At 55.3% G+C, this 49,677-nt stretch carries 78 protein-coding genes and 1 riboswitch (2 of these 79 running past the window's edge); of the genes, 43 read left to right on the top strand and 35 right to left on the bottom strand.

All coding sequences use genetic code 11. The annotated features are described in order from the left end of the window. The 3 genes in view from FZX13_RS04185 to FZX13_RS04175 are tightly spaced (at most 42 nt apart) and all read left to right on the top strand, a layout consistent with a single transcriptional unit that may run on beyond the window. Positions 1–6 carry the 3' portion of a mitochondrial inner membrane protease ATP23 gene (locus tag FZX13_RS04185; protein ID WP_226407573.1) on the top strand. The gene continues 447 nt to the left of window position 1, outside the view, so 6 of the gene's 453 nt are visible here — the last part of the coding sequence; its start codon lies off the left edge, out of view; its stop codon occupies positions 4–6. 42 nt (positions 7–48) lie between these two features. Next, a complete protein-coding gene (locus FZX13_RS04180) occupies positions 49–3,693 on the top strand; it encodes a hydantoinase B/oxoprolinase family protein (RefSeq protein WP_226407572.1) in 3,645 nt (1,214 codons plus the stop codon). Between the two features lie 29 nt (positions 3,694–3,722). Continuing rightward, the gene (locus FZX13_RS04175) at positions 3,723–4,001 is read left to right on the top strand and encodes a hypothetical protein (protein ID WP_226408244.1); all 279 of its coding nucleotides are present in this window, start codon (positions 3,723–3,725) and stop codon (positions 3,999–4,001) included. A 219-nt stretch (positions 4,002–4,220) separates the two neighbouring features. Here the strand turns inward: FZX13_RS04175 and FZX13_RS04170 are convergent, their stop codons facing one another. Next, entirely contained in the window at positions 4,221–4,724 is a 504-nt protein-coding gene (locus FZX13_RS04170; protein ID WP_226407570.1) for an HdeD family acid-resistance protein, read from the bottom strand. 109 nt (positions 4,725–4,833) lie between these two features. On the opposite strand from FZX13_RS04170, the gene FZX13_RS04165 reads away from it, so the two are divergent. From FZX13_RS04165 to FZX13_RS04150, 4 genes are all read left to right on the top strand, one after another. Next, on the top strand, positions 4,834–5,139 hold the full coding sequence (locus tag FZX13_RS04165) for a hypothetical protein (protein ID WP_226407568.1): 306 nt from the start codon (positions 4,834–4,836) through the stop codon (positions 5,137–5,139). Positions 5,140–5,455: 316 nt separating this feature from the next. Then, positions 5,456–6,160: a 16S rRNA (uracil(1498)-N(3))-methyltransferase gene (locus FZX13_RS04160; protein WP_226407566.1), complete on the top strand. Its 705-nt coding sequence runs from the start codon at positions 5,456–5,458 to the stop codon at positions 6,158–6,160. 34 nt (positions 6,161–6,194) lie between these two features. Next, positions 6,195–6,503, top strand: a complete 309-nt coding sequence (locus FZX13_RS04155) for a hypothetical protein (RefSeq protein WP_166017076.1) — start codon at positions 6,195–6,197, stop codon at positions 6,501–6,503. Continuing rightward, the gene (locus tag FZX13_RS04150) at positions 6,500–6,730 is read left to right on the top strand and encodes a hypothetical protein (protein WP_226407564.1); all 231 of its coding nucleotides are present in this window, start codon (positions 6,500–6,502) and stop codon (positions 6,728–6,730) included. The genes FZX13_RS04155 and FZX13_RS04150 overlap by 4 nt, the downstream gene beginning before the upstream one ends. A gap of 8 nt (positions 6,731–6,738) precedes the next feature. Here FZX13_RS04150 and FZX13_RS04145 read toward each other — a convergent pair whose 3' ends face one another. Continuing rightward, a complete protein-coding gene (locus FZX13_RS04145; RefSeq protein WP_226407562.1) occupies positions 6,739–7,212 on the bottom strand; it encodes a hypothetical protein in 474 nt (157 codons plus the stop codon). Between the two features lie 140 nt (positions 7,213–7,352). Here FZX13_RS04145 and FZX13_RS04140 point away from each other — a divergent pair, with 140 nt between their 5' ends. From FZX13_RS04140 to fldA, 5 genes are all read left to right on the top strand, one after another. Continuing rightward, complete coding sequence (locus FZX13_RS04140) at positions 7,353–7,694, top strand: c-type cytochrome (RefSeq protein ID WP_226407560.1); 342 nt, start codon at positions 7,353–7,355, stop codon at positions 7,692–7,694. Between the two features lie 104 nt (positions 7,695–7,798). Then, positions 7,799–7,946, top strand: a riboswitch (cobalamin riboswitch). A gap of 115 nt (positions 7,947–8,061) precedes the next feature. Then, positions 8,062–8,586, top strand: coding sequence for a HupE/UreJ family protein (locus FZX13_RS04135; protein WP_370630791.1), 525 nt, complete (start codon positions 8,062–8,064; stop codon positions 8,584–8,586). Between the two features lie 70 nt (positions 8,587–8,656). Further along, positions 8,657–10,243, top strand: coding sequence for an iron uptake porin (locus FZX13_RS04130; protein ID WP_226407556.1), 1,587 nt, complete (start codon positions 8,657–8,659; stop codon positions 10,241–10,243). 346 nt (positions 10,244–10,589) lie between these two features. After that, entirely contained in the window at positions 10,590–11,138 is a 549-nt protein-coding gene (locus FZX13_RS04125; RefSeq protein WP_115025453.1) for a Crp/Fnr family transcriptional regulator, read from the top strand. A 976-nt stretch (positions 11,139–12,114) separates the two neighbouring features. Then, entirely contained in the window at positions 12,115–12,624 is a 510-nt protein-coding gene (gene fldA, locus FZX13_RS04120) for a flavodoxin FldA (protein ID WP_115025444.1), read from the top strand. 47 nt (positions 12,625–12,671) lie between these two features. On the opposite strand, the gene FZX13_RS04115 is transcribed toward fldA, so the two are convergent. From FZX13_RS04115 to FZX13_RS04090, 6 genes are all read right to left on the bottom strand, one after another. Further along, complete coding sequence (locus FZX13_RS04115; RefSeq protein ID WP_226407554.1) at positions 12,672–13,631, bottom strand: NAD(P)/FAD-dependent oxidoreductase; 960 nt, start codon at positions 13,629–13,631, stop codon at positions 12,672–12,674. Next, complete coding sequence (locus FZX13_RS04110; protein WP_226407552.1) at positions 13,628–14,395, bottom strand: alpha/beta fold hydrolase; 768 nt, start codon at positions 14,393–14,395, stop codon at positions 13,628–13,630. The genes FZX13_RS04115 and FZX13_RS04110 overlap by 4 nt, the downstream gene beginning before the upstream one ends. A gap of 91 nt (positions 14,396–14,486) precedes the next feature. Continuing rightward, a complete protein-coding gene (locus tag FZX13_RS04105; RefSeq protein ID WP_115025447.1) occupies positions 14,487–14,696 on the bottom strand; it encodes a hypothetical protein in 210 nt (69 codons plus the stop codon). 32 nt (positions 14,697–14,728) lie between these two features. Beyond that, positions 14,729–15,022, bottom strand: coding sequence for a 2Fe-2S iron-sulfur cluster-binding protein (locus FZX13_RS04100; protein ID WP_115092970.1), 294 nt, complete (start codon positions 15,020–15,022; stop codon positions 14,729–14,731). Between the two features lie 463 nt (positions 15,023–15,485). Further along, positions 15,486–16,070, bottom strand: coding sequence for a ferritin (locus FZX13_RS04095; RefSeq protein WP_226407550.1), 585 nt, complete (start codon positions 16,068–16,070; stop codon positions 15,486–15,488). A gap of 141 nt (positions 16,071–16,211) precedes the next feature. Further along, complete coding sequence (locus tag FZX13_RS04090) at positions 16,212–17,216, bottom strand: extracellular solute-binding protein (protein WP_226407548.1); 1,005 nt, start codon at positions 17,214–17,216, stop codon at positions 16,212–16,214. Between the two features lie 115 nt (positions 17,217–17,331). Between FZX13_RS04090 and FZX13_RS04085 the strand changes: the two genes are divergently transcribed. Beyond that, complete coding sequence (locus FZX13_RS04085) at positions 17,332–18,000, top strand: Fe2+-dependent dioxygenase (protein ID WP_226407546.1); 669 nt, start codon at positions 17,332–17,334, stop codon at positions 17,998–18,000. 83 nt (positions 18,001–18,083) lie between these two features. Beyond that, positions 18,084–18,314, top strand: coding sequence for a hypothetical protein (locus FZX13_RS04080; protein WP_115092966.1), 231 nt, complete (start codon positions 18,084–18,086; stop codon positions 18,312–18,314). A 97-nt stretch (positions 18,315–18,411) separates the two neighbouring features. Here the strand turns inward: FZX13_RS04080 and FZX13_RS04075 are convergent, their stop codons facing one another. From FZX13_RS04075 to FZX13_RS04065, 3 genes are all read right to left on the bottom strand, one after another. After that, positions 18,412–19,992, bottom strand: a complete 1,581-nt coding sequence (locus FZX13_RS04075) for an iron uptake porin (RefSeq protein ID WP_226407544.1) — start codon at positions 19,990–19,992, stop codon at positions 18,412–18,414. Positions 19,993–20,351: 359 nt separating this feature from the next. Further along, a complete protein-coding gene (locus FZX13_RS04070; protein ID WP_226407534.1) occupies positions 20,352–20,966 on the bottom strand; it encodes a helix-turn-helix domain-containing protein in 615 nt (204 codons plus the stop codon). Positions 20,967–21,179: 213 nt separating this feature from the next. Then, entirely contained in the window at positions 21,180–21,371 is a 192-nt protein-coding gene (locus FZX13_RS04065) for a hypothetical protein (RefSeq protein ID WP_226407532.1), read from the bottom strand. 329 nt (positions 21,372–21,700) lie between these two features. On the opposite strand from FZX13_RS04065, the gene FZX13_RS04060 reads away from it, so the two are divergent. After that, positions 21,701–21,874, top strand: coding sequence for a metallothionein (locus tag FZX13_RS04060; RefSeq protein WP_226407530.1), 174 nt, complete (start codon positions 21,701–21,703; stop codon positions 21,872–21,874). Between the two features lie 16 nt (positions 21,875–21,890). On the opposite strand, the gene FZX13_RS04055 is transcribed toward FZX13_RS04060, so the two are convergent. From FZX13_RS04055 to FZX13_RS04030, 6 genes are all read right to left on the bottom strand, one after another. Beyond that, a complete protein-coding gene (locus FZX13_RS04055; protein ID WP_226407529.1) occupies positions 21,891–22,175 on the bottom strand; it encodes a hypothetical protein in 285 nt (94 codons plus the stop codon). After that, positions 22,172–22,393, bottom strand: coding sequence for a DUF3721 domain-containing protein (locus FZX13_RS04050; RefSeq protein WP_115021799.1), 222 nt, complete (start codon positions 22,391–22,393; stop codon positions 22,172–22,174). The genes FZX13_RS04055 and FZX13_RS04050 overlap by 4 nt, the downstream gene beginning before the upstream one ends. A gap of 4 nt (positions 22,394–22,397) precedes the next feature. Beyond that, entirely contained in the window at positions 22,398–22,655 is a 258-nt protein-coding gene (locus tag FZX13_RS04045) for a hypothetical protein (RefSeq protein WP_226407527.1), read from the bottom strand. A gap of 68 nt (positions 22,656–22,723) precedes the next feature. Next, positions 22,724–23,434 (bottom strand): phosphoesterase, encoded by a 711-nt coding sequence (locus tag FZX13_RS04040; RefSeq protein WP_226407525.1) that lies wholly within the window; start codon positions 23,432–23,434, stop codon positions 22,724–22,726. Next, positions 23,434–24,249, bottom strand: coding sequence for a metallophosphoesterase (locus FZX13_RS04035; RefSeq protein WP_226407523.1), 816 nt, complete (start codon positions 24,247–24,249; stop codon positions 23,434–23,436). Before FZX13_RS04035 ends, FZX13_RS04040 begins: the two co-directional genes overlap by 1 nt. A 5-nt stretch (positions 24,250–24,254) precedes the next feature. Beyond that, complete coding sequence (locus tag FZX13_RS04030; RefSeq protein ID WP_226407521.1) at positions 24,255–25,037, bottom strand: GTP-binding protein; 783 nt, start codon at positions 25,035–25,037, stop codon at positions 24,255–24,257. Positions 25,038–25,188: 151 nt separating this feature from the next. Between FZX13_RS04030 and FZX13_RS04025 the strand changes: the two genes are divergently transcribed. Both FZX13_RS04025 and FZX13_RS12900 read left to right on the top strand, forming a co-directional pair. Continuing rightward, positions 25,189–25,458: a hypothetical protein gene (locus FZX13_RS04025; RefSeq protein ID WP_115021808.1), complete on the top strand. Its 270-nt coding sequence runs from the start codon at positions 25,189–25,191 to the stop codon at positions 25,456–25,458. Positions 25,459–25,547: 89 nt separating this feature from the next. Next, on the top strand, positions 25,548–25,670 hold the full coding sequence (locus tag FZX13_RS12900) for a hypothetical protein (RefSeq protein WP_255617429.1): 123 nt from the start codon (positions 25,548–25,550) through the stop codon (positions 25,668–25,670). 386 nt (positions 25,671–26,056) lie between these two features. Here FZX13_RS12900 and FZX13_RS04020 read toward each other — a convergent pair whose 3' ends face one another. Both FZX13_RS04020 and FZX13_RS04015 read right to left on the bottom strand, forming a co-directional pair. Next, complete coding sequence (locus tag FZX13_RS04020; RefSeq protein ID WP_226407519.1) at positions 26,057–26,248, bottom strand: hypothetical protein; 192 nt, start codon at positions 26,246–26,248, stop codon at positions 26,057–26,059. 130 nt (positions 26,249–26,378) lie between these two features. Next, positions 26,379–26,555: a hypothetical protein gene (locus tag FZX13_RS04015; RefSeq protein ID WP_166017056.1), complete on the bottom strand. Its 177-nt coding sequence runs from the start codon at positions 26,553–26,555 to the stop codon at positions 26,379–26,381. A 173-nt stretch (positions 26,556–26,728) separates the two neighbouring features. Here FZX13_RS04015 and FZX13_RS04010 point away from each other — a divergent pair, with 173 nt between their 5' ends. Then, positions 26,729–27,148, top strand: coding sequence for a hypothetical protein (locus FZX13_RS04010; protein WP_115094143.1), 420 nt, complete (start codon positions 26,729–26,731; stop codon positions 27,146–27,148). Positions 27,149–27,696: 548 nt separating this feature from the next. Next, positions 27,697–27,861 carry a hypothetical protein gene (locus FZX13_RS04005; protein ID WP_226398580.1) on the top strand — a complete coding sequence of 55 codons (165 nt, stop codon included), beginning with the start codon at positions 27,697–27,699 and terminating at the stop codon, positions 27,859–27,861. 29 nt (positions 27,862–27,890) lie between these two features. Here the strand turns inward: FZX13_RS04005 and FZX13_RS04000 are convergent, their stop codons facing one another. Then, complete coding sequence (locus FZX13_RS04000; RefSeq protein WP_226407517.1) at positions 27,891–28,772, bottom strand: GNAT family N-acetyltransferase; 882 nt, start codon at positions 28,770–28,772, stop codon at positions 27,891–27,893. 55 nt (positions 28,773–28,827) lie between these two features. Further along, complete coding sequence (locus FZX13_RS03995; RefSeq protein ID WP_166017053.1) at positions 28,828–29,001, bottom strand: hypothetical protein; 174 nt, start codon at positions 28,999–29,001, stop codon at positions 28,828–28,830. A 466-nt stretch (positions 29,002–29,467) separates the two neighbouring features. On the opposite strand from FZX13_RS03995, the gene FZX13_RS03990 reads away from it, so the two are divergent. Continuing rightward, a complete protein-coding gene (locus FZX13_RS03990; RefSeq protein WP_226407515.1) occupies positions 29,468–29,860 on the top strand; it encodes a DoxX family protein in 393 nt (130 codons plus the stop codon). Between the two features lie 16 nt (positions 29,861–29,876). On the opposite strand, the gene FZX13_RS03985 is transcribed toward FZX13_RS03990, so the two are convergent. The 3 genes from FZX13_RS03985 to FZX13_RS03975 form a co-directional block, all read right to left on the bottom strand. Beyond that, a complete protein-coding gene (locus FZX13_RS03985; protein WP_370630790.1) occupies positions 29,877–31,628 on the bottom strand; it encodes a gamma-glutamyltransferase family protein in 1,752 nt (583 codons plus the stop codon). A gap of 419 nt (positions 31,629–32,047) precedes the next feature. Further along, a complete protein-coding gene (locus FZX13_RS03980; RefSeq protein ID WP_226407511.1) occupies positions 32,048–32,230 on the bottom strand; it encodes a hypothetical protein in 183 nt (60 codons plus the stop codon). 67 nt (positions 32,231–32,297) lie between these two features. Further along, on the bottom strand, positions 32,298–32,567 hold the full coding sequence (locus FZX13_RS03975; protein WP_226407509.1) for a DUF1651 domain-containing protein: 270 nt from the start codon (positions 32,565–32,567) through the stop codon (positions 32,298–32,300). A 475-nt stretch (positions 32,568–33,042) separates the two neighbouring features. Here FZX13_RS03975 and FZX13_RS03970 point away from each other — a divergent pair, with 475 nt between their 5' ends. Beyond that, entirely contained in the window at positions 33,043–33,330 is a 288-nt protein-coding gene (locus FZX13_RS03970; protein WP_226407507.1) for a hypothetical protein, read from the top strand. Beyond that, entirely contained in the window at positions 33,323–33,577 is a 255-nt protein-coding gene (locus FZX13_RS03965; RefSeq protein ID WP_226407505.1) for a hypothetical protein, read from the top strand. Before FZX13_RS03970 ends, FZX13_RS03965 begins: the two co-directional genes overlap by 8 nt. A gap of 281 nt (positions 33,578–33,858) precedes the next feature. Here the strand turns inward: FZX13_RS03965 and FZX13_RS03960 are convergent, their stop codons facing one another. The 5 genes from FZX13_RS03960 to FZX13_RS03940 all read right to left on the bottom strand — a co-directional run bounded on the left by FZX13_RS03960 (position 33,859) and on the right by FZX13_RS03940 (position 36,354). Continuing rightward, on the bottom strand, positions 33,859–34,026 hold the full coding sequence (locus tag FZX13_RS03960) for a hypothetical protein (protein WP_226407504.1): 168 nt from the start codon (positions 34,024–34,026) through the stop codon (positions 33,859–33,861). A gap of 141 nt (positions 34,027–34,167) precedes the next feature. After that, positions 34,168–34,344: a hypothetical protein gene (locus tag FZX13_RS03955; protein WP_166017046.1), complete on the bottom strand. Its 177-nt coding sequence runs from the start codon at positions 34,342–34,344 to the stop codon at positions 34,168–34,170. A 40-nt stretch (positions 34,345–34,384) separates the two neighbouring features. Next, positions 34,385–34,561, bottom strand: coding sequence for a hypothetical protein (locus tag FZX13_RS03950; RefSeq protein WP_166017045.1), 177 nt, complete (start codon positions 34,559–34,561; stop codon positions 34,385–34,387). 686 nt (positions 34,562–35,247) lie between these two features. Further along, positions 35,248–35,475, bottom strand: coding sequence for a hypothetical protein (locus FZX13_RS03945; protein ID WP_226407502.1), 228 nt, complete (start codon positions 35,473–35,475; stop codon positions 35,248–35,250). Positions 35,476–35,625: 150 nt separating this feature from the next. Next, positions 35,626–36,354, bottom strand: coding sequence for a class I SAM-dependent methyltransferase (locus FZX13_RS03940; RefSeq protein ID WP_226407500.1), 729 nt, complete (start codon positions 36,352–36,354; stop codon positions 35,626–35,628). A 65-nt stretch (positions 36,355–36,419) separates the two neighbouring features. On the opposite strand from FZX13_RS03940, the gene FZX13_RS03935 reads away from it, so the two are divergent. From FZX13_RS03935 to FZX13_RS03900, 8 genes are all read left to right on the top strand, one after another. After that, positions 36,420–36,557, top strand: a complete 138-nt coding sequence (locus FZX13_RS03935; RefSeq protein ID WP_226407498.1) for a hypothetical protein — start codon at positions 36,420–36,422, stop codon at positions 36,555–36,557. Between the two features lie 55 nt (positions 36,558–36,612). Then, a complete protein-coding gene (locus FZX13_RS03930) occupies positions 36,613–36,798 on the top strand; it encodes a hypothetical protein (RefSeq protein ID WP_226407496.1) in 186 nt (61 codons plus the stop codon). Positions 36,799–36,823: 25 nt separating this feature from the next. Further along, a complete protein-coding gene (locus tag FZX13_RS03925; RefSeq protein WP_226407494.1) occupies positions 36,824–37,534 on the top strand; it encodes a response regulator transcription factor in 711 nt (236 codons plus the stop codon). A 106-nt stretch (positions 37,535–37,640) separates the two neighbouring features. Beyond that, positions 37,641–37,874 (top strand): hypothetical protein, encoded by a 234-nt coding sequence (locus FZX13_RS03920; protein ID WP_226407492.1) that lies wholly within the window; start codon positions 37,641–37,643, stop codon positions 37,872–37,874. A gap of 197 nt (positions 37,875–38,071) precedes the next feature. Further along, positions 38,072–38,944, top strand: coding sequence for a phycobilisome rod-core linker polypeptide (locus FZX13_RS03915; protein WP_226407490.1), 873 nt, complete (start codon positions 38,072–38,074; stop codon positions 38,942–38,944). A gap of 610 nt (positions 38,945–39,554) precedes the next feature. Further along, the gene (locus tag FZX13_RS03910; protein ID WP_226407487.1) at positions 39,555–40,163 is read left to right on the top strand and encodes a hypothetical protein; all 609 of its coding nucleotides are present in this window, start codon (positions 39,555–39,557) and stop codon (positions 40,161–40,163) included. 12 nt (positions 40,164–40,175) lie between these two features. Continuing rightward, a complete protein-coding gene (locus FZX13_RS03905) occupies positions 40,176–40,400 on the top strand; it encodes a hypothetical protein (RefSeq protein WP_226407485.1) in 225 nt (74 codons plus the stop codon). Between the two features lie 65 nt (positions 40,401–40,465). After that, on the top strand, positions 40,466–40,720 hold the full coding sequence (locus FZX13_RS03900) for a hypothetical protein (RefSeq protein WP_226407473.1): 255 nt from the start codon (positions 40,466–40,468) through the stop codon (positions 40,718–40,720). On the opposite strand, the gene FZX13_RS03895 is transcribed toward FZX13_RS03900, so the two are convergent. Further along, on the bottom strand, positions 40,702–41,940 hold the full coding sequence (locus FZX13_RS03895; protein WP_226407471.1) for a cytochrome P450: 1,239 nt from the start codon (positions 41,938–41,940) through the stop codon (positions 40,702–40,704). The two genes, FZX13_RS03900 and FZX13_RS03895, sit on opposite strands and share 19 nt — an antisense overlap. A gap of 64 nt (positions 41,941–42,004) precedes the next feature. Between FZX13_RS03895 and FZX13_RS03890 the strand changes: the two genes are divergently transcribed. Next, positions 42,005–42,280, top strand: coding sequence for a hypothetical protein (locus FZX13_RS03890; RefSeq protein ID WP_226407469.1), 276 nt, complete (start codon positions 42,005–42,007; stop codon positions 42,278–42,280). Positions 42,281–42,299: 19 nt separating this feature from the next. On the opposite strand, the gene FZX13_RS03885 is transcribed toward FZX13_RS03890, so the two are convergent. Continuing rightward, positions 42,300–42,755 (bottom strand): lipocalin-like domain-containing protein, encoded by a 456-nt coding sequence (locus FZX13_RS03885; RefSeq protein ID WP_226407467.1) that lies wholly within the window; start codon positions 42,753–42,755, stop codon positions 42,300–42,302. A gap of 510 nt (positions 42,756–43,265) precedes the next feature. Between FZX13_RS03885 and FZX13_RS03880 the strand changes: the two genes are divergently transcribed. The 6 genes from FZX13_RS03880 to FZX13_RS03855 all read left to right on the top strand — a co-directional run bounded on the left by FZX13_RS03880 (position 43,266) and on the right by FZX13_RS03855 (position 44,960). Beyond that, a complete protein-coding gene (locus FZX13_RS03880; RefSeq protein ID WP_115021855.1) occupies positions 43,266–43,631 on the top strand; it encodes an AbrB family transcriptional regulator in 366 nt (121 codons plus the stop codon). Positions 43,632–43,708: 77 nt separating this feature from the next. Continuing rightward, complete coding sequence (locus FZX13_RS03875; protein ID WP_115021857.1) at positions 43,709–43,900, top strand: hypothetical protein; 192 nt, start codon at positions 43,709–43,711, stop codon at positions 43,898–43,900. A gap of 79 nt (positions 43,901–43,979) precedes the next feature. Continuing rightward, on the top strand, positions 43,980–44,147 hold the full coding sequence (locus tag FZX13_RS03870; RefSeq protein WP_170951187.1) for a hypothetical protein: 168 nt from the start codon (positions 43,980–43,982) through the stop codon (positions 44,145–44,147). An 81-nt stretch (positions 44,148–44,228) separates the two neighbouring features. Beyond that, positions 44,229–44,417 carry a hypothetical protein gene (locus FZX13_RS03865; protein WP_226407465.1) on the top strand — a complete coding sequence of 63 codons (189 nt, stop codon included), beginning with the start codon at positions 44,229–44,231 and terminating at the stop codon, positions 44,415–44,417. Positions 44,418–44,495: 78 nt separating this feature from the next. Further along, entirely contained in the window at positions 44,496–44,645 is a 150-nt protein-coding gene (locus FZX13_RS03860; protein WP_166017022.1) for a hypothetical protein, read from the top strand. A 3-nt stretch (positions 44,646–44,648) separates the two neighbouring features. Next, positions 44,649–44,960 (top strand): DUF805 domain-containing protein, encoded by a 312-nt coding sequence (locus FZX13_RS03855; RefSeq protein WP_226407455.1) that lies wholly within the window; start codon positions 44,649–44,651, stop codon positions 44,958–44,960. Here the strand turns inward: FZX13_RS03855 and FZX13_RS03850 are convergent. Together FZX13_RS03850 and FZX13_RS03845 are read right to left on the bottom strand one after the other, a co-directional pair. Continuing rightward, the gene (locus FZX13_RS03850) at positions 44,946–45,374 is read right to left on the bottom strand and encodes a tellurite resistance TerB family protein (protein WP_226407443.1); all 429 of its coding nucleotides are present in this window, start codon (positions 45,372–45,374) and stop codon (positions 44,946–44,948) included. The two genes, FZX13_RS03855 and FZX13_RS03850, sit on opposite strands and share 15 nt — an antisense overlap. 110 nt (positions 45,375–45,484) lie before the next feature. After that, positions 45,485–45,646 (bottom strand): hypothetical protein, encoded by a 162-nt coding sequence (locus tag FZX13_RS03845; RefSeq protein ID WP_170951186.1) that lies wholly within the window; start codon positions 45,644–45,646, stop codon positions 45,485–45,487. 106 nt (positions 45,647–45,752) lie between these two features. On the opposite strand from FZX13_RS03845, the gene FZX13_RS03840 reads away from it, so the two are divergent. The 3 genes from FZX13_RS03840 to FZX13_RS03830 all read left to right on the top strand — a co-directional run bounded on the left by FZX13_RS03840 (position 45,753) and on the right by FZX13_RS03830 (position 46,328). After that, positions 45,753–45,905: a hypothetical protein gene (locus FZX13_RS03840; protein WP_226407441.1), complete on the top strand. Its 153-nt coding sequence runs from the start codon at positions 45,753–45,755 to the stop codon at positions 45,903–45,905. A gap of 81 nt (positions 45,906–45,986) precedes the next feature. Then, positions 45,987–46,148 (top strand): hypothetical protein, encoded by a 162-nt coding sequence (locus FZX13_RS03835; RefSeq protein ID WP_166017019.1) that lies wholly within the window; start codon positions 45,987–45,989, stop codon positions 46,146–46,148. A gap of 3 nt (positions 46,149–46,151) precedes the next feature. Continuing rightward, positions 46,152–46,328 carry a hypothetical protein gene (locus FZX13_RS03830; protein WP_170951184.1) on the top strand — a complete coding sequence of 59 codons (177 nt, stop codon included), beginning with the start codon at positions 46,152–46,154 and terminating at the stop codon, positions 46,326–46,328. Positions 46,329–46,355: 27 nt separating this feature from the next. Here the strand turns inward: FZX13_RS03830 and FZX13_RS03825 are convergent, their stop codons facing one another. Then, complete coding sequence (locus tag FZX13_RS03825) at positions 46,356–46,502, bottom strand: hypothetical protein (protein WP_226407439.1); 147 nt, start codon at positions 46,500–46,502, stop codon at positions 46,356–46,358. 106 nt (positions 46,503–46,608) lie between these two features. On the opposite strand from FZX13_RS03825, the gene FZX13_RS03820 reads away from it, so the two are divergent. Both FZX13_RS03820 and FZX13_RS03815 read left to right on the top strand, forming a co-directional pair. Then, a complete protein-coding gene (locus FZX13_RS03820) occupies positions 46,609–48,282 on the top strand; it encodes a protein adenylyltransferase SelO family protein (RefSeq protein WP_226407437.1) in 1,674 nt (557 codons plus the stop codon). Continuing rightward, positions 48,279–48,806 carry a DUF924 family protein gene (locus FZX13_RS03815; RefSeq protein ID WP_226407407.1) on the top strand — a complete coding sequence of 176 codons (528 nt, stop codon included), beginning with the start codon at positions 48,279–48,281 and terminating at the stop codon, positions 48,804–48,806. Before FZX13_RS03820 ends, FZX13_RS03815 begins: the two co-directional genes overlap by 4 nt. 247 nt (positions 48,807–49,053) lie before the next feature. Here the strand turns inward: FZX13_RS03815 and FZX13_RS03810 are convergent, their stop codons facing one another. Beyond that, a complete protein-coding gene (locus FZX13_RS03810; protein ID WP_166017014.1) occupies positions 49,054–49,224 on the bottom strand; it encodes a hypothetical protein in 171 nt (56 codons plus the stop codon). A gap of 141 nt (positions 49,225–49,365) precedes the next feature. Here FZX13_RS03810 and FZX13_RS03805 point away from each other — a divergent pair, with 141 nt between their 5' ends. After that, positions 49,366–49,677: the 5' portion of a DUF3303 domain-containing protein gene (locus tag FZX13_RS03805; protein ID WP_115022096.1), read on the top strand. 6 nt of this gene lie beyond the right edge of the window; 312 of the gene's 318 nt are visible here — the first part of the coding sequence; its start codon is at positions 49,366–49,368; the stop codon falls past the right edge of the window.

Below are 49,677 nucleotides of genomic sequence, written 5' to 3'. Positions count from 1 at the left end.
CGTTGAGCTGCCGCGTCAAGGTGGTGCCCAGTCATCAGTGGCAGCGGGATGGGTTGGTGCTTCTGGGTTGATCGGGGGGGCACCTTCACCGATCTGATCGGTCGCGATCCAGAGGGGCGTCTGCATGTGCGCAAGGTGCTGTCTGAGCAGGCGGTTTCTGGAGACCCTGCGGTGTCGGCCATGGTCGCGATGCTGGATTCGGCCTCGTCTGGTGTGGATCTGGGGGACGTCGATGAGGTGCGCCTCGGCACCACTGTCGCCACCAATGCGTTGTTGGAGGGCTGTGGTTCGCCATTGCTTTTGCTCACCAATGCAGGCCTGAGGGATCAGCTGTGGATCGGCGATCAACATCGCGACGATCTGTTCGCTCTTGAGCAGCCCAAGCGTCCCTTTTTGGCGGAAACGGTGCTGGAGGTGGCCGGTCGGCTCGATGCCCGGGGTGATGAGGTGGAGCCTTTGGTGCTGGATCAACCGCTGCGGCGGCGTTTGGAGGAGCTGCGCCGGTCCGGTCTCGACGTCGCCGTGGTGGCGTTCCTGCATGCCCAGCGCAATCCAGTCCATGAGCAGCGTTGTGGGGCAATGCTGCGCGAGGTTGGCTTTCGCACCGTGGTCTGCTCCCATCAGGTGAGCGTGATGCCCCGCCTGGTGCCGCGGGGACAGACGGCGTTGGTGGAGGGGGCCGTGCATCCGGTGCTGGATGGCTACCTGCAGCAAGTGCGAGGGGCGCTGGGATCTGCCACGCCACTGCGGGTGATGACTTCCAGCGGAGCGTTGCAGGCTCCGGTCACCTTGCAGGCCAAAGACACCATCCTTTCGGGGCCGGCGGCCGGGATGGTGGGCGCGATCGCGGCGGCGCGGCTGGCCGGTTTTGAAGGGGTGCCGGTGCTGGGCTTCGACATGGGGGGGACGTCGACGGATGTGTTTTGCGTGGCTTCCGCTGATGCGCAGGCGCTGCGGCAGGTCAAGGAGCAGACCGAGATCGCCGGCTTGCAGTTGCTGGCCCCCCGCTTGCCGATTGAAACGGTGGCTGCCGGAGGCGGATCGGTGCTGGAGCTGCAGGGGGAGCGCCTGCGGGTGGGTCCCCGCTCCGCGGGGGCGCGACCGGGTCCCGCTTGCTACCGCGCTGGGGGACCGCTCACCATCACTGACGCGAACCTGCTGCTGGGGCGTCTGCAGGTGGCGTGCTTCCCGGCGGTGTTCGGCGCTTGCGCTGATTCGCCCCCGGATGTTGAGGTGGTGCGGCGTGCGTTCGCAGATCTTGCTGCAACGCTGGGGCAGACCTCGGAGCGGCTAGCGGCGGGCGCATTGCAACTGGCGGTGGAAACCATGGCCGCAGCCATTCGCCGCGTTTCGCTGCATCGGGGTGAGGACATCCGTGGCGGGGTGTTGGTGGCCTACGGCGGTGCCGGTGGTCAGCATGCCTGTCGTCTGGCGGATGAACTCGGACTCAACACGGTGCTGTTGCACCCCATGGCCGGTGTTCTCTCCGCCTTTGGCATGGGGCAAGCCCGCCAGCGCTGCCGGCGACAAGTGCATCTCGGCGCTCCGCTGTCCTCCGCCCTGCTGGCTGAGATGCCTCATCAGGTCGAGATGCTGACCCATGAGGCGCAGGAGGAGTTACGTCGCCAGGGCGATGGTGCTGCCCCCGACTCTGAGGCGCCGGAGGTCTGGGTCAACCTTGCCTTGCGTTATCCCACTGCCGACCAGACGTTGGTGCTCACCTGGTCTCCGGATCAAGTTGTTGACGACATGGTCTCGGCCTTTCAGACGAGCCATCAATTGCGCTTCGGCTACTGCATCGATGCCGATCAGGCTCTGATCGTCGAACAGCTCAATGTTGAGGTCACAGCGCCGCAACAGTTCGATGCGACAGCACCGAATGGGCCGAATGGGATTGCGGAACGAACGTCAGAACTGGCGGGTTTCCAGCTGGTGCCGATGCACCTCGAGCAGAGCGGTTGGACCCAGGTTCCCCTGTACGAGCGCAGCGCCTTGGTACTGGATCAAATGATCTCAGGCCCAGCTCTGATCGCCGAATCCACCGGATGCACGGTTCTGGAAGAGGGCTGGCAGGCAAGGGTGGCGCAGGGGGACACGTTGTTATTGGAGCGCCGGCAGCCTCAGGCTGGTTCGCCATCGCTGGCGGAGGCTGATGCGGACGACCCGCTTCAGGCGGAACTGTTTCGCCACCGCTTCATGGCGATCGCCGAACAGATGGGGGAACAACTGCGGCAGAGCAGCCGATCCGTGAACATTCGCGAGCGCCTGGATTTCTCCTGTGCGTTGTTTGATGCCTCGGGTGCCCTGGTGGCCAATGCCCCCCACATCCCGGTGCATCTAGGATCGATGGGCGACAGCGTGCGTGACCTGCTGGCTCAGGTATTCGCTGGCGATGTTGCACCGCTGCAGCCGGGCGACACGCTGCTCAGCAACGACCCCTTCCATGGCGGCACCCACTTGCCCGATATCACCGCGATATCGCCGGTGTTCTGCAACGGGGATCAGCCCAGCTTCTTTGTGGCCAGTCGTGGCCATCACGCCGATGTGGGCGGAATTGCCCCCGGCTCGATGCCGTCCTTCAGCCGCACGATGGCTGATGAGGGCCTGCTGCTGCGCAACCTGCTGTTTGTTCGCGAGGGCCGGGTCCTCGCCGCTGATTTGAAAACGGCGTGGAGCGGAATGGCAACGCCGCCACGCAACCCATCAGAACTGCTGGCCGACCTGCAGGCGCAGGTGGCGGCCAATCAGGCCGGAATTGCGGCGCTGCAACATCTCGTGGAGCGGGAGGGGGAGGTCGTGGTGCAACGGCAGATGACTCTTCTGCAGAGGGATGCAGCAAGCAGTGTTCAGCACCTGTTGTCGCGGCTGACGGACGCCCGTCAACGGCTTGTGATGGATGACGGCTCATGCCTGGTGGTGGAGGTCAGCCTTGATCGGCAACGCCAACGGCTGCGGTTGGATTTCACCGGAACATCGCCCCAACGGCCGGGCAACTTCAATGCCCCCTTGGCGGTGACGCGCGCGGCCGTGCTGTACGTGATCCGTTGCCTCCTCGACAGCGACATCCCCTTGAACGAGGGCTGTTTCGCACCACTCGATCTGGTGGTGCCACCGGGCTGTCTGTTGAATCCGCGTTACCCAGCGGCTGTGGTGGCCGGCAATGTGGAGGTGTCTCAGGCCCTTTGCAATCTGTTATTCGGTGCCTTTGGTGTCCAGGCGGCCGGCCAGGGAACGATGAACAATTTCAGCTTCGGCAATGGGCGCTGTCAGTACTACGAAACGGTGGCCGGTGGCGGTGGAGCTGGGGATGGCTTTGCCGGCTCCGTGGGCCTGCAATCGCAAATGACCAACTCAAGGCTGACGGATCCCGAAGTGCTGGAAAGCCGTTATCCCGTGCGGCTGGAATCCTTCGCTGTGCGCTGCGGCAGTGGTGGGAACGGCCGTTGGTCTGGGGGCGACGGCCTGGAGCGCACGATCCGTTTCCTTGAACCGATGTGTGTGTCGTTGATCAGTGGATCCCGGCAGGTGCCTCCGTTCGGGCTCAACGGTGGGTCAAGCGGAGCTTGTGGTGTGAATCTGCGGCTGGACTGTCACGGGGCGGAGCATCCCCTACCCGGTTCTGTTCAGCTGGAGCTCGAGGCTGGCGAGGCCATCCGCATGCTCACTCCAGGGGGAGGTGGCATGGGAGGTTGAGGGGGAATGCCTGGTGGGGTTGGGTGCCGATGCGATCACAGGGCTGGTTGTTGGCACTGCTGCTGAGCTGCAGCCTGACGGGGGTTGCCAAAGCCAACAGCCTGGATCAGCAGGTGTTCCAGCTGCAGCTGGTGATTGATCAGATCCGCCTCGCCCGTTCCGTTGGAGATCGCGTCGGCGTGTGCACTGAATCACGCCGCGCTAACAATCTGTTATTGGAGATTCTTCCCGCCCTGCAACTGCAACGCCCGAGCCTCAATCATGCCGGATTGCAAGACACGATTCTGTTGGGATTTGATGTCTGCTGATCACACGTTCTTGCGGTATTTTTATTTGCGATAATGGGAAAACTTCAGGCTTGATTTGTGGTCAATAAGTGACGAGAAGCTTGTTTGTTGCTCACAAGTTATCGCTGTTTATCCCATTGAAAGACATAGACCCACGGAGCAAGATCCATGGGTTGTGGTTTTTTCTGCTTTCTACAACGTTCCCTGATTGCCCCAGGGTCTGGTTGGGGATTTGCCTGGTTAAGCGACTTCCCCGCCGGGCTGTTGAAGGAGCTTGAATGCTGAGGACAGCAGGGTGATGCCGAACAGTGTTCCCAGGGCCCAGACACTGTCACTGGGCCACTCGAGGACCAATAGAAGTCCGATGCCTGCAGTGAGCAAACCATCCAGCAGCACCAGTCCCGCTATCGGACCTTCCGAGCTTGCCCCCGCAGCGAGCTCCATGATCCCCTCCACCAACACCACCACGCCGGCAAAAAGGGTCAGGCTGATCTCTCCTTCGATCGGGTCGATCAAAATGAAGATCGCTCCACCGATATAAAGAAGGGCCGAGAGCGCGCGGAAGAGCTTCCCTGGAGTCTTGCCTTGCCCCAGCCGTAGGAGCTGACTCACCCCTGCCGAGAAGGCGATGCCTCCTAAGGCCAGTGTCAGCAGTGTCGCTGAAATGAAGGGGAGAAGGATTGCCGCTACGGCCCCAAGAATCAGCAGCGCTGCTGCGAGTTGCCTCTGGCGTTTGGATGACATTGCAGCAAGGCGTCTGAAATGACCCTAGGTCTGCTATCGAAAATCAGCATGACAACCCATTGTCGAAGGGCAGCTGCGGATTCAAATTGAGTGCAGTCAGGTTTGTGGCATGGGTTTGCTTCAGACAATTCAAGGTCGCCTGCTCCAGTACGACTCCCCGTCACGTCAGCTTCAGCAGGCTCATTTCGACGCAGCCCGACGTCTGGCTCAGGCCCAATTTCAGTTCGCTGATTTTGAGTTAAGCCAGCGCCTCTGGCAGGACGTGGCTGATCGAGAACTGGATGTCGATCGGATCCTGAACATGCTTTATGGCTGTTGGTTCCAGGAGGATGCGGCAGCGTTGCGCGCTGCCGATGCCGACTATCAGGCGCGTCGCCAGCAGGAGTTGATCCCCGGGGTGTTTGAACACTGCTGAAGTGCTAGTGCTTTGTGGATCTCATCGCTGATTTGCCGGATCTGTTGTTCCAGAGATAACGCCCGATGGAATGCTCCATCCCGTTGTGCGGCATCTTGTTGATCCCAAAGATCTAGTCTTTGGCTGAGAAGTTGTGTGAGATTGTTGTTGCTGAAGTTTGATGTTGGTTGTTGCATAACAGCATTGTTCTGCAGTTCCTGACTGATTCCAACTGTTGCCTTGGTGTAAACACCGTCAGCATCAGTTCGGTTGCCCCTCTGCTTGGCATAGCGTCCTAAACAGGAGCTGCCTGTGGCTCATATGACTTGCCTCAGATATGAACATCGTTGTCTTAGATCGTTCTGATTGGCGGGATGAACAGCATGTTCGTCTTGTTGATCGCCGGGCTGATCACATTCGTGCGGTGCTGCGGGCTGCGGTAGGCGACAGCGTTCGGGTTGGTGAGCTCAATGGTCATTTGGGTCACGGACGCATCTGCGCGATTGATGCGGATTCAGTGGTGTTACGCGTTGAATTGAGTCAGCCACCGCCGCCGCGACACCGGTTCGACGTTGTTCTGTCGTTGCCGAGGCCCAAGGTTCTGCGCCGTCTGTTCCGCACCGTGGCGGAGTACGGGGTGGCCAATCTTCATCTGATCCACAGCGCCCGAGTGGAAAAGAGCTATTGGCAGTCCCCCTTACTCGCACCGGACAAGGTTCATGACGCGTTGCTGGCCGGGATGGAACGCGCGAGCGACACCGTGGTTCCACAGGTGCATCAGCACAGGCGCTTTCGCCCTTTTGTGGAAGACCAGCTGAAGCACCTTTGTGCAGGGCGGCCTTGCTGGATCGCACAGATGGGGGCCTCCCTGGCTCTACGCGACACGCCTGCTGGGGATGCCGTTGTGATGGTGGGTCCCGAGGGTGGTTTTGTTCCCTTCGAATTTGAGTTGGCTCAAGCCGTGATTGCGCAGCCGGTGCATTTGGGATCGCGAACATTGAGTGTGGACACGGCCCTCACCAGCGCTTTGGCCCAGGGATGATGGTGGGCGATGTGTTGGTTCAACGGCGGCTGCAATGAACGACCTGGCTGGATTGCGAGCTCTTGTTGAGGATGTCGGTTCTGGCAACGTGATCGATGCCGAGCTGCTCGACGGGTGTCCGGTGGAGGCCCATGAACTCGATGAGATGGATGCGTCCCAGGCCGCCCAGGTCGCAGCCCATTGCTTCGGCCTCCTCTTCGATCACAAGGTGGAGCAGCTGCAGGGGCTCGAGGCTGATCTTGATGCAGGCCTGTGGTCAGGAACTGTTGATGGGTTCGGGTTTCAGATCAGTCGCGATGACGTCGGCGATCTGGTGCTCGATTTTTCGAGCCAGCAATCGTGACGATTGATGAGCTGCGGTGCGACTTGACGGCCCGGCTTGGAGAGGCGGTGGAGGAGGTGTTCACTCGGGATGGTCATCCTGTCGATGACATCACCGAGTTGTATCAGCCTTCCCCGGCTGGCTTTGGTGGTCAGCTTCGCCTGAAACGTGGCCGACGATTGGCTTGGGAGTTATGGCTCGAGGACGGTGACTCCTGGAATTTTCATGCGGCAGAGGTGGTCCAGTAAGGAGTTCTTTAGAGCGTCTGCGGATGCAGGCGACTTGGGCGATAGGAGAGCAGGAATTTCTGCTCTTCATTGGCCTTCCGTTTGACAGCTGTGATCAGGTCTTCCCCTGTGTTCCAGACCCAAATCTGATCGTTGTGGTCCGCTTCTTCAACACTCGTGCTGAGTGGTGAGCCATGGCGGGCCCGCAATCCGGCCAGCACTTCCGTCATGTCATCGATCGCGAATTCGTAGGCGAGCCATTGCAAGCCCTGGGACTGGCTCAACTCAAACGTGACGCGGGAGACAGGCAGCCGATCAAGCATCACATCTTGAACTTCAAATCTTTCCTGGGGACGATCTCCGATGGGTTTCGCCTGACCCAAATGAGCATCCACCTGCTCCAGAGGCATTCCCCAGGCCAAGCCCTCCACACAGGCTGAGGCCGGGTGCCCAGGAAGAATCACCACAAACACTGCCATTAGGCCAATCAGGAGTGCTCTCAATGGCTGAAGAGCCCCATGACACATTCGCCATTCTGTATCGCCTAGCTGTGTATCTCTACGAACAAAACGTGAAGAACGGTGTTTTTCTTGGGCCCTGGTGAGGCCTCTAAATCAAGGTGCTTGAGTCAAAACACTCATCCATGCGTCACTTTTTTTCTTTGGCCCTGGCCGCTTTGATCGCATTGATCGCGCCATCCGTGGTATCCGCTGCAGATGCTGCCCACGGTGAGCAAGTGTTTTCCGCCAATTGCGCGGCTTGCCATATCGGTGGCGGGAACGTTGTGAATGGTCAGCGCACCCTCCAACAAGATGACCTCAAGGCTTATCTCGCCAACTACAACGAGGGTCATGAAGAGGCCATCGCCTATCAGGTGACCAATGGCAAAAACGGTATGCCTGCTTTTGGCCCAAATCTGAGCGCAGCTGAGATTGCTGATGTTGCTGCTTATGTCGAATCCCAGTCGGTAAAAGGCTGGTCCTGAAGGTCTTGACGCTCAGCTCTTCGCAAAGCTGAGCACGATCATCTCCAGTCCATCCCCTGGCTGGGTGACCGGTCAGGGGATTTTTGTATTGAGCATGAATCTCACTCCTATAGTGAAATGCTGGTATCAGCGGGGATCAGCCGCTGATGGAAACGGGGAAAGAGCGGTGTAAATCCGTCGCTGTCCCGCAGCTGTGAAACGCCGGCTCTGCCGACGTCAGTCAGAACGCCCGCCAGGACAACACCGACGAGGATCGACTTTGAATTTTTTGCCCTTGGCCTTTCGTAGGCCATTTCAGATTGCTGCCACGTCACTTACGGCAGTTGTCTTGATCGCCAGTCCGGCGTTTGCACACCATCCTTTCGGCATGGGTGACAGCTCTGCACTGACTGCGTGGCAGGGCTTGATCAGTGGCATCGGGCACCCGCTGCTGGGTCCTGACCATCTGTTGTTCCTGTTGGCGATCGCCTTGATCGGGCTGAAACGCCCTCTGGCCTGGGTGGTACCGCTTCTGGCCCTTGGCCTCGGTGGCAGTGTGCTTTCGCAGTTCATTCCGCTGCCTGATGCGATTGCGCCTTGGGCAGAAGCTCTGGTGTCTCTCAGCCTTGTTGCGGAGGGATTGATTGCCCTCACCGTGCTGTCACCGTTCTGGTTGTGCCCGTTGATCGCCCTCCATGGCTTTCTACTGGGCAGCACGATCGTTGGGGCTGAAGCCACGCCTCTCATGACGTATTTCCTCGGCCTGTTCTTGGGGCAGGGAGCGTTGCTTCTGCTGGTGGCGGCATGGTCCAAAGGGTTGCTGGAGCGTCTTGGCTCCCAAGGCCAGCGGCTGGGTGCCGGAATCTGGATGGGGATCGGCATGGCCTTTGCCTGGGTGGCCCTGATCGACTGATCGGAAGCATTCCTTTTGCAACCTTTGACCCCAGAGATCACATCTGGGGTTTTTTTGTCTCTTCCTATCCATGAAGCTTTTCCAGCAACTGCTGGTGGCTCCTGCTGCCCTTGGCTTTCTGGCCCCTCTGGCTGTTGTCAACAGCCCAGCAGCTAATGCCGCCGAGCTGAACATCAACGGTGTTTCTGATTACGCGGCCACATCCAGTGGCAACAGCCTTGATCAGGTGACCAGCGTCACCCAGTTCTACGACGTCTACCCCACCGACTGGGCTTATCAGGCTCTGGCGAACCTGGTGGAGCAGTACGGCTTTGTGGCCGGCTACCCCAACGGCAGCTTCCGTGGCAACCGGGCCATGACCCGCTACGAAGCGGCTGCCCTGCTGAACGCTTGCCTCGACCGGATCACTGAAGTGACCGACGAGCTGCGTCGCCTGCTCAAGGAATTCGAAACCGAGCTGGCCATCCTCAAGGGTCGCGTTGACGGCCTCGAGGCCCGTGTTGGCGAACTGGAAGCAACCCAGTTCTCCACCACCACCAAACTCACGGGCCAAGCCACCTCGGTGATTGGAGCCAACCGCTTCAAGGGATCCGCCTCACGGCTTCGTTCCGAGAGCACCAAGAAATTCGGCGGAACGACGTTCAATTACGACTTTCAGCTGGGGTTGGCGACCTCTTTCAGCGGAAAGGATTTGTTGACCACGGTTTTGCGTGGCGGCAATTTCGACGGCGACGACAACGTCTTCGGCAGTGGTGGGCCGTCGGGTCTGGCAACGCTGGAAACAGCATTTCAGGAGGGTGATCGCCCCAATCTGGTGGCGATCGACAAACTGTTTTATTCCTTTCCGTTGGGTGATGACATCACCATCACAACGGGCCCGATTGTTGGCCAGGAGGACATGCTCGCGGTCTGGCCGAGCGTCTATCCCAGTGATCCGATTCTCGATGTGCTCACGGTGAATGGAGCTCCGGGGGCCTACAACAAAAACAAAGGTGCGGGTGTGGGCATCAGTTGGGCCCCGGAAAGCGGAGCCCGTGCGTCGGCCAATTACGTGGCTGCCAATGGTGCATCGAGCAACACTCGCACTGGTGGTTTCGCCACCGATCAAGCAGGGGGCACCGGCACTCTGCAGCTGGGTTGGGAGGGTGATAACTGGGGTGTGGCTGCGCTCTATTCCAAGGTTCAGAACGGTCAAGACCTGATCGTTTACGCCACACCCTTCGTCAAGGATCACGTCAGTGCCCGGGGTGTGACCCATGCCTATGCCCTTGGTGGTTTCTGGCAACCGCTGCAGAGCGGTTGGCTTCCTTCGCTGTCGCTGGGCTGGGGCATCAATCAATCCGAGACCCAGCGCAAAGACCAGGTGAGCACGAGTCAGTCCTGGACGGTGGGGCTGGAGTGGAATGACGTCTTGATGGAGGGGAACAACGCCGGCATGGCTGTGGGCCAACCCGTCTTCGCGACGGATCTTCGTGGACGTGACACCCCTGCCGATGGTCAGTTCATCTGGGAGTGGTGGTATCAGTTCCAGGTCACCGACAACATCAGCGTCACCCCTGCGCTGTTCTATCTCTCACGACCCATCGGTGAGCTCACACCCAATGGCTCAACGTTTCAACAACTGGGCGGCTTGATTAAAACCACCTTTGTCTTCTGAGCGGTGATGACAAGGAAATACAGAGGAATCACTCAATAACGACGTCTCACCGTTGAAACCGATTCACCTCTGGTCAAAGATCGCGTTGTAGTTGGTGCACAGACCAGACCTCACGCCAATGCTTCGGATTCAGGGGGATGCGCAGCTGCTCCGCTCATTGCTGCTTCATGCGGATAGGGCCTGCTCAGAGCGTATTGAGAAAAGCTCTCAATCCGAGGCCCTTATTGAGAATGACTTGCAATATCGACAAGGTCTCTGTACTCTTGCGAGTAATTCTCATTCGCGTTAGTTCGTGACGACCTCCGCTTACCGCTTCCTTCCGGACGATCCGGCGGCACCCTTGTCGATGCCAAGGCTGCAGACCGTCTTGTTGGATCCTGCTGGCCGAGATCAGGCCACTGTTCTTGAAGTCTTGGAAGGCGTCTGTCGGGTGTATTGCCCTTGCGAAGAGACCGAGGGGATGACGTTGGCGTTTTTGCAGTCTGGCGACAGGCTCCGCACCGACCGCATGTGCAGCGAAGGTGCCTGCGTCGAAGCCTTAACGGCATTGAAGTTTCGTCGTGATTCAGTCTCCACGGACGAAATGGGTATCGATGCAGTGAATGAATGGACCTTGCAGCTCCTGCGTGTGCGTCATCTCGGTCAAGCAGAGCAGCGTCTTCATGCTCTTTTGGCCCTGTTGGTGAACCGACTCGGACTCCGTTGCAGCGACACCTATCAGCTTCCCTTTCGCCTCACCCACGATCGCTTTGGTGAGCTGATTGGAGCAACACGCGTCACCACTACGCGTCTTCTTTCGAAGTGGCGTCAAGCTGATTTGGTTGCTATGGCACCTGGCGATGTCACGATGCGACTCTCTCCTGAACTCATCAACTCATCACCTCTGCAATTTTGAACGCCGTGAATGTGAATACATTCGGAGTTCTTGGAGACCTCTGCAAAGAAACTGAGTGGATATGGCAGCGCATGCAGTCAGCCAGTCGTTCCATTCAACGCTGTCAGCATCCGCGCCTCAGGGAGCGCCTTATCGCAGAGATATCCCTACATCGCAATCGATGTCTGGCAATACAGGATTCCTTGGCAAAGATCAAAAATTATCTTGATCCTCAATCAGCTCAAAAACATTTACTGGAGGAGTTGCTCTTTCGATGTTTATCTCATAGGCTCTCGGCGAACCAAATCTATTGAATAAAAACTTTTGTCTTGTTTGAGGCCTACATAAAGTGTTGGCCTCAATTTTTTGTCTGCAATTTTCAGAATTCTGATCATGGCAAATAGTGCGCCTCTTGAGCTACATTTGACACCACGACAAGCATGCAATGTTCATAATTAGTTGTCTGGTATGGCCATAATAAATGGGTCTTCCTTGGACGGGATCGACAGCCTCATTTAAATCCAATTTGTCGTTGGTGAATCGGCAAAATTGGGGAGGTTTAATGGATATGCCCAGCCTTGTAGGTTGGGCTTTTCTTTGGGTTTGGATCCGTTTGAGTGGATGTGTATCACCTTTCGATCAATGATCAACGATCATTTGTTTGATCACCATTAGAACGATTTTTTAAATTTAAACAACGAGGCCATTTCCATCATGCTTGTTGGATCTCAGATTTTGGAAGAATTCATTGATCACATTGAGCGAGATGACTTCGTTCGCTTGCGTTGGCTTAAACGCATCCGAGAGTCAGGCTTTGATCAAGCACTTTCAGAGTATAGAGAAAGTTTGATTTGTTCAGAAACGCTTGAGACTAACATTTGCCAGATACATCAAGGTCAATGATTTGCTTGGTTGTATCTGATAGCACTTGGATCTGAAACAAGCTTCAAACTGGCTGGCAAAACTTCTGAGAAAATTGTGGGGTGATTTGAATTGCATGGCTTTCACAATCTTCTTTGCAACGTCAACTGGTAAAACTGAAGACGTCGCTGATCGGCTGAAGGAGCTTCTCCCCGGAACGGAAGCGAAGGATGTCGACAACATTGACTCAATTGATGAGTTGGTCTCTGCCGAGTCGTTGATTTGCTGTGTTCCGACATGGAATACTGGTGCTGACGAGGCACGCTCTGGAACGGCTTGGGACGATTTGGTTCAAGAAATCCCAGACAAAGATTTTGCTGGGAAATCTGTAGCCATTGTCGGCTTGGGAGACTCTTCTGGCTATTCAGATTTCTTCTGTGATGCTATGGAAGAACTGTATACAGCATTTCTTCAATCTGGAGCTAAATTGATTGGTAAAGTACCTACTGAAGGCTATACCTATGATGATTCGAAAAGTGTGATTGATGGTAAGTTTTGTGGTCTCGCAATCGATGAAGACAATGAGTCGGAGTTAACAGACCAACGACTTCAAGCATGGGTTCAGCAAATCAATGCAGAGTCGTAAGTTTCGCATTTGAATTCAATCAAAAGCGCCCATAAGGGCGCTTTTTTTTAACGGTGTACCCAGTCCACCCGAACGTCCTTGCGCTGGTTGAGATACTTATCAATCGCCATCGCTGCAATGCATCCATCGGAACAAGCGACAACAGCCTGCTTGAAGGGAGTGTTGCGAATGTCGCCGATTGCCCAAACTCCTTCTACATCCGTCATCATGTCATTGTTGACACGAACTCCTCCATTGGCATTGATTGGTATTTGCTCTTGGAGATAGTCGGTGATCGGTAATGAGCCAGTGGAGTAAACAAATGCACCTTGAACCAATATTTCTTGCGTATTATCCTGCCCAAAGGATTGCACCTTGACGCTGGAAACTCCATTCTCGTCCCCCTCAATAGAGCTTAATCGTGTTCTTTTCCAATGCTTCACATTGCTGGAATCAAGTAATATCTGAACTTCAACTGAATTTATGTTTGGCTTGTTGTTGGTTACCCAATGTACTGTCGATGCGAACTTTGTTAGAACAAGTGCTTCATCGATTGCTTCTTGGTTTGATCCATAGACCACAACTTCTTGATTTTTGTAGAACGCGCCATCACAGGTTGCGCAGTAACTTACACCTCTGCCAAGAAACTCATTTTCCCCGGGTAGTGTCGATGCTCTTCCCATCGCACCCGTCGCTAGCACTAAGGTCTTGCCGACGAATGTTCCCTCCGGTGTGTAGACGATCTTTTCAGTATCCGACATACTGATTCCATAGACTTGGGCTTGTTTATATTCAGCCCCATAGCTGATTGCCTGATTTCTCATCGTTTTCAGGAGCTCTTCTCCTGATGCATCACCTGCAACGCCAGGGTAGTTGGCAATTTTGTGAGTAATCGCTAGTGCTCCAACAGCTGGATTCTTATCAAGGATGATCGTTGATAAATTTGATCTTGCTGTATACAAAGCACAGGAACAACCAGCAGGTCCCCCACCGATGATTACAACATCTGCATTACTAATATCTGTCATGAGAGTCTTTTGATAATACTCAGATCTTGAATGTTTTCAGAAGCTATATCTGAAGTTTTGTTGGGTACCATGTCGATAAAAGACTCAATCATTTTAGCGGTTTGATTCCATTCAGTGAATGGGAAAAAATGTCGACCACTATTAATTCGTTGATAACAGTCACCTGGTTTTAAATGCTGCTGCCAACGTTTGTAGCTGCATTGATCAATTACGAAATCCTTGCTGCCATTGATGACAAGAATTGGAATTTTGATTTGGTCCAGATTTTCTATCTGTGTATGTCCGACAATTGATCCATTAACGAAATCATTGTCTAGGCATTTTGCCAAGAGTCTTGCGATTATGATTTGTACGTGATCGGCATGGGTGTCTATGAGGAGACGGCTTAAGTGGCTCAATATATGAAATCTTGAGCACGGTAATTGACCTCTCATCGCTTGATAGTGGGATGTCCATTGATTGCTTGATTGGGCATCTACAGATAACAATGAAACTGAGGAAACATTCTTCGGATATTTTTTTGCGTATAGATAGGCTACTGAACCACTTATCCCATGGCCTACAAGGTGAACTGGCTCAGAAGAATTCTCTACCGTTTGCTTTAAAAGGGCATGAATGATATCAACATCACATGATTCATCAGGGTCATGTTCGAATGACCATCGCTTAACACCATATTGTTGGCTTAAAGCCTGCGCCGTACGTTTAAATAGACAATACAATGATGGTTGAAGATCAACCCAGACTATTTTACTTTTTTCCATGCGTTTCTATTTTAGTTATCCTCTTATATATCGACCTGCTCCCCTCCTCAGAATAAACAGATCACTGTATTCTTTATCACAAGTGGAGTTGTCACAGTTTTTTTGAATCGGGATAAGAAAGCAAAACTTTCCCTTGCTCTACTTGATGCCTTATTCTCTTAATTAATTTTTTTTCGATGGGATCGGCTTTAGCTTCGTAGTCAAGCATATCTCTAAAGATACTGTCGCTGATTTTGTTGAAACATGCGATGTGTAGATATTGCTCCACAAGACTTGATTTGTTTTTGTGCACTTCGCCCATTCGTCTGCTCGATTAAATGAATAACTCTATCTTCACCAAAGCTCATCTTCACAATCTGTCTTTACGACTAAATCTGATGTTGCATATGCTACGCAAAGCAGTGTATAACCATTTTCCATTTGGTCGTCGTCGAGAAAACTTTGATCTGATTGGTCAATTGTTCCTTGAATGATTTTTCCCACGCAAGTGCTGCATGCTCCCGCTCTACAGGAATAACTCATATCAATACCAGCTTGCTCTGCTGCCTCAAGTACATATTCATCATCAGGACATTCAAAATGTTTTGTTCCATCAGGGAGTCTCAATTCAATTTTGAACGACGCCATTTTTCAAAATAAAATCAAGTATAACTTTAGTATGCTTATCGCTCGATTAAATTTTACCATGTTTATGTTTCATTGGTTACATGTATAGCTTCTCCTGAGTGGTGTCGTTTTTGTTTAATTGGATGAGCCTTGCAATACTCTTGTTGGTAATTTTATGGAATAATTTAGCAAAGGCTATGACGTATTTTTAAAAAAGCAAATTTTACAAATGGACAACCAACCCCCAGAGAAGGTTTCTCATTATTTAGGACATGCAAGTGGTTGGCGAAAAAAACGCTTGAAGATTGCTATGGCCCTAAGAAATCAAGGATGGACGCACAAGCTAATTGCTGAGTATTTAGAGGTCTCACCCAAATCACTGATGCGCGACATTAAATGTTTTATTATCGATCCACAGGGATTACGGGCATCTTCGTGAAAAAGATGTCCGTAATTGATACTGTCTCTAGGAGTAATTTTTCTCTTATGCCTGAAGAGAGGCTGGTTTGTTATTCCCTTGATCCAGCTCGCTGTCGATAAGCAATAAGGCGGCAGCTTGATTATCAGCGAATTTGACGCGCCCCAGCATGTGAGCGAATTCATATTCAGATTGTGTTTGCATCTCTACCATTGGGTCTAGAAATACTGTTGTTCGTGTATCACTTACTCTCTCTGCCATGGAGTAAAGCTGTTGCAATGAGGCCGTCACATCAACCTCCATTTGAAATGCTGATGCCATGACATCGGCTGGTGATTCCCAGTTCTGCAAAGGAGCTTCAACGGTCTTCAGTTCAACGCTTTGCCCCCGAGCGATGATGTATTCGGCGAATTGTGCTGCATGCTCATGCTCACTGCTTGATTCGTCTCGGAAGAACCGAGAAAACCCCTTCAGTGTTCTTTCAGCAAACCAGATCGCTGCGGCGAAATATGAGGCGTGTGCCTGCCTTTCCATGTTGAGGTGGTCTTGGATGGCATTCAGAAGCTCAGGACTTATTGCTTCCGCGATTGCACGACCTGATGGGCCAGTTTCAATAGAAGCTGAGGCATTTGAATGTGATGTTGAAAGCATTCCTATTAAGCAATTGATCAAATGATACGCGCTGGCGAATCGAATTGCAGACAGCGTGTGTCATATGCACCAAGTTAAATGAGAGTCATTATCAAAAGATAGTCGCTGAGTTGATATTTCTGACTATTTCCTGATTCCAAATCACCGCCAGCCAGCGTTGGCCATCACTTGTATTGCAGTTTTCTGTGTTGAACCAAGAGCACTTATTGAGACATTGTCCGGTGTGAAACGACCGAATTTTTTCAATTCTTTTGAGGTTCCAAACCCTTTTAAAGGATACTCATACGTTGGGCCTGCGATCAATCGAGTTCCTTGCGGAGATGAAAGGAACTCAATAAACTGAATCGCTTCTTTTTTGTTTTGAGCTGATTTTGCTACTCCAGCAGCACTGATATTCACATGCGCTGGATTTGGCATGATTAATTTAATGTTTGAAGTTAATTTCTGATCATTCTTTCCACTAGCTCCTCCTTGCATTCTCGCCAAGTAATAATGATTAACTAGAGCTACTCCACACTTCCCTTGCCCCACTGCGCGGATTAGTGAAACATCACCGGAGAAGTAAGGCTGGCTTACATTCCTCACCATCTGCTTGACCCATGCGCTTGCTTGCGCTTGGCCTTTCAGAACAATTTGGTCGGCCACTAGCGACTGGTTGTATACATTCTTCCGTTTACGTAGGCAAATTTTTCCTTTCAAGCCTGGATTCGATAAATCTGCATAGGTCTTGATTGTATTTGGATTGACGATATTTGGATTAACAATAATTGCTCTGACACGTCTTGTGAAACCAAACCATCGATTGGAAGGATCTCGAAAACGTGCTGGGACGTTTGATATCAGCTTTTGCGTCTTGATTGGTTGCAACAGCCCTGCTTGAGCAGCGTTGTTGATTCTTGCCGAGTCAACCAATAAAATGACATCTGCTTTTGAATTAGCTCCTTCTCTCTTAAGCCTTTCAACAAGTGAAATGCCTGTCGCTTCGATCAGTCTTACTTTGATTCCAGTTTGCTGGCTAAATTGTTTGAAGGCTTTTCTATCGGTATTGTAGTGACGGCCTGAGTAAACTCTTACTTCTTTCGCCTCTGCTGAAGGTATGGCGGCGAACGGGGTGGCTAGAAGCAGGGTGGCAAAGAATCTGAGCATGTCTAGAATCACATACACTTCTATATTAGTTCGGTCCTGTGAGTTGTCAGCTTATATGAACGCAGTGTATGTAGCAAATGCTCTGTGCAACTCAATGTCGTTTTCTCTTTGATCGATGGAATTTATTACCCATCCGTTGTTGCCTGTTGATGAAACACAAGATATCCAACAACGACTCCTGGCCCCTAACCTCCCTTGGCGCGATGGCCGTCTAACAGCGGGCGATCAGGCGTCGTTAGTCAAGCAGAATCATCAACTTGACCCCAATTCGGACCTAACTCTTTCGATTACCAACCGAATATCAACAGCACTTACCAACGATCCATTGATTAAGAGTTTTACACTTGTTCGCAAGGTTCACAGCCTACTGGTTTCTAGATCCGACTCTGGAGATGGTTATGGTTGGCATGTCGATAACCCTTTCTCTCGTTACGGCCGACGTGACCTATCTTTTACAGTCTTTTTAAGTGATGACGACTCCTACCAGGGAGGCTCTTTGTCAATTCAAAGTGGTGGAGATAAGACTACAGAATTTAGATTGTCTCCTGGCCAAGTTGTTGTCTATCCTTCCTCCCTTCTTCATTGTGTTCAACCTGTTGTTGGTGGAACACGATTCGTTTGTGTTGGTTGGATTGAAAGCTATGTGAAGTCTGCGGAAGACCGTTCCTTGCTTTTTAATCTCGATGCTGGTGCTCGCGGATTGCTTGCCCGTCATGGTCGGTCTGATGAACTTGATTTGATTTTTCAAAGTTATACAAATGCCATCCGGCGCCTATCTTCCTGATTTGTATCTTTTGATCTTACTGGCTGCGTCGTTAATGACTATTTCTGATTGAGATTTGGCATAATAGAATTTTGGGTCTGTTTATGGCCAAGCCATCCGCAATTTCTGTTTTTGCAGCTGCCACCTCACTTCTCGTTGCCTCTGCAGCTGTTCCAGTTGTCCATGCTCAGAATGCTGGTGGACTTCAAGAATGGAACACCGACCAAGGTGTTGATGAAGAAAGCGTCATGGATTCTGATGCAGCCGCCTTAAAGAAAAAGGCAGAACAAGAGGATGTCTGTGTTCCTATCGGTGAGGGCGAGAACTGCTGGTGAATCTAATCTTCTGAGATTATTGAGGGGCATTCGCCCCTCTTTTTTTATGTAAAAAAAAAGCGCCCCGTGGGGCGCCAGTCTGTTGATCAAATGTGGATCAGAATTTGAAGGTCGTCTTGACGAGACCGCCAAACTTGTTGGCACCATTCACTTGATGTTTGCCCTTTGCATCATCAACCCAGAACACAGCAGGTGTGATGGTGATGTTGTCGGTCACACGGAAGTCGTAATAACCTTCGATTGCAAAGTTCTGGTCGTCAGCCTTTTGCCCCTGAACTTCGGTGGCGTAGCTGGAGTAGGAACCAAAGCCAAGTCCCAGCTTGTTGCCTTCCATGAAGGCGTCATTCCAGTTCAGGCCAACCATCCAGCCCTTAACGGCTTCGGAGTTGCCGCGGTATTCACTATCAGCCCAACCGAAGTCCAGGCCTGCACTGATGGTGGGAATGAATCCGCTGTCTTCAGGTGACCAGTAGCCACGAAGGCCAACGGCGTGGATGGGGTGAGCCAGATCCTTTGCCGTGGGTGTGGAGTAACCCATAGCCGCCTTGGCTTCTGTGTTGATCGTGCAGGTTTTCACACCCAGCTCGTCAGTGACACAAACCTTGTCCTGCTGAGCATTCTTCAGAGCGTAGAGCGCTGAAACATGCCACTTGCGGTTGCCGTAGCCAACTTGGCTGAGCAGGTAGGCATCGGTGTCTTCACCGAACATGCCTTTTTTCGAATTACTCGTCGCACCGTCACCACCGTCGGCAACGTAGTTCACAGCAAGATTGAAGGCTGCATCACCAGGATCGACATCCTGACGCCACTGCACACCAAATCCTTGGCCAGTGCTGGCACCGAGAACAGCACCGTAACCACCCAGTTTGAATGCCTTGAGGATCGGCTTGTAACGGGTTGGCGTTTCGATCATGTAGTAGTTCTCGATCAACGCACCAACGGTGACCTTGAACTCGTTGCCGATCGGGAAGCTATACCAGAGCTTGTCCACCTTGATGGTGTTGTCGCCGCTCTTGGCATCAGCCAGATAAGAGTCTGATTCGGTCCAGACGTTGTCCATGTTGCCCGTGCGAAGACGGGTGTACAAGCGATCCTTGCCGGTGAAGGAGGTGTCGAGGTTCAGCGTGTAGCGATAGGAGAAGTTGAATCCATCGCTCTCGCAGGAACCAGGCGATTTTTCGTTGCACTCGTCGCGATCGGCATACTTCACTGCGCCAGTGAAGAAGTCAGCCTGACCACGCAGTTTGGTGGTGGTGGAGAACTGGGTTGCTTCCAGTTCGCCAACACGGGCCTCGAGGCCGTCAACGCGACCCTTGAGGATGGCCAGCTCGGTTTCGAATTCCTTGAGCAGGCGACGCAGCTCGTCGGTCACTTCAGTGATCCGGTCGAGGCAGGCGTTCAGCAGGGCAGCCGCTTCGTAGCGGGTCATGGCCCGGTTGCCACGGAAGGTGCCGTTGGGGTAGCCAGCCACGCAGCCGTACTGCTCCACCAGGTTCGCCAGAGCCTGATAAGCCCAGTCGGTGGGATAAACGTCGGAGAACTGGGTGACGCTGGTCACCTGATCAGCGGAAGCCGCGTAATCAGAAACGCCGTTGATGTTGAGCTCGGCGGCATTAGCGCCACTGGCCAGAAGGCCAATGGCAGCAGGAGCCACCAGCAGTTGCTGGAAAAGCTTCATTGAATTCCTCACACAGGAAAGCCCAAATTGGGCACGCCCATACTGCCGTTGCGCTGTATTTGCTGCTACTCGTATAGAGCACTTCCAAGTAGCTTTTTATACGTCTGCCTGTTCATTTCTGTTATCAGCCTCATCGCAGTCCTTTTTGGAGATGTCTGTGGTCTGCTTGGGGCTTCGCTGTGTCTCTTAGGCATCAATAAGAAGACTGACGGCCTTGTGTCATTTGTTACTCTCTTCCGTGTTTTAGGCCTGTTGGAGCGATTAGAGTTAAAAAGTTGATTCCCATCGGATCTTGGCCAATTCATCCGACGATAATTTACGGCAGACCAAGAAAAAGGGCTGTAAAAAGTCAAAGTGTTCTAAATGGAAGGGTGGAACATGTCGGTGTGGCCATTGATTTGATTTGCCGGCAATATCAGTTGATTCTTTAGTTCGTCAATATAAATTTTATTAGATTTCCTGAGAGAGCTTATGCTTCTGGAAACAGTAGATCTTGTGGTTCCAATGATTTCGGCGATTCGTCCATGAGAGAGTGTGTGCTCTAGCAAATAGCCATCGGTCGTACGTATCCCAAGTCTGGTGGTTAATAGCTGGAATAATTTCATGAGACGACTTTCTATGTTTGTTTCGAGTCTGACAATGTGCAGTTGTAACACCCATTCCATGATGCTGTCATTGGATCTTTGTTCTGGATGATGGCCATAGCTTGCTTGGCATTTTGTTTCTGTTATCGCCTCTATCCTGATCGATAACTCTTCAGGATACTTGAATCTGCATGGTTCAGATTTGCATGCAAAAGCTAAAGTCAAATCAATTATCTTGCCTTCTTGGTAGGCGCCAATTCTTACGATTCCATCTTCTACTGTTATTTCTACGTCTTCTCTGCCTTTAGGTCTATCGAGAAGCACTGTTTCCGAAGCATTCAGGCATATTGGCCTGTGCTGCCTGGGATTATTTCCACCCTTCGTATTCATTGATGTGTTGACGTGTGCTTTTTGATACTTCCTGCTGTAGTCGCGTTGCCACCTATTTATTTGCTGTTCTGTATAAACAAGTCATCGCGGTTTTGTATTAGATGGATTTTATAGCACGTTGTGGATTGTTGGCTTTGTTCGTTGTTGTGATATTTGCCCTTTTTGAAGTTCGATATGACACATTGCGTCGTCGCGATAAGGATGCTCTGTCTGTTAATGCTTCAGCCACAGCATTTTTTCCGGCCTGATCACCTCAAGGGCTTCCATGTGCTCGTTTGTTAGTGCCTGGGCGGCCTGATGTTGGCCTGCAAGGGAAAGCTGCGATGCTCGTCCAAAGCACCAGTCTTTGATGTCATTGAGCGTCTTGGTTCGATGGCGATGTTTGTTGATATTTTCTGATGGCATTTTTGACTTGAGAATCCTTTTATTGTCTCGAATTGTATTTTAAATTTCCTTTTTTATGTACGTTTGAGCGTAGTCAATTGTTGTCCCTCATGTAGCTATTGCTTTCTTGCTCTTTTGGGGCTGCCTTTTGAAACTTTTTATCTATAGCCGCCTCTCTTGTCCTTCGTTGGTTTTGTTGATGCCCCCTGCCTGTAAGTGCTCTGTAGCTCTTGGTCGCATTTTGCTGATAATCATTCTCGCTATTTTCTTCGCTCTTTGTGTTGGTTCGTTCTTTTATTTGACGCTCATGTTTTAAGCCTCTATAGATATCCTCATATCATCTGTCCGTTATGCCTTCAGCCCTACTTCTTTGTGCTTGTGAGCGTTGCACCTGCGAGGTTCAGGAGACTAAAGCTGTGATTCTGCATGGCCTGAGCTTCTGTTCAGAGGCCTGTGCCAGCGGCCACCCCAATAACGAGCCATGCCATGGCAGCGGTTCCTGTGGATGCACCTGCGCGGAGTGAGCGAGTTGGGTTGAGCTCAACCCCCTTTCGATCGGGCTGGCCTCAGCAGCATCGTCAGCCCTGACACGGTGACAACAATGGTCACCCCTCCCAGCAGGATTGGATAAATCGGTTGGAGGTTCAGCCAGCCGAATTGTCCCGTGTGCAGCTTGAGCAGCCAGAAGGCATCGATGTTCCGCTCAAGGAGCAAGCTGTAGAGGGAGCCAGTGCCTGCTGTAATCAGCAGTGGTGCTGCGGCGATTGGCACCAGCCAGCGGTGGATGCGTCGTGCCTGACGGCTCGTTGTTCTCGATTTTTTCATTGCTTGCGCAGCTGTTGATGGAGTTTCCGTTCATCAGCGCAAGGCATCCAGCGTCCGTTGTTCTCGTGAACGCTGGTGCAACCGATTTCGGTAGCTCGCTGCTGAGCTTCCGCCTCGGTGGCGTAGAGCCCTTTGCTGTGGGCCAATCCTGGCGTTTGGTTTACCAAGAGGGTCACCACACCGACGGCAAGAGCCGTTAAAGGTTGGATGGCGGTCATTGGTTCAGAAGCCTTCGCAGTGTTCGATGGCTTTCAAGTAATTCATCTTGCCCGGGTGTGTGTTTCCGTCGGTGTTGATCGCGACCCGCATGGCGATCTGGGCATCGACGCAGCGGTTGTAGCGGTCGGTTTTGACGGCTTGCGGAATCAACAGAACAGCAATGCTGAGCAGGCTGAGGCTGCTGACTGCAGCCAGCACCGGGTATGCGTGGGCTCTCACCATTTCACGCACCGTGAGCCGTTGTTGGTTGTGATCGTTCATGTACTGATGGCGATTGCCCCAGCGTATGAACGCCCTTTCGGTTTGTTTGGCCTGAATGAACGAGGCAGTCAGCCAAAGCCCCGCCCCGCGGCGTGGACGGGTTCTCCCGCAATCCGAAACTCGATGTGATCCGTTGCGGGGTCGTACAGGGTGTAGTTTCTCCCTCCGCCAATACCGATCACGCTGCGCTTGGGTACGGCCTGTTCGCTCTGCTCTTCTCCGGAATGGTCCTTGACATGCGATTGGATCGATCCACCGGAGAGTTCAAGCCGGAACTGACGCTGGCAGCGTGCTGTGAAGAGGCGATTGACATCCAGTCGCGTCAGGCGATCCAACAACACCAGGGCAGAAGTGTCTTCTGTCAGCCGGTCACCAACATCAGCTGAACTGCCATGGATAAGGGCGCAGTCGAGTTCGATGAAACCGAACTGCAGCGATGCCAGCCAGTTGAGATGGTCTGCATCCACGGCAGCAAGAAGTGCGTTGACGCCAGCCTCGCCGTGCTCTTGTCTGAGAGCTTCAGCCTTGCGTTCCCCGCGGTAGCCAGACTCAGCAAGCAGCTGCTCTTCCCACCAGCCGTAGATGCACTCGGGCTGAAGATCAGCTCGATGCGGCTGTCTCAGACGCTCGAGCAGTGCATTGCACTTGCGTTGTGATCCGATCAAATCACCGAGAACGAAGAGATTGGCAACACCCCGCTGTTGCTTTAACTCTTTCTGGATCTGCTCGTACAGATCCAGGTCTCCTTGGAGACCACTTACCAGGGCCCAGCGTTCCATCAGCGCTCACACACGTGGCTGGCGTCCTCAGCCCGCTCGGCGTATTCGAATCCGTGGCTGAGCCTCCAGGCAAACACCTCCGGTAAGCCCGCATCAACGATGGCCTGACAGGTTTTGGCGACGTCGTAGTCGACCTCTCGAATGGTGACGTCTCCTGTGTTGTCGTCATGGATCACATAGGTCGCCTTCGTGCTCCCATGACGTGGTTCCCCCACGGAACCAGCGTTGACGATCCGCCGCATTGGTAGTTCCAGCTCATGTTCTGTTGGTGTGCCTTGATCGCTTTGTTGCAGCTTCACCCGAATGGACCCCTGCCGTAGTTCGCGCACATAGGGCTGGTGGGTGTGGCCGCAGAACAAGGTTTCCGCTCCCGCTGTTTCCACCCGCTCAAGGGCTGCAAATGCGTTCATGTCAGGCAACAGATACTCGTGCTGACTGTTGGGACTGCCATGCACGAACAGCAGCTTCTCTCTGCGGAATGTCATGGGCAGTTCGGCCAGAAATGCTTTGTTCGCCTCCGTCAGCGTTGCGGCTGTCCAGTGGTGGGCACGATGGCCTCGCCGTTCCGCCAGCTGGGAGGGATAGCTGCATTCACAGGCATTCAAGCCATCAATGATGTCCTCATCCCAGCAGCCCTGGCACGTGGCAATTTGGCGCTGTCGCACCAACTCCACCACCTCATTGGGCTGTGGTCCGTAACCAACAAGGTCGCCCAGACAGGTGATGGTTTTGATCCCGTGGGAGTCAATGTCGTCGAGGACGGCCTCAGCGGCTGCCAGGTTGGCGTGCAAACAGGAGATGACGGCATGCTTCATGTCAGTCAGCTTTCCAATGTGGGTTGTTGTTGTTGCTGGAGCTGTTGTTGTTGCGCGGTGAGCACGTCATCTGCGAGCAGGCAATCGTTGATGGTTGCCTGCATCCCTTCAGGATTGAGTGCCTTGCCTTGAACGACCAGTTCTGAAGTTCGACTGGGGCGCCCCGTGGGGGGAGCCGTGGCGTCCAAGGGCAGAAACTGTGATCCCTGTTGGCTCACCATCCAATTGCAGAAAAATGCACGCCCGTCGGGGAGATTCATCAATCCTTTGGCGCGGTACACATCGCCGTAGGCACCATTGACGAGTTCAAACCAGAAGCTGCTGAGGCTGTCTGGGTCCCAAACACAACCTGAAAGGGATGTATGCCAAGCCTCAAGCTTGCTGAACTCCAAGGTGTCATTCGAAGGCAACTCTGGGTCTCGCCCAAAGTGCATGACTTGGTCAGGTTGCAGCTGCAAGGCGTCCAGCTTTGAGCGGACGTTGATTCCGAAGCCATCGATGCCCTCCTGGGTGGGAGTACGAAACCTCTGAACTTCGATCAACGTGAGCGCATCGTCCTCCTCCTTCAGGTCTGCTGCATTGGATGGCGTCGCCTCCTCAAGCCTGGGGATCTGGTCCTTGAGCCAGCTCAGGTCGATACCGCTGTCGGCTCCCTGCTCAAGCCCCGCGTCTGGTTCTTCCTCCAGGCGCAGGTAAGCGCAGGGGCCGCCGTGATCTTGGAGCGTTTTGAGTGCCCAGGATGTTTTTCCGCACCCCGGAGGACCTGAAATCAGGCACACCTGACCCATCGCAGCCTCCACAAAGCTCGAGAATCATTCTCATTATGGTCGCTCGTCGCTGCCCTGTCGCGCTTCGGCTCCATTGCGTTGAGGTTGGTATCGCTTGTTATGGGCTCTGCTTGCATCTCTCGCTAGGGTCACCAGAACTCGGTTTTGACCTATGCAGGCCTTGGAGTTCCTCGCCCTCGCGCTGGTGAACTTGGCTCTGATGGTTTATCTGTTTGAAAAAGGCTTCAAATTCTGGAAGGAGAACCGTCGTCTCGATCGCCTGGTCAATCAGCATCCCGAAATGAAGGGGGTGCATCCCGACGAGGATGGCCTTTTTGTTTTTGAAAGTGATGACTCCTTAAAGGTTTTGGTTCTGGAGAACGATGAGCCCGGTGTGGATGAGCCCTTCTATGTGAGAGAAGAAGATCTTGAAGAGGAGTGAATGCAACGCCTGACCTGAAGTTTTGGGGGTAATTCGTGCAGGAATGGAATGATGAATTTGTTACCCAGGCTCAACATGAGCTCACCTCCATGGTGACTGACTGGAAATACGATTACGGCGTCAGTGATCGTGATTGTTCGGCCATGTTGCTCTGGATGCTGATCAAGCTCAATCCCGATTGCAATCTCGATGCCGGTGTTCTGGATCCCTGAGCAGGCGTTGTGTCTTGGGCAGCCAACTTGGCCCGCCAGTGGGGGTGATGCGTTTGTCTGTCCCTAGGTGAAAGCACCGATGTTTATTGGTTCTTGGCGATACACAATGAAAGGGTGACCCCCAGCTCAGAACAGGGGGAATCTGCGTCGAACAAGGGGAGGGACTAGGGAACCCTCCCTTTTTTGTGGCTGGCCTGCAGTTCAGCTCACCTAGGCCTTTCTCTGGGGTCTAATCACAAAAAAGCCCGCCAAAGCAGCGGGCCAGGTGATGGGGAATCCCAACATAACGACCACTGCCAATGGATGCAGTGTTTCTTTCTTATTCATGCTGCGGATCCGGTTGCAACTTATGGCCCTGCTGTGAGTGGTATCGCTTTGCGCAAGATCTAGTTCAGTCGCCTGCGTGAGCCGCTGTTGCGCCCGACTTCCTGAACGTTTCGACTCAGATACAGGGCATTGCTGAGTCCCATCACGACGGTGCATCCTGCCGGGCCGCACACCCGGTAGAAGTGATGTCCAATGGATTCGACTGTTCCGTTGCCTTGAACGGAGTACGGCAGATGCAGGCGCTCGGCCATGGGACGACGCTTGAGGCAAAACCGTCCTACGGATCCCGAGTTGGACTTGACTGCGACATCTGATACAGGTTCGCTTTTCTTTGCTTCCCTCAGTGTTTGTTAAGGATCCAGGCCTGTGCCTTCGTGGGCCTCAGGTGCCTGGGAAGTGACTGGCCTTGAGTCGAACAAGGTGATCCCGCACTTCCAGGTCTGGCATTCGCATCACGCGTTGCATCAGGTCTTGCCGATGGGCGTAAAGCCCCCTGCAACCCTTGATGGGTTCGGTGAGCAGCTCGAGCAGTTGTGCTTTGGCCGTTGTGCTTGTCATGGTCTTTTGCTGCGCCTGGTCTCGTCTTGTCCCCCAAAGCATCGCGAACATGTGATCGCAACACATCACCCATTCGAGTGGTTGTCTGCACTGATCCCAGGCGACGTCTCCCCCATTCGAGGGGTGGCTGCCAGGGTCAGCTTCTTTATCGTGACGTGTCTTTCGAGGTTCGGATGAGGGTTCTGCAATCCGTTCTGGCGTTGCTGTTGGTGTTGGTGCTGGGTTGCGCAACAGCTTCACCGGTGTTTGCTGCCATGAGCGAGGAGTCGGCGAGTAGTGATTTGATTGCGACGCTCGAACAAGCGCGGGATGTGCGGGAGCAGGCGGATCTAAAAATCCGGGAAAATCTCAAATTGATGGCGTCCAGTTGCCTCTATATGAGTGATTCGTTGAAGGAGTTGATGGCTTTGGAGAATCAGTTTGAAGACCGCCAGATCGCAGATTTCACCGTGGGTATGGCCGATGCGGTCGAGTTGGAATTGCTCGATGAGGAATCCCGGAAGATCAAGGCGCTGTACCGGCGATCCCACTGTGACGACCCGATCATCCTGCGGGAACAGTTGCGGCAGGCGGATCAAAAGCGGAAGGCCTGACTCAAGCAAGCTTCGCAACAGCAGACCCCCGACCCCTTTGACGGAGGGGGCCGGGGGTCTGGTTCTGAACGGTGTCGTTCAGGCTTGAAGTGGCCGTCCCGTTCCGATGAACGGGCGGCCTAGATCGCTCGCTTGTGCATGACGCACTCCATCAGGTTTTCGGCTGAAGGAAAGTCGAAGCGTCTGGCTCGTGGCACCTGGGGCCATGTTCCAAGGGGTCGGGTGAAGGGGGCTCCTTAGGGCACCTGACACGGTGCAGATGGAGTGCCGATCGGCCTGGCCTTTCGCACAAGGCCCGTCGAAGGGCGCACCCGACAAGAGGTGTGAAAACTGTTGGAGCAGGGGCCTGAAAGTCAGTTTGCTTCTGACGTCTGCTCGGTTGGACCGTCGTCACGCATGGACGCCTCCGATCTCGATGGACACATTCTTGGGGGTGGGTCGAGTCCCGGCAATCAGCACGAACACGCATTGCCTTTCAGGGCTGAATCGGCTGAAAGTGGGAAGGCCGTGGCCGTGATCTGATTAACCTGAGCCGCCGCCCGCGGTTGATGACCATTCCCTTTGGCACGCCTGAGTTTTCGGATGGCCTGCTGAACAAGTCGGTCTCATCCACACGACTGCGTGCCTGGTTGAACACACGTCTTCGCCAGCTCGCCATGGGGCAACGCATCCAGGATGCGCGGGCGTTGCGAAGCGAATTCCTTGTGGAGTGATCAGTGCCGCTCAGGTCTGTTTAGGCAGGTCAACCCAGCTCGAGGCAGGCCAGGCCATAAACGTTGCGATCGTGGCCTTTCGGCATCACGCCTTTGTACATGCGCACCGTTGATCCCATGGGCTTGAAACCCTTCGCCGTTGTAAGGGTTTTGGCGGAGTGGTTGTGCCCGGGGGTGTCGATCAAAACGACTCCCTTATGGCGGTCCATGGCGTTGTTTAGCAATAGCGATGCCATCCCAGCGTCTTCTGCAAGCCATGGCCCCACCCGCCACCCGTCGCCAATCGGGAGGAGGCAGGGTCGAATGCGCACATAGCCATGGCATTCACCCTTTGTATCCATGGCCACGAACACCTCCCCGGCCTTGTGGCGAAGCCACAGTTCAAGGAAATGGGGGCGCGGGCTGATTTCGTGGCGTTCGTCGTAACGCTGGATGGCCTCGAGTGAGATGTCGCGCAATGACACGACGTTGATGTCGCTGCGATGGAGAAGGGTTGTGTTCGGGTTGTTCGATTGATCGCTCAGGCACAACATCTGCCGGCGAGTGGTGACGCAATCCTTCTGAAAACCGGCTTTTTCATAGAAGCCAACCATCTGCACCGCTGCTTCTAGACCGATGCACTCCACGCTCTTCAGCGTCTGCAGGGCATGTCGCCAGAGGCGATGGCCGATGCCCTGGCCGCGATGGTCCTGCTTCACAACAAACAGGCCGATGAAGGCGTAGCCGGGGTTGTAGGTCACCGCGGCGATGCATCCCAACGGCTGGTTGTTTTGCCAAGCCAACCAGATCCCCTGGCGATCGGTGTTGGCATAGATCTCGATATCGCCCACACCAGGAGCGAAACCCTGTTCACGGGCCAGACCTGTCACAAAGTCAAGGTCGGATGACGTGAATGGTTTGATCTCCAACATCGACAGTCAGGCGAGGGGGCAGCAACCTGAGTGTTCGAACAATTTTCAGGCGCCGTCAGGCGGCCCGGAGAATTGAATCCACACTGGTTGGATAACGGCGCACGTACGCATTGGTTTCCATGGCGACGATGCGCGCCTCTTGGCGATCAGCTGCCTGGAGTTGCAGCGTGTGTTGGCTGCCGTCGTCTGTTTTGTAGCGAACGAGAAAACGTTGAGGATTGGCTGTCATCGGTCTGAGACCTTCCGTCCGATCCGCAGTGTTGCTGGCCGTAGCGCACAGGCAAGAGCGTGAAATGGTCTGTGGTTTCCCTCAACGATGAGATGTCCCATCGGTTGCGCGTGAGCCAGGTCGAGCTTCATGGCTTTGCCGTGAATGCACCCGTCTTACTGCCTCTGCAACCGGATCTCCATCCCCCTGTCAGGGGATACGTCGACCTGTAGGTCGCCGATCCTGGCGTGATGGGCTCTTGCCCCTCTGTTTCGGCTTGGGGAAGGGGAGATCCGAACCGTTGCGGGCGGTTCTCCTCTCCCTGTGTTGCAGCCTCTTGAGCGACGCTTAACCCGGACAGATGTTCATGAGGGGACCAACCCCTGAGGCTCGACCCTCAGGGGTTTTTTTATCGCTGTTCAGAGTGAACAGTTGCTCCCTAGGGTGATTCCCAGGACTCACCTGCCCCTGCGGGCTTTTGCTGACCATGACTCCTTCGAAGCTGTTCGACTTTCTCGGCCGGGTGCTGATGGCGGCCGTGTTTGTGAATGCATTGCCGGGGAAGTTCAGCAACTTCGCTGAAACGGCAGGCTTCATTGCCTCCAAGGGCATTCCTGAGCCGCTGGCATCGGTTCTGCTGGTGGCGGCAATTGTGGTGTTGATCGCTGGATCGATCCTGCTGGTGTTCGGCAGCAATACGGTGCTGGGGGCTTCCCTGCTGCTGCTGTTCCTGGTGCCCACCACGCTGATCTTTCACACCTTCCCGGTGGACAGTGGTTTCGTGATGAACCTGGCCTTGATCGGAGCGTTGATCCTGGCCATCACCCGTGCCTGGGGCAATGGAGTGCCCAGCTTCACGAACATCTGCTCCAAGGGTTGATCGTCCGCTGGCAGGGTCATGGCAGGGCCAGGGCCGTTCCCTCACGGCGCGGGTCTGCCACCCCTTGCCAAGCACCATCGATTTTCTGCACCAGGGCGGTGCCGCTGCCAATGGGCTGACGACGTAGTGGCCCTTTTGTTGTCAGCTGCTCCAGCGGGAACGGCCAGGCGAGCGGGGGATCATTTTCCAGCACCAGCGTCTCGCCCCGCCTGGAGAGATGGGGCAGGGCCACCGCTCGCGTTGGCGGCTCGTTCCAGACCATTGATGCCACCAACACCCGGCTGAGTAGATGCGGAATGCTCCGACCGCCAGGGCTGCCGAGGGCCAGCACCGGTTGACCATGACGGAACACCAGGGTGGGCGCCATCGACGACATCGGCCGCCGTCCTGGCAGGCGACGGTTCGCCACCGGTTTGCCGCCAAGGCTGGGGCTGAAGGCGAAGTCGGTGAGCTGATTGTTCATCACCATGCCGGCCACCAGGTGCCGACTTCCGAAGATTGTCTCCACTGAGGAGGTGTAGGAGGCAATATTGCCTCCGGCATCCACGATCGTGATCTGGGTGGTCCCCTGCTCCTGCCCCTGATCAGGCCGACCGAAGGGGTAGCGATCCGTCCCCGGTGGCAGCCCTGGAGTGGGTTGCGTTGCCTCGGCGATCTGTATGGCCTGGGCTCGCTTTGCGATGTACCCCGGATCGAGCAAGCCAACGGTGGGAACCGCTCCATCGCGCGGGTCACGCACCCAATAAAGGCGGTCGGCATCGGCCCAGGCTTGGGCTCGGCCCAGCTGCCTCCAGATTTCAGGCTCTGCTGCGCTGGACCCTGGAAGATCGCTGCTCTGGCTCAGCAGGGCGAGGGTCTGCAGCAGCGCCAACCCACCACTGCTGGGGGGCGGCATCGTGCAGATCTGATGTTGAAGCTGTTGGCGGCAGAGGGGGGCGCGATCCAGCACGGCATAGCTGCTCAGATCGGCTGGGCTCCAGCCACGGAAATCTGGTTCGCTGGCCTGCAGGGCATTGATCCCGTCGAGGATTCGCTGCGCCAACGGCCCTTGATAGAAGGCCGGCCCACCGTCACTGGCCAGCAGCCTCAGGGTCTGGGATAGGGCGCTGTTGCGGAAAGGTAGATCCGCCGGCGGGGGCTGGCCACCGGGCAGGTAAAGCGCCTGAAAACCGGGGCTGTGGGCCACACCGAAACGCTGGGCAAGACGAATGGAGCGCAGCAGCCGGGGGCTCGGTTGAAAGCCAACGCTGGCCAGGCGGATCGCCGGTTGGAAGGTGTGGGCCCAGGCCAGACGACCGTGGTTTTGGTGCGCCTCCCAAAGCAGGGCAACGGTGCCAGGAATGCCGATGGCGTTGGCTTTGGCGGTGGCCTCTCGCCAGGGGAGGGGACTACCCGAGGGGTTGAGCAGGTCGTCGGGCTGGCTGCGCTCGGGGGCCACTTCACGGCCATCCAACACTTCCAAGCTGCGTTGCTTTGCATCCCAGTGGAGGAGGAATCCGCCGCCTGCGAGGCCGGAGCTCTGTGGTTCCACCACGGCCAGCACCGCTTGCGCGGTGACCAGGGCATCGACGGCGGTGCCGCCCTCCCTGAGAATCCTCAGCGCAGCTTCACTGGCCAGGGGATTGGCGGTGACCACCACGGCTGATCCGCTGGCGCTGGAGATGCCCTTGCTGCCGGGGTCGGCCGATTCCGGATCATCGCGGCTGATTGGTGCTGCTGTTGTGGGGGGGCAGATCAAGAGGATCAGAGCCAGCAGCAAGGCTCTGATCAGCGGCAGCCCGCTCCTGCTTGTGGCAATGAAAACATCGCTGCAAAGGCTCTTGAAGGAAAAAATGATCAAATTCCCTCACTCACCCCTCTCGGATTTCAATCCAAGGGCTGAACTTGTCTAGGAAGAGATGTATCCGCAGGCCCACCTACGGGATACATCGCAGTCCTATGGGACAACCTACCGAAAAAAAGGTTCCCAAAGAGCCCACTCCTCAGGAACAACTCGTGCATGCGGACAGAACTTAATGCTACTCAATCTCCCTTAACAATGAGTAAATTTGCTCAGCGTGAGGGGCCCGGGTCTTTGCGTGGCATTGATGATTGCTATTTCCTCTGTCATCTCGTTTCAACTGGGCAAAAAGAAACCCCCGTCCAAGCGGGGGCTGCATTTCTGTGGCGTTGTCGCGCTGGGATTGGTCAAAGACCAAGGAATTTTGCAGGAATGCCATCCAAGCTGTTGTTTCCCATCATTTGGAAGATGACGTTGATCAGCATCCCTCCAATGTGGATGGCTCCCACCAGTGCCAAGCCTCTCCAGAGCTTCTCAAATGCTGCTGGGGGCTGATTGTTAACCCACGTGCCGGATCCGTTGGTCATCAATTCATCGAGACTTTCGCAACCTTGGCGGAAGCTGTTGTTTTGGTCCAGTATTTGTCATTGACATTCATCAGCGCACGGGGGGAGAGCAGCGCCGCCAGCCTGTCTTGAGCATCGTGTTCCACGCTTCGATGGCGTTGTGGCGGAGCATCCGCCGGCGGGTCTGTGGCATCGGTGGCCGAGGCGGAACCCAGTAGTAGGTGTGCACTGCAACCCACTGGGAATGGACGGTGGCTGAGTCTGGTTTGAACTGCACCACCTTTTGCTGCTCAGGGCTCACCAGCCAGCCTTCACCGCCTGGCTTTTCCGTTGGTTCGTGGGTGGCGCGGTATCGAGGCAAGGGGGTGGGGCGACGGCAAGAGAAGACAGCTCTGCGAAGCGCGTGCTGCCGGAGCGGTGCCCCGACGTGATGATGGCGAGGCTGATCATGACTGGTGGGCCAAATCGAGCGCGAACCGTTGGGATTGCCAGGGAATGAACAGAGTGTCCTGGATGGCGATGGCAATCTCAGTTGAGAAACATCGATTCACACCTTTTTGATGCTCCAAAAAAAGAAGCTCGTCTCAGTCAAAAAGATGCATCAGAAAGCTTCCGGAGGCCTGGATTGCGACCAATGTTCCACTCAGGCAAGAGAGTTTTGAACTGTCCTGTACTTAACGGACAGGCAATGAAGATCTTTTGGGTTCTCAACGAAAAAACATAAAGTTTTGGTATCGACCTATAAGCAAGTGTGAGAAACTTGAATTATTGGCTTGATAAATTAATGCTACTTCATGCTCTGATCGCTTACATTCAAGTAAATCCGTTTGGCAATAATGGAAAGCCGTCAGGTTGAAGATTTTTCCCAAAAAATAGCCTCGGACTTCGCGCAAGCCTGCAGGAATGATGAGAAAAGTGAGGATTGTTTTGGAACTGCGTACAGCTACGGTCGAGATAATGAGACTCGTTTGACCCATGAAATTATTCGCCTCCAGCGAGAAAGTGGCCTGTCGAGAAAAGAAATTATTGACTCGATTAGGGATCTTGCAAGTCGTATGAATGCACTTTCTTATGTTTTTCTAGTGGCGGCTGACGTTGCCGAAAAAGCGCTCGACGATGATTGATCCTGGCGGTTTGCATGATCCAAGCCAGCCCAGTGACGACCCTCCGGGCTATGCCCCGCGAGGAGACTTTCTGATGGGCCTAGCGGAAGAAGCGATCAAGGAGACCAGGAGACGAAAAGTTGAGAAGGAAATTGCCGTACTTGCATTGGCACTGAAGGATTACAAAGATAAAATTACCATTCGACGCTATGAGCAACTTATGAATCGTCTTGCCGAGCTGAAGAGCCAGCTCAACAGCAATCCTTAAATCCAAAACACAGTTTTAGTCGACCTCAGAGGAATGGCTTGAGTGCTGGGTTAATCAGGCTTGAGGCTGACAACGGCTGGGCGATGACGATCTCTTTTTTTGTGCGTCACCATGATTTTCGATCGCCGGATCTCCGTGCTTAGATCGTGATCTGGTGGCAGTTGATTGATGACGCCGTCGAAAAATTAGTGCTGACCTTGATGGCTGACGCTGCCGCCGGAATTATCTCATCAGGATTGGGCCGCCATCGGTGATATCACTGGCTGCTCCATGGCTGCCTGCTATGGCGAGGGTTGATGGTGCTGGCGCAGTTTCTTGAGTTGATCGTCGATCTGAAAGCGCAACTGCCTCAGATTTTCAACATTGATCTCGTTTTCGCCCGCACTCCAGTGCTGCGGGTTGGCGACACGAATCTCGAGTTCACGTAGGCGGGAGCGATCGGTTTGCATGTCGAGCTCCGCGGGCGGCTTCAGTCTGTTGCCATTGCGCTGAGTTCAACATGAGTTTTTTTACCGCTTCGTAGAAAAGAAGTGACTGCAGTCCATGTCGATTCAACATCGACTGGATGAACAGCCTCAGCTGGGCAAGGCTTAATTGGAATCAGACTCGAACAGGTGATCCATTAAGGCTGCATAGAGTTTGGTCTTCATGTCCAACAGGAGGGCTTGTTCGTTGGCATCACCCCCAGGCCAGCTGACGTAGGCCTCAGCAATCGCCTTGTGCAAAAGGCGCAGAGCGTCTCTTTCCACCGCGATCGTTGTGATCATTTGGTTGCCCTCCATTTGCTTTGAACGAAACAGGCTGTCTTCAGAGATCTCTCGGTTGGCGCATGATCCAGTCCGAGGCGGCTTGCTGTTGTTTCCAGGCCACCAAAAGGTCTTTCGCAATACTGCGGAGGGCCTGAAGATCCTTTGAGTTGTCGATCTCGCGTGAAAATTTCTCGATTTCAAATTTCTGGCCCAGAGTCAACGCAATCGGTTCCATTGGCTTGTGGCTTTGCGCCCGGAAAGTAACCCAGAACTTTTGGTGCTGCAAATTCAAACCGTAGTGTTTGCAACCGATTAGAGAGAACTATGATCAGCTCAATACATTGCCACCGTTACAGAACATTTCTGAATGCGGCTAATCAATCGGATCGCAAAGGCTTATGGCCTTAGAAAGCATTTGCAGCTCTCAATCTGATGCATTTTACCTGGGAAAAACATCTTGAATTATCCCGGAATGTAGCTGTTGCTTCAGACGAAAATCAGGGTATAGCTCTGGCACTTATGGGTGTTGCTCTGACAATGCTGGCCAAGGATCTCCTGGCCCATGAACTGAATGGCTCAGCGCTGCCGTCATCCAGGTCTTGAGCCAGAAGGCCACGTCGTTGGCTCAGAGAAAGTCCATCTCATCTTCGTTGTTCTCGTCTTCCTGGGATTGGATCCACAGCGCCGATAGCGGAAAGATGAAGCAGCTAGCAATCAGAAATTCCATTTGAACCTGGCTTTGCTGAACTAACGATCGAGCAAAAATGGATGGTGATCTGTATCAACTGATCTCGTTTTTTCTGATTTTGGTCGTCGATTGATCCGTTTTATCTTGTTGAGTGATTGTGCTTAGTCAGCCCAGGCTGATCAAGGCCACACCTGCAACAAACAGCAGAACGGACAGCACCAACAAGCTTCCATTCATCGGTTGCTTGTTCTTTTGATCGATTCCATCCCCAGGCGTGCTGCCTGGCGGCCCAGATCAATCGCTGATTTGGCGCTGCTTTTGATCAAATCCTTGGCTGAGCTGCGAACCCGTCGCGGGCTGCGCTGCATGGCGTCGGGCCAGGATCCTTCCGGCCATCGCGGCACGCGACGGGTGACTCGGTCACCGAGTTGAAGCAGGGATTGTCGTAGCCCGCTGGCCACAGCTTTGAAGCAACAGCATCAATCTGCTGGCTCTATTGCAAGGGTGTTGTGCCAATTGACACGAAGGCGGGTTGGCATCTGCATGGGAAAGACCCACCACAGGGGCGGGGCTTTCTGGATATGGCGGTCGCTGGTGGGGCACCTGCAGGCCTATGTCTCCGGTGAAGCGGCTTCAGCCTGACCCTCAGCTCGGCATAGCCAGAGGCGGATGAACAATCCCTGATAGAGCTGCAGAGGTGCCCGCCAACCGGCTTGCTCCAGTACAGCCGCGACCCGGCTGGCATCAAGGGAGAACACCACCTTGTTGCGGCTGTCCCTGATTTTTTCAAGCCGGTCTTCAGGAACGCCCCGGTCGACAAGCCGTTGCCACGCCACATTGAACACTTCGCATTGGCTCTCGCCCTCCTCCGCTTCGCTGTAGGCGCTCAGCAACAACACGCCGCCATCAGCTGTGCACTGCGTCAGTTCGCGCAACATCGCGTTCTGCTCGTCGCTGGGCAGCAGGTGAAGCACGTTGTGGCACACCACCAGATCAAACCGGGCGCCGTTCAGTTCGCCCTCGAGTGCCGCGTTCAGGGTGCAGGGCAGCAACCGGCAGCGGCTGCTGCCGGGGTGATCCGAAAGGGTTTTGCGGCATTGCTCCAGCATCAGCTCACTGGGCTCGAGCACCGTCAGCTCAGCATCAGAGCAGGCGTTGAGAAGGTTTGGAAGTTCATCGCCGGGGCCGGGACCCACCACCAGCACCTGCTTTGCATCGCTTGCTGTGGCCTTGATCGCTGCTCTGGCGATCTCGTGCAGAACGTCGTGGCCGGGAATGGAGTCTTGAATGCTCTTGCGATAGGTGCGGCCGTACTCGCCATCGAAATCAAGGGAGGGCATGGACCACCGCGATGGAGCTTTCCCAATGATGGTTGCTTTGTGCGATTCAGCCCTGGAGGTTGCCGATGCCGTTGTGCACCCCGTCCCCTCCCAACCTGACAGCAGTCTTGGCAGCCAGCGCCCTCGTGTCAGCCAGCAACGGTGCCTGCTGGCGCTATCCCTCATCTGAGGGAATGTCTCGCCTCGATGACTCCCTCAACTGAGGGATGTGATTCTTCTTCTGTTGGGGCTCAATAAAGAAGCGCGCCATTGCTTCCTATGCCCCCGGTTTACGACTTGATCCTTCAGCGCAAGGGCGAGCTGCAGACCGAAACGGTGCAGGTGGCCGATGCCGCCCAAGCCTGGCGATTGGGGCGTGAGCGCTATCCCCACTGCATTCGTGGCGTTGTTCGTCGGGATGGTTGTCGCGATGGCTCTGCAGCTGAGCCATCCAAACGCCGCTAAAAGAAGCTCATCTGAATGTTTTGGGATGGAGCTGCGGCTCGAGTCGCGTGCGTTGCATGAAGCCATCGAAGAGACGGCGCAGTTCTTTCAGAACCAGCGGGTGGTGGTCTGCTGCGGTGACCGTCTCACCCTCACCTGTCTCTGCCTGGCGGAGCCGATTCGCCGTGCCGTGGTGGGCGCCGCCACCACCGAGGAGGAGGGCTTCGAGCTGGTGCTGCGCACCCGGCCGAGCCTGTTGATCTGCAGTGCGAATCTGGAGACCGGCTACGGCATGAACTTGCTGCGGCGGGTGAAGGCGGAGCTGCCCACCTGTCAGCTCCTGATCGTGCTTGTGCGTGAAACCCAGGCTGTGGTGCAGGAGGCGATGGAGGCTTATGCCGACGCCGTGATCTTCAAATCAAGCCTCGGCACAGGAAAGGGTGATTTCGTTCAAGCCCTTCACACCCTCGCTGAAGGAGGCGTGTATTTTCCCGAGGAGATTCGTAGCCTTGGCGCGGCCCAGGCGCCGAACCCGAATCTGCCCGCGTTGATTGAAGACCTCACCGAGCGTGAGCTGGAGGTGGTGGCGGGGGTGGCCCGAGGTCTAACCAACCAGGGGGTTGGCAGCAGCCTCGGCATCTCGGTGGAAACGGTGAAGACCCATGTCATGAATGCCAAAGACAAACTTGGTGCTGCTGATCGCACCCAGCTGGCGGTGATGGCACTGCTTTATGGCTTGATCGATCCCCTCGGCTGATTCACTTGCTTCACTCACTTCGGCAAGCCTGTTCGGTGATCACGGTCGCCATCCCGCTTCAGTCGCCGCCGCTGGATCCATAGGGTCTTTTAGTTGCTTTTTTGTGATGTCTGACGAAATCACCAACCAGCAGTCCTGCAGCGGCAAGAAGCGGGCGATGCTCGCCTATGGGGTGGTTCAGATCTCCGCCACCGTTGTTTCAGCCGTGTCGTTGGCGGCCATTGCCTTCGGTTTGTGTGCCGTGAAGCAGGAAAGCCGTTTGTTCAATGGCTGCGTTGAGGCTGTCGTGGCAGAGGGCAGGTCTCAGTCCGAAGCTGTTCGTTATTGCAACGGCGGGTGAGATTCAATCTCAACCGTTGTCTGCGGTTGATCAAGAGCCCTTGGCGACGCTGCGTTTTGAGCGAGACCAGGGCTTCGTTGTGGGGTGATTCAGCCAACGCCATTTGGGCGAGCAGCCCAGCTTTTAACTATTACTAAGTTCATCTCCAACAATTAAGAGATCGCCATATCTTTGATCTGATTTCACTGTTTCCTCGGATGCCAGCCCTGAAGTACAAGCGGGATTTCACCCACGAACAGCGGGTGTCCTTCGCCTTTGCGAACTCCGTGGACGCAACCAAAAGTGCCAGCTCCAACAAGCGCAAGGCGGCATCCACACCTGCTGAGTACAAGCAAAACCAATGCGCCGCCATGGGCATTGGCATGGGCCCTCGGATCCATGAGGAGTGCCCCTTCTCGGCGATCAACCACTCCTATGCCTCAACAGGCAGCCAGGCTCTGGAAGCTGCGATCACCGCGGGTTACAAGCAGGTGTTTGGCAACATCGGCATCTCCTCCAACCAGCGTCTCGTCTCACTCGAGGCCTTCCTCTGTGATGGCCGCATCAATGTGCAGGGCTTCATGGCCGGCCTGGTCAAATCTGAGCTCTACAAGCAGAAGTTTTTCCACGCCGTGTCTCCCATGCGCGGCATCGAGCTCACCACCAAGCACCTGCTGGGGCGTCCTCCCATCAATCAGAAGGAAGTGAGTGCTGGCATTCAGCTGATCGCTGAAGAGGGCTTCGACGCTTTCGTCGACAGCCTCGTCCGCTCTGAGGAGTATCTCGAAACCTTCGGAACTGACACGGTTCCCTACCTGCGTGGTTTCAAGTCGGAAGCACGGGCTTCCTGCTCCACCTTTGTTGGCATGGCCGAAATCACTCCGGCAAATGCCAGCTCTGAAAACGCCATGTACACCGGTCCTTCGCTGGTGAAGCGCTTCAGCATGGATCTCGGTTCCTTTGCTGCTGCTGCCGTCTACTCAGACGACAGCGATCGTGGTGGCTTCTCCTACATGAATGCAGTCAGCAACCCCCGCAACGCTGCTTACCGTCGGATGTATGGCGGCAAGTTCAACTACGGCCGCTTCTGATTCATTGCTGCTTGCAGCACTGAGCTGAGAAACAAGAAGGGCAGGAGAGCTAACTCTCTTGCCCTTTTTTAATGGCGGCGCTGTTGAGCCGCTGGAGGTGCCCTCAGGCCTATTGGGCTGCCCCTGGGTATGAATACTCATTGAAAATGATCCACGCTTCCGTAAGATTTCGTCGCTCTTGAATCGTTTGATGCATTACTTCGGGCTCTTGGTGCACGAGAGTGGCCAGGTGACTGCTCTCTTTGAAACACAATTGCTCGAAGTTGCGGTGACTAAGTTTTTTCAACAATGCCTGCAGAACGGCTATGCGCCTGTTGATGTTCATCTGCGATTAATCAAATATTCGTCGCCAAAATTTCCATTTGAGACCTGTCTTGATAAAAGTCTTTTGGTTTCTGGATATAACTTGCAAGTGGAAAATTATCAGTAGTGAATCTGTTTTCGCTCCGATGGGATGTGTTTGTCATCGGAGTAAGTGATGTTGGGCAGTTGCTTGATTCTTGAGTGGATCTCAAGGCCAGGCTTGCTTTCGGCAGTCGCTCCCTTTCTTATTTCCGTCAGCGCGTGAAGCGGAGATGAGATCTTGGTTAGTGCCCCTGCCTGATGCTCCTTGGCCTGCCCAGCCGACGCCGACGCCAATCTCAAGCGTGCTCTTGAGCAGCTCAGCGGCAATGAGGCTGCGGTCGCCGAAGCCATCAATGAAGTGCGGGCCGAGCACGCCCGAAGTGAACCGCCGCTCACTGGGCCCGCACTGATTGAGCGCATTGATCAGTTGGCAGCCCAGCGGACTCTCGACAGTCAGGACGCCGCGATCCTCTGCCATTGGCCCGATGCCGCTTCCATCGGCCAGGCCTGGTTCGAGCTCAAGCATCCCGGCAGAAGTGTTCCCAGCCCGATGCTCGTGCTCGATGCCTATCTCGTCGGTGCTCCGCCGTTCCTCAGCAAGGCCCAGCGTGATCAGGTGGGTGACTGGTACCGCAGCAAGGTGAGTGCCAATCCTGAGTACACCGATGCCGTCACCGGGGCAGCCAAGGCTTTTGTGCTGATCGGCGATCTCAATGCCAGTGCTGCTGGCATGGCCTGGCAAACGATCATTCCCGATCTGCTCGAGCAGGGTCACGACCTGGAGTTCAATGTCACCAAGGAGCAGGTGACAGCTGCAGCGGCCCGCTGGATTGTTGCGGTAGCTGACACCTTCGCGGCACCATCGCTGGATTAACGCGAGCGATTGATGGGTCTTCAGCTGGTTTCCGCCGATTACCTCCACGAAGACGGCATCACCTATCGAATCCGCCGCGACAGCCTCGAGCAGGACTTCACCATTGAGGAAAAGCGCAATGGTGCCTGGGTCGACTGCGGCCTCGATCAGGCGGTGAAGGACGTGAACTTCGCTGAGTTCAAGCGCCTCGGTCTCCTGATCAAGAAGGTGATGGATGCCGACCAGTGGCTGGCTTGAGCTGATCGGAGTCGCGACTCCTGGCCAGACGCGCCAGGATGTAACGAATTCGTTACACAACTCTCATGACTGTCGGAGAAATTTTCCTCGAGAGCCTGTCCACCGGGGTGATCACCGAGCATGAGGTGAGCTGGCTGACCTTGCACCAGAGCAGTTTTGACCGTCCGGAGGAGGCCGCTGCCATTCGGCTGGGTCGCCTGATGGACCAGGGAGAGATCAACCTCGGTTGCCGTCTGCCGGAACCGATGTTGCGCCACCAGGAGGTGTTGGTGGATTGGATCGAACCTCTGGGCCGCCGTCGTCACCGCGCTGCCGCCTGAACCAGCAGGCCGTCCTTCGGGCTGGGGCTGGGAATCAGCTGCAGCGCCAGGTCTTGATCTGGCTGCAGCTGCAGCTCCACCGCCTGGAGCAATCCAACCGCCATTAGGCGGATCTCCAGTTCCGCGAGGGCCTTGCCGAGGCAGACCCGCTCGCCGCCGCCGAAGGGCAACAACGTTTGCCCAAAAGATCCATCCAGGTGCCGTTGCGGCCGGAATGCCGCAAGGTCCGCGTCGTCGTTGTCGGATGCCGGGCTCAGCACCACCTGAACCACGCTGCCCTGCGGAATGGCGACCCCCGCCAGGGTGATCGGCGCCAGGCTGCGACGGAAGAATCCACCCACCGGAGGCGTCAGCCGCATCACTTCCAACACCGTGGCATCCAGCCGCGGCGACGTCACGCTTTCAGCCAGTCCCTCCCGCAACCAGGTCTCGATCTCCGGGTTCAGTAGCAGCGCTCGAAACAGGCAGCTCAGTGACGATGCGGTGGTTTCGTAGCCGGCGAACAGCAGCAGCAGCAGTTGCTCGGCCAGGTCGTCATCGTCGAGGGGGATGCCGGCTTCATCCAGTCCGCCACTCAGGAGATCAAGGCCCCCTGCGTTGTTGTCCCGTTGCAGCTCTGCCTTGATCCGCTGCAACAGCCGTTGGCGTGCGGCCATGGCTTTGGCGAAGGGTGTTCCCGGGATCGCCAGCGGAATCGAGAACAGGGCCCGGGTCCAGATCTCGAAGTCGGCGAACAGGGCATCGCGGCTAGCGCCATCCAGCCCCAGCACCGTGGTGGCAATCACCGCAAAGGCGAAGCGGCGCATCCGTGCCGCCAGCGGCAAAGGTTTCTCGGCGGTGACCAGCTCCTGGCACAGCTCCTCCACCAACTGCTGAATCGATGGGGAGTAGCGCGCCAGAGCTGCGCTGGAGAACAGTTGCCCCACCACCCGCCGGCGCGCTTTGTGGCCTGTGCCATTGCGGTTCGCCAGCGACTTGTTGCCCAGCAGTTTCCGAACACTGTCGGGCCACCAACCCTCCAGGGCCTCACCCTGGTTCATCAGATCGGCGATGGCCTGTTCACCACGGATGAACACCATGCGCTGGGCCAACAGCTTGGTTTCGAACACATCCCCGTAGGCCTGGAAGCGCCGTTGGGCGAAGTCGGCCTGGGTGAAGAAGGCCAGGGTTTCCCCCAGTCCGCTCACGGCGCCCGTGCTGGGGAGGGGAGTGGTGGTCATTGCAGCTGGGGGGCAGGAGCTGTTCTAGGGCTGACAGTGCTGCAGGTGCTGGCTACCTGAAGGTGTGTGCTGCGCCAACGTCGTGGATCTCAAGTTCCTGGTCATGGTGCTGGTCTCCCATTTGATCAGCGCTGGTTTGTCCAAAACTGTTGCCGCCCAGAAGGCACGCAACAGCAACCGCTGGTTGTTGGCTGGCCTGTTGTTTGGTCCGTTGGGTCTGATTGCCGCCGTCGGGATGCCGGATCGTCATCAGATCGTCTATCTCCGTTATCTGGCCGAACAGCAGGGATACCAACCTCGCCATGACTGTGGTGGGCAGAAGGGTGACACGGAGACTTGAAAGCTGTGGCTTTAGGGCCTCAGCGGCAGCGTTGAAAGCGAACAATGCTGCGGGTCAGCCCTTTTTCGGGCCAGTTGGGCATCACCCTCCAAGGGGTGCGCACCGTGAGCAGATCACCGTCGATTGAGAAAAATCGGGTCTGTTCGGTGCCAACCCACTCGGGGTTCCAGGCCACATCCACCTTGGTGATCCAGCGATCACCCTCCAGGCGATAAAGACCGGTGTAGGCAATCATGTTGCTCAGTAAAGAGGAGCGCTCTTCGGCGCTGGCGCCTGGTTGCCGTCCTTCGGCCGAGAGCATGAAGGAGAGACGTCCTTCCGGTGTGAAGATCACATATCCGCTGGGGTGATCGCCCATTGGCGCAAAGGCGTTGCCATTGGATTGTTCTTCGACGCAGTAGCTCAACAGCTGCCAGGCGCCATGAACTGTGGGTGGAGTGATGGCTTGGGCGGGTTGAACTGAACTGATGCTCACAACTGAACCTGTTCCTGACCGGCAACCTATCGATCGCCATCCAGCTTCTACAGCTTGAATCTCGGGATTCCTGTGAAATAGAAGCCATTGAATGCCGATCCAGTAACAACAACCACGAAACTGCTCGGGTTTTGATGGCGTCGTCCTGCAGTGCGCGTCGATGGCTGACTGGTGCCAGTGGACGTGGAGGTTCGTGTTGACCAACCAACCGACGCCCCGCTGATCAGGATCTGATTGGAACTGAGAGTCGGTGTCTATCATTTCGTTCAATCTTCGATGCCATCTGTTGGCATCTGATGGCTGTGTCAAACCATCCACCGATAGCGATCGAGTTTGTCGCTTGATTCTTGCTCGCAATCCGTTGCATCGGTCGGCTTCATTGATCGGGTTTATCGATCGAGCCTGGGGTGGTGAAAGACTTCCGAGCAAATCAACTGAAATCAGCTTTTTTATCCCCTTGTGATCTTGCAAATATGGGGTCTAATACGTGGGTCTCGTTCTCACAGTCCCATGCTTACCGGAGCTGAATTGCTCAACCGCGTCAAGGAACTTGGCGATTGCGCCAAAACAGATCTGGCCAAAGGTTGTGGCTATGTCGTCACCAAGAAAGACGGCTCTGAACAGGTTAAATTCACAGCGTTCTACGAGGCTCTGCTGGAAGCCAAAGGCCTCTCTTTTTCCACCGGTGGATCTGGTGTTGGTAAAGGTGGTCGCAAGCTGTCTTACAAAGCTGTCGTTCAGGGCAACGGCAATCTGCTGATCGGTAAGGCCTACACCGCCATTCTTGAACTGCAGCCTGGCGATGAATACGAAATCAAGCTGGGACGTAAGCAGATCCGCCTGATTCCCGTGGGTGGTTCTGAAGAAGAGGATTGATTTCCTCTCTGGTTCAGCAGAAACAACATTTCTCCCTGTGGCCCCTTTAGGTTCCACGGGGAATTTTTTTTGCTCCAATGCCCTACCAACCCACCAAGGAGCATTTGGACCATCACATTCCAGATACCTTCAAGAGCATCAACAACATGATGCGGCAGCTGAAGCAAGACATCGGCATGGATGACCGTTACATCGCTCTGATGCTTGACGCTTTGTCGCGGGAATATTCAGCCAAGCAGCCAATTGGTGATGGTTTCGGCTTTCGCTGAAGGTTGAAGGGCTGTTCCAATCAACCTCTTCCAATCAACCTGTTGCTACCAACCGGTGGAATGGCGCCTCAGTTCACCGATGAAACGACTCCTGCTCGTCCACAACCTGGTGCATGGTCAGAGCGTTGTGCATGAACTGGACGATAAGGATTTCGCCGTGGAATTGGTGGAGGGCGATCCCGAGGTGGATGAGCAGGGGGAGATGGACGTGGAAAGTCGTTTTTTCATCCGGGTCGACACCGAATGATTCCGGTGAGCAGCTCAGCACAGAAGTGATTGGTTGCACTTGATCAGAGCTATCTCGAAGACATTCAGTTGGTGGATCGTGATGTCGACGCGCTACGTGCTTCGGACGGGAGAAATCATTCTCTCCAATCGCAACCCTGAGGGGCTTGACGTCTACTGCTACCGAACGGGCTACAACCACCACACCTGTCTATTGCTCTCCGAGCAATCCGAGGCGGACTTCCTGCTCCGCTATGGATCGGAGGAGTTGAACGTGGCCTACCCAGGTTGACTGCTGCCTTGGCCCTTCCCCCAGGCCCTTGACGCTGCTCAGATCGTGGCCTGAATGGGTTGGCATCAAGGCAATTCCATGGATGACGTCAGGCTGCAACTGCTGCTTCAGGAAGCTGAGGACCATCTCCGTTCCCGCAGCTGTCGTCAGCGTTATGAGCGTGCCGTCGTTCGTCTGCCCGACAGCCGCCGGGGCATCTGGTTCGGTGATGACAAGCGTGCGGCCTGAGCCATGAATTCGATGCTGAGCTTTTATCCCCAGTTCTGGACTTGTGCCTTCGACTTCGAGGGCCGGACATCCCGGATTGATTACTGGAAGATTGTTCTCGTCAACCTCATCCTTGGGTGGGTGTTGTCGCAGATCGCTCCTTCCGCCGTTTACATCGTTTTTGCTGTGGCCTCCATCTGTCCGGGGCTGGCGATGAACATTCGGCGCATTCGTGACACCGGCCGTCCTTGGCCCTGGATATTCATCGCGCTGATCCCGTTCATCGGTTTTTTCTGGTTGCTCTGGATTGAGCTTCAGCCCTCAGCTGACGGCTGACGGGATGCCGGCCGCTTCCAGGGGGGCATGTAGCAACTCAAAGACGGAATCGATGCGTTCAGCTTCCACTTGCGAGATGGAGAGCATCAAGGCCAACAGATCAAGCCGGCGCCGCTCCTCGGCTGAATAGGGACCGTCGGAGCGCATTAGTTCCGAGGCCATGGCGTAGGCCGTGAGGGCTTGATCGGCCGTGAGCACTTTGGCTGCCTCCACCATCAGAGCTTTGGTGCCCCGCTCCAGCCGCATGGCCAGCACCGCATCCATCAGCAACACCAGCTCGTTGTCACTCATCCGGCAGTAGGGCTCGCGGTAGTCGAGGGCGTGCCGGAATGCCCTTGCTCCGGCCCGACTGAGGGTGTCGTCCCATGACACCGCTGTGAGGCCAACGGCCGCAAAGGCTGTGACGACATTCATCGGGGATGACGCAGGTGTTGCCCAACTGTCAACGCAATCCCCGGTTCGTGATTGTCTAAAGCGCCACAGAGCGACCCAGATGAGTCGTTTGACCTACCTGGGGGATGGCCTCACTCCGGAAGACGCTCCACGGCCACATGCATGAACCGTTTCACCATGGCGATCGGCCAGCCTTCCCGCTGCAGCTCCTCAGCGATCTGATCAATCTGATAAACGATTTCCTCGGCGACGAGCTCTTCCAGCAGATGGTTGGAGTGTTGCGTGGTGGTCATGGCTCGATTGCACTGCTTCGGGGCTAACCCATCCAGGCCACGTTTTGCCACTTCGATTCTGTGGCGTCCGGTTGCAGGCTGGTGCTGCTGTTGCCAACTTGAGGGGATGAAACATCCCTCCCTGCTCCGACGCATCGGCACCTACCTGCTCGGTCTGGTGGATGAGTATTGGGCGATGCGTCGTCCTTGGCAGTACGGCGCCAAGCAGCCCCAATGCGGATTGCAGTGCGATGGCGACCACTGCGAACGGATCGACTGAGCCACTGAAAAAAATGCGCCTTTACACGGGTTGCCGTTGCTCTGTGTCCTCACAACAGTGAGGTCAGCACCTGGAGATTGGATGGAGTTCAAAAGCCGCATTTTTGCCACCTCGCGAGGTTCCACCATCGATGCCATCGGTGAAGGGCGTTATCTGGTCTGCAATCCGGCTTACTGCTTCATGGTGCATGGCCTGCGTCAGGCCCATGAAGCCGTTCAACGCCAGGAGAAGTCCGCGCTTTGAGCCATGGCTGAGTACCGAATTCACTGCAAGCACTGTGGCTACGAGGGGAAGGACAACTCCCGTTGGATCCCTTTCGTACAAGTGGAGCGTCGGGGGCAGGATTGCCCCCACTGCGGTCGCCCGACTCTGCTTGAGCCTTGGTGCACCTTGCGGGCTGAAACATCCATGCCTGACTACTGATTTCGCCTTTGCGACGCAGCTGCCGGGTTAAAAGTTTTGCCAGCTGCTGGTGAGCCACTGGGGAGCCAGGCTCCACCAGATGGCGGTCGCCACGAAGATGGCGGCCAGGCCGATCAGGCTGGTGATCAGTTCCTCTTGCCTGCTGTCGGAGCGAAGTTTCTTGGTTTTGCCCATCGTTCCATCGTTTGCTTCCTTCGGTTTAGAACCTCTGCTCAGATTGGCCATCGGTCAAAACACCCGCCCGCAGCCCTGGCGATGATGGGATCAGCTTCTAGGCCCGATGAGCACCGCCACGTTTGCTGAGTTCGCCGAGCGGGCCGACTATTCCCTGCTGGATAACCTCACGCCTGATCCGGAGGCGACAGCGGATGGGGAGGACCACCGACCACGTCAGGTGCTCTCCGGCCACTACGTGCCGGTGACCCCCACCCCGATTCCCGAGCCCGAATACTTAGCGCACAGCCGATCTTTGTTCGGCGAGCTTGGTCTCAGTGATGACCTGGCCCAGGACGTTCAGTTCCGCCGGATGTTCTCCGGCGATCTCCGTGTGGCCACAGGTCCAATGCGGCCTTGGGGCTGGGCCACCGGCTATGCCCTGTCGATCTACGGCACGGAATACACCCAGCAGTGCCCCTTTGGAAATGGCAATGGCTACGGCGATGGCCGAGCCATGTCGGTGTTTGAGGGGGTGTTTGAAGGCCGTCGCTGGGAGATGCAGCTCAAAGGGGGTGGTCCGACGCCCTATTGCCGTGGTGCTGATGGTCGAGCGGTGCTCCGCTCCAGTGTTCGTGAGTTTCTGGCGCAGGAGTTCATGCACGCCCTTGGTGTGCCCACCTCCCGTTCGTTGACTCTCTACGTCTCCCATGCCGAGACGGTTCGTCGCCCCTGGTATTCCGAGAACTCACGCTCCATGGACCCGGACGTGATGGTCGACAACCCCGCGGCCATCAGCACCCGGGTGGCGCCATCGTTTCTGCGGGTGGGTCAGCTGGAGTTGTTCGCCCGCCGTGCCCGCAGTGATGCCCATCCCAAGGCGCACCAGGAGCTGCACCTGATCGTGGCGCACCTGATCGAACGCAATTATCGCCAGGAGATCGATCCCCGCCTGCCCTTCAGCGATCAGGTTGTGCTGTTGGCCCAGTTGTTCCGTGATCGCCTCATGGGCTTGGTCGCCAACTGGATCCGCGTTGGCTACTGCCAGGGCAACTTCAACAGCGACAACTGCGCCGCCGGTGGCTTCACCCTCGATTACGGGCCATTCGGATTCTGTGAGCTGTTCGATCCGCGCTTTCAGCCCTGGACCGGAGGCGGAGCTCATTTCTGCTTTTTCAACCAGCCGGTTGCCGCTGAGGCCAACTACCGCATGTTCTGGAAATCCCTGCGCACGCTGATGGAGGGCCAGGCGGAGGCCCAGGCCCAACTCGATCAGCTGCTGGAGGGTTTCCCTGTTGCCATGCAGGACGCCATGCAACGGATGTGGAGCAGCAAACTCGGCTTGTCCTGCACCGCTGAAACACTGGTGCAGGAGTTGCTGCAGCTCCTGGTGGAGTCGAGCGCCGATTATTCGATGTTCTTCCGCCGCTTGTCGGATCTGCCCGATCAGATCGATCCGCTGCGGGACTGTTTCTATCTGCCCCTCTCGGCGACCCTCGAATCCCAGTGGCAGGACTGGTTGCAACGCTGGCGTGCCCAGTGGCCCCATGGTGTCGATCCGGCCCTGATCTCCGCGGGCATGCGGCGGGTCAATCCGGCGATCACCTGGCGTGAGTGGCTGATCGCTCCGGCTTACCAGCAGGCAGCCGAAGGCAATACCTCTCTGATGGCTGAACTGCAGCAGCTGTTCAGTGCCCCCTACGACACCCCTTCCCCCGACCTGGCGGCCCGCTACGACCGCTTGAAGCCCCGGGAGTTCTTCAGCGCTGGAGGGGTGTCCCACTACAGCTGTTCGTCTTGACCGCTGACGACGTTCTGCACTTCTGGTTCCAGCAGTGCCGTCCCTGGCAGTGGTTTCGTCGCCGCGACAGCTTCGATGCACTCGTGTCGGATCGTTTCGGTGCTTTGGTTGAGCGTGCCCTTGCCGGTGATCTTCAGGAGTGGGCCGATCGGCCCTCCAGTGCTCTGGCTTTGGTGTTGTTGCTGGATCAATTCAGCCGTCAGATCTGGCGCGGGGAGGCCAGGGCTTTTTCAGGAGATCAACAGGCGTTGGCTGTTGCCCTGATGGGCCTCCAACAAGGATGGGTTGCGGCTGAACCGCAGCGACCGCGACGTCAGTTTTGGCTGATGCCTTTGCTGCACAGCGAAGAGGAAGGCGTGGTGGCGAAGGCCATTCCCTTGCTGGAGCAATGGGCGGATGCCGCCACAGCCAATGTGGCCCGCCGCAATTTGATGCAGCTGCAGCGCTTCAGTCGTTATCCCCAGCGCAATGCTGCCCTCGGACGCAACAGTTCACGGGCAGAAGTCTTGTTTCTGGAAGGATGATCCCGTTGCGCGTGTGTCTCGCTCTATCTCCGCAATCGGTTCTCAGCAAGCGATGGTCTCAACGTAAAAGGTATCTCGTTAAAGCTCGGTTTTTCAGGAATTTATTGCAGTTTCAAACGCTAGATCAACGAGTCAAATCTTGATCCAGTCTCCCGATGGCCAAAATGACAAAGGAGTTGAGGTGAATGCAAACCAACGCAATTATTTCTCCTCCTGATGACCGCTCAGCTTTGTTGTAGAGCTCTGCTTACTTCTGTTCCCCTTCATCAGCCATCAATCGAAGCGCCGCATTCATGACGGCAACTTTTACCTCCCGTCGCTCCAATCCTTGACGTTCGAAGTGACGGACGATGCGCGACAGGTCCCACCAGACAGCGACTTCGACTTCATCCATTTCATTGGCGACGTGGAGAGCCATGACTGCGCTAAGACCTATTTCAGCTGTAGCCCGCTGCCAGCTCTTCGCGAAGCTCCTCCTGAATGACTGCTGAATTCAGTTGCGATTTTGCGTTGATGGCTGCATTCCGTGGCTACGAATCAGTTGGATGCACCCTTCACCTTGCAGCACTATCTGATTGTCTGGACGTTCCCGACTGTGGAGGGGGCTTGGGAGTCATCTCCAGGCTTTGCTGAGTACATCAATGCTGGAGCCCCTGGAGATGTCTTTGATGGCTTCGCACTCAAATATCGCGTCTGCGAGCCGATCAGCGGTAGTGGTGTGGCAATTGCCGTTGCCAGTGATATCGGCAAGGTCTGGGCGCACCTCGGCCCTTGGATCAAGGATTTCGGTATTCAGTTCGATGTCACCGCTGTGGTTTCGGATGCCGAATTTGCTGCCATGTGGCCGATGGTGGAAGCTGCAGCATCCGTC

The organism is Synechococcus sp. MU1625, assembly GCF_020514205.1.
In the GTDB taxonomy this organism is placed as follows: Bacteria; Cyanobacteriota; Cyanobacteriia; order PCC-6307; family Cyanobiaceae; genus Parasynechococcus.
Note: the sequence above shows the minus strand (reverse complement) of the source record. Positions and strands in the feature narration are given on the sequence as shown.

Bases quoted from the DNA above. Each gene is read 5' to 3' on its own strand.
- FZX13_RS03845 (WP_170951186.1), bottom strand. From the start codon at position 45,646: ATGACCACCACGCAACACTCCAACCATCTGCTGGAAGAGCTCGTCGCC.
- FZX13_RS03930 (WP_226407496.1), top strand. From the start codon at position 36,613: ATGCCCCCGGTTTACGACTTGATCCTTCAGCGCAAGGGCGAGCTGCAG.
- FZX13_RS03955 (WP_166017046.1), bottom strand. From the start codon at position 34,344: ATGATCACAACGATCGCGGTGGAAAGAGACGCTCTGCGCCTTTTGCAC.
- FZX13_RS04090 (WP_226407548.1), bottom strand. From the start codon at position 17,216: ATGCTCAGATTCTTTGCCACCCTGCTTCTAGCCACCCCGTTCGCCGCC.
- FZX13_RS03875 (WP_115021857.1), top strand. From the start codon at position 43,709: ATGCCCTACCAACCCACCAAGGAGCATTTGGACCATCACATTCCAGAT.
- FZX13_RS04155 (WP_166017076.1), top strand. From the start codon at position 6,195: ATGAACGACCTGGCTGGATTGCGAGCTCTTGTTGAGGATGTCGGTTCT.
- FZX13_RS04085 (WP_226407546.1), top strand. From the start codon at position 17,332: ATGGAATTTATTACCCATCCGTTGTTGCCTGTTGATGAAACACAAGAT.
- FZX13_RS03990 (WP_226407515.1), top strand. From the start codon at position 29,468: ATGACTCCTTCGAAGCTGTTCGACTTTCTCGGCCGGGTGCTGATGGCG.
- FZX13_RS04100 (WP_115092970.1), bottom strand. From the start codon at position 15,022: ATGGCGTCGTTCAAAATTGAATTGAGACTCCCTGATGGAACAAAACAT.
- FZX13_RS04135 (WP_370630791.1), top strand. From the start codon at position 8,062: ATGGGTGACAGCTCTGCACTGACTGCGTGGCAGGGCTTGATCAGTGGC.
- FZX13_RS04035 (WP_226407523.1), bottom strand. From the start codon at position 24,249: ATGAAGCATGCCGTCATCTCCTGTTTGCACGCCAACCTGGCAGCCGCT.
- FZX13_RS04180 (WP_226407572.1), top strand. From the start codon at position 49: ATGGGTTGGTGCTTCTGGGTTGATCGGGGGGGCACCTTCACCGATCTG.
- FZX13_RS03820 (WP_226407437.1), top strand. From the start codon at position 46,609: ATGAGCACCGCCACGTTTGCTGAGTTCGCCGAGCGGGCCGACTATTCC.
- FZX13_RS03880 (WP_115021855.1), top strand. From the start codon at position 43,266: ATGCTTACCGGAGCTGAATTGCTCAACCGCGTCAAGGAACTTGGCGAT.
- FZX13_RS04175 (WP_226408244.1), top strand. From the start codon at position 3,723: ATGCGATCACAGGGCTGGTTGTTGGCACTGCTGCTGAGCTGCAGCCTG.
- FZX13_RS04160 (WP_226407566.1), top strand. From the start codon at position 5,456: ATGAACATCGTTGTCTTAGATCGTTCTGATTGGCGGGATGAACAGCAT.
- FZX13_RS04075 (WP_226407544.1), bottom strand. From the start codon at position 19,992: ATGAAGCTTTTCCAGCAACTGCTGGTGGCTCCTGCTGCCATTGGCCTT.
- FZX13_RS04045 (WP_226407527.1), bottom strand. From the start codon at position 22,655: ATGAACGATCACAACCAACAACGGCTCACGGTGCGTGAAATGGTGAGA.
- FZX13_RS04140 (WP_226407560.1), top strand. From the start codon at position 7,353: ATGCGTCACTTTTTTTCTTTGGCCCTGGCCGCTTTGATCGCATTGATC.
- FZX13_RS04055 (WP_226407529.1), bottom strand. From the start codon at position 22,175: ATGAAAAAATCGAGAACAACGAGCCGTCAGGCACGACGCATCCACCGC.
- FZX13_RS04110 (WP_226407552.1), bottom strand. From the start codon at position 14,395: ATGGAAAAAAGTAAAATAGTCTGGGTTGATCTTCAACCATCATTGTAT.
- FZX13_RS04170 (WP_226407570.1), bottom strand. From the start codon at position 4,724: ATGTCATCCAAACGCCAGAGGCAACTCGCAGCAGCGCTGCTGATTCTT.
- FZX13_RS03965 (WP_226407505.1), top strand. From the start codon at position 33,323: ATGATTGATCCTGGCGGTTTGCATGATCCAAGCCAGCCCAGTGACGAC.
- FZX13_RS04095 (WP_226407550.1), bottom strand. From the start codon at position 16,070: ATGCTTTCAACATCACATTCAAATGCCTCAGCTTCTATTGAAACTGGC.
- FZX13_RS04030 (WP_226407521.1), bottom strand. From the start codon at position 25,037: ATGGGTCAGGTGTGCCTGATTTCAGGTCCTCCGGGGTGCGGAAAAACA.
- FZX13_RS04000 (WP_226407517.1), bottom strand. From the start codon at position 28,772: ATGTTGGAGATCAAACCATTCACGTCATCCGACCTTGACTTTGTGACA.
- FZX13_RS03835 (WP_166017019.1), top strand. From the start codon at position 45,987: ATGGAGTTCAAAAGCCGCATTTTTGCCACCTCGCGAGGTTCCACCATC.
- FZX13_RS04040 (WP_226407525.1), bottom strand. From the start codon at position 23,434: ATGGAACGCTGGGCCCTGGTAAGTGGTCTCCAAGGAGACCTGGATCTG.
- FZX13_RS03865 (WP_226407465.1), top strand. From the start codon at position 44,229: ATGTCGACGCGCTACGTGCTTCGGACGGGAGAAATCATTCTCTCCAAT.
- FZX13_RS04025 (WP_115021808.1), top strand. From the start codon at position 25,189: ATGCAGGCCTTGGAGTTCCTCGCCCTCGCGCTGGTGAACTTGGCTCTG.
- FZX13_RS04050 (WP_115021799.1), bottom strand. From the start codon at position 22,393: ATGACCGCCATCCAACCTTTAACGGCTCTTGCCGTCGGTGTGGTGACC.
- FZX13_RS04130 (WP_226407556.1), top strand. From the start codon at position 8,657: ATGAAGCTTTTCCAGCAACTGCTGGTGGCTCCTGCTGCCCTTGGCTTT.
- FZX13_RS03900 (WP_226407473.1), top strand. From the start codon at position 40,466: ATGACTGTCGGAGAAATTTTCCTCGAGAGCCTGTCCACCGGGGTGATC.
- FZX13_RS04010 (WP_115094143.1), top strand. From the start codon at position 26,729: ATGAGGGTTCTGCAATCCGTTCTGGCGTTGCTGTTGGTGTTGGTGCTG.
- FZX13_RS04005 (WP_226398580.1), top strand. From the start codon at position 27,697: ATGACCATTCCCTTTGGCACGCCTGAGTTTTCGGATGGCCTGCTGAAC.
- FZX13_RS03860 (WP_166017022.1), top strand. From the start codon at position 44,496: ATGGATGACGTCAGGCTGCAACTGCTGCTTCAGGAAGCTGAGGACCAT.
- fldA (WP_115025444.1), top strand. From the start codon at position 12,115: ATGGCTTTCACAATCTTCTTTGCAACGTCAACTGGTAAAACTGAAGAC.
- FZX13_RS04125 (WP_115025453.1), top strand. From the start codon at position 10,590: ATGCCAAGGCTGCAGACCGTCTTGTTGGATCCTGCTGGCCGAGATCAG.
- FZX13_RS03915 (WP_226407490.1), top strand. From the start codon at position 38,072: ATGCCAGCCCTGAAGTACAAGCGGGATTTCACCCACGAACAGCGGGTG.
- FZX13_RS03925 (WP_226407494.1), top strand. From the start codon at position 36,824: ATGGAGCTGCGGCTCGAGTCGCGTGCGTTGCATGAAGCCATCGAAGAG.
- FZX13_RS03940 (WP_226407500.1), bottom strand. From the start codon at position 36,354: ATGCCCTCCCTTGATTTCGATGGCGAGTACGGCCGCACCTATCGCAAG.
- FZX13_RS03850 (WP_226407443.1), bottom strand. From the start codon at position 45,374: ATGAATGTCGTCACAGCCTTTGCGGCCGTTGGCCTCACAGCGGTGTCA.
- FZX13_RS03810 (WP_166017014.1), bottom strand. From the start codon at position 49,224: ATGGCTCTCCACGTCGCCAATGAAATGGATGAAGTCGAAGTCGCTGTC.
- FZX13_RS03905 (WP_226407485.1), top strand. From the start codon at position 40,176: ATGGGTCTTCAGCTGGTTTCCGCCGATTACCTCCACGAAGACGGCATC.
- FZX13_RS04105 (WP_115025447.1), bottom strand. From the start codon at position 14,696: ATGGGCGAAGTGCACAAAAACAAATCAAGTCTTGTGGAGCAATATCTA.
- FZX13_RS03935 (WP_226407498.1), top strand. From the start codon at position 36,420: ATGCCGTTGTGCACCCCGTCCCCTCCCAACCTGACAGCAGTCTTGGCA.
- FZX13_RS03855 (WP_226407455.1), top strand. From the start codon at position 44,649: ATGAATTCGATGCTGAGCTTTTATCCCCAGTTCTGGACTTGTGCCTTC.
- FZX13_RS04020 (WP_226407519.1), bottom strand. From the start codon at position 26,248: ATGGCCGAGCGCCTGCATCTGCCGTACTCCGTTCAAGGCAACGGAACA.
- FZX13_RS03895 (WP_226407471.1), bottom strand. From the start codon at position 41,940: ATGACCACCACTCCCCTCCCCAGCACGGGCGCCGTGAGCGGACTGGGG.
- FZX13_RS04165 (WP_226407568.1), top strand. From the start codon at position 4,834: ATGGGTTTGCTTCAGACAATTCAAGGTCGCCTGCTCCAGTACGACTCC.
- FZX13_RS03830 (WP_170951184.1), top strand. From the start codon at position 46,152: ATGGCTGAGTACCGAATTCACTGCAAGCACTGTGGCTACGAGGGGAAG.
- FZX13_RS03995 (WP_166017053.1), bottom strand. From the start codon at position 29,001: ATGACAGCCAATCCTCAACGTTTTCTCGTTCGCTACAAAACAGACGAC.
- FZX13_RS03920 (WP_226407492.1), top strand. From the start codon at position 37,641: ATGTCTGACGAAATCACCAACCAGCAGTCCTGCAGCGGCAAGAAGCGG.
- FZX13_RS04015 (WP_166017056.1), bottom strand. From the start codon at position 26,555: ATGACAAGCACAACGGCCAAAGCACAACTGCTCGAGCTGCTCACCGAA.
- FZX13_RS03960 (WP_226407504.1), bottom strand. From the start codon at position 34,026: ATGCAAACCGATCGCTCCCGCCTACGTGAACTCGAGATTCGTGTCGCC.
- FZX13_RS03840 (WP_226407441.1), top strand. From the start codon at position 45,753: ATGAAACATCCCTCCCTGCTCCGACGCATCGGCACCTACCTGCTCGGT.
- FZX13_RS04060 (WP_226407530.1), top strand. From the start codon at position 21,701: ATGCCTTCAGCCCTACTTCTTTGTGCTTGTGAGCGTTGCACCTGCGAG.
- FZX13_RS03970 (WP_226407507.1), top strand. From the start codon at position 33,043: ATGGAAAGCCGTCAGGTTGAAGATTTTTCCCAAAAAATAGCCTCGGAC.
- FZX13_RS04070 (WP_226407534.1), bottom strand. From the start codon at position 20,966: ATGAATACGAAGGGTGGAAATAATCCCAGGCAGCACAGGCCAATATGC.
- FZX13_RS12900 (WP_255617429.1), top strand. From the start codon at position 25,548: ATGGTGACTGACTGGAAATACGATTACGGCGTCAGTGATCGTGATTGT.
- FZX13_RS03870 (WP_170951187.1), top strand. From the start codon at position 43,980: ATGAAACGACTCCTGCTCGTCCACAACCTGGTGCATGGTCAGAGCGTT.
- FZX13_RS03950 (WP_166017045.1), bottom strand. From the start codon at position 34,561: ATGGAACCGATTGCGTTGACTCTGGGCCAGAAATTTGAAATCGAGAAA.
- FZX13_RS04065 (WP_226407532.1), bottom strand. From the start codon at position 21,371: ATGCCATCAGAAAATATCAACAAACATCGCCATCGAACCAAGACGCTC.
- FZX13_RS03825 (WP_226407439.1), bottom strand. From the start codon at position 46,502: ATGGGCAAAACCAAGAAACTTCGCTCCGACAGCAGGCAAGAGGAACTG.
- FZX13_RS04080 (WP_115092966.1), top strand. From the start codon at position 18,084: ATGGCCAAGCCATCCGCAATTTCTGTTTTTGCAGCTGCCACCTCACTT.
- FZX13_RS04115 (WP_226407554.1), bottom strand. From the start codon at position 13,631: ATGACAGATATTAGTAATGCAGATGTTGTAATCATCGGTGGGGGACCT.